This window comes from Crossiella sp. SN42 (assembly GCF_023897065.1).
In the GTDB taxonomy this organism is placed as follows: domain Bacteria; phylum Actinomycetota; class Actinomycetes; order Mycobacteriales; family Pseudonocardiaceae; genus Crossiella.
Genome location: NZ_JAMHIV010000020.1, coordinates 1 through 57,671 on the forward strand (window position 1 = coordinate 1; position 57,671 = coordinate 57,671).

Consider the following 57,671-nt stretch of genomic DNA (forward strand, 5'->3'; position numbering starts at 1 on the left):
AACAGCTGGACACCCGCGAGTACTTCCCGGACGTGCCCGACCTCGGCCCCGGCCCGTCGGTGCAGCTGTGGCCGCACCGGCACGGCACCGACGCCATGTTCTGCGCCCTGTTCCGCCGCCCAGCGGAGTGAGTCAGACCGTGGCCAGGTAGCGCTCCGCCGCGGCTTCGGTGAAGAACCACTCCTGCAGATCGGGTGGGTTGACGAAGCCGTTGGCGAAGCGTTCGGCGATCGCCGGGCGCATCGCGGCCAGGCCGAGCAGCTTCTGCACGTGCGCGGGCGGCGGGGCCAGCAGGGCGTGGGAGAACCGCGTCGACCACTGGGCGTGGGACCAGAACTCGGCGAAGCAGCGGTGCATCCAGGCTTCGTCGAACGGGCCGTCGTGGCCGCGGATCGCCCGGTGCGTCACGGCGGCGTGGTGGGCGGCGTTGTTGGCGCCCTGACCGGCGATCGGGTCGTTGAGCACCACCACGTCGGCCAGGCCCAGCACCGGCTTGCCGCAGGGCAGGACCGTCACCGGGGCGCGCACGGTCGGCTGGATACCGCCCGGATGGGTCAGCCAGGCGTGCTCGTCGATGAGCTCCGCGCCGCGGAAACCCTCGGCCTCCCACGGGAAGAACGCGGTCAGCAGCTCCTCGGTGAGTGCCAGGTGCGCCCGCGGGTTAGCGCTTTCCGCCCAGCGGTCCATCGGACCGCCGGGGACTGACTCCAGCAGCATGAACCAGGCCGGGCCGTCCGCGGTGACCGCGGGGATGGCGATCACCTCGCCGACCGTGGGCAGGATGCTGAAGCGCACCCGGTCCGGGCTGCTCACCCGCAGGCCGTGCACCGCGCACAGGCCCAGGGTGCGCGCGGGCCGGGACTGTTCGCGCACCGGGAAGATCGTGCTCAGCCCGCCCTTGCCGCTGGCCACCACGGTCAGGTCGTGGTGCGCGGCAATGCGGTCCAGCGACTCCGGGGTGACCTGCTCGATCACCAGCCTGCCGCCCAGCCGCTCGAAGACCGCCAGCCAGGCCGGGTACTTCACCCGCTGGTCCACCGCCTGGGCGGCGGTCCGCAGCGGGGTGTCCCACCCCACCGCGGTGCCGCCCGCGCCGTCGCCGATCCGCAGCCGCAGACCGTCGATCAGCGGATCCTCGTTGTCCCACAACGACAATCCCGCCGCCCGCTCCAGCTCCCTGGCCGCGCCGAAGACCGCGGCGCTGGAGGGGAGCCTGCCCGAGGTGATCTGCTCGGCGGTGACGGGGGAGTAGAGGGTGATGTCGTGGTCGCCGTCCCGCAGGAGCGCGACACCGAGCTGGAGTCCGGACTGACCTGAGCCCACGATGGCGATTCGACCCATGTCACCAGTCTGGTGGGACCCCGGCGCGGCGCGCAGCCGGAGATCAGGTGCCAACCGTCAGACGGGGGACAACTTCGCCCGGTTGGCCGTATCCGCGAGCTCGCCGGGACGTTCGGTGACGAACAGTCTCGGGGCCAGCACCAGGATCGCCGCGGCGGAGAGGGTGTAGGCGTTGCCCAGCACGTGCTGGGCCAGGTTCCAGCCCAGGTGGTCGTGGTAGGAGAACCACCAGTGCGGGGACAGGAAGGTGGTCAGTCCGAACACCCCGGCCAGGGCCAGCGCCGGCTTGTCCTTGGCCCGCGCGCCAAGGACCACCAGGCACACCAGCACCGGCACCGCCCACACCCAGTGGTGCGACCAGGACACCGGCGAGACCAGCAGCCCGCCCAGCGCGTTGAGCGACAACGCCCACGGCGCGCCGACGGTGTCGAAGGCCTGGCGCATGCCGCGCAGCAGCAGGAACAGCACACCCAGGGACAGCAGCAGCCACAGCACGGTCAGCGGCACGCCCTCCAGGCCGGTCCTGGCCAGCAGGCCCTTGATCGACTGGTTGCCCGGGTAGGTGGCGCCGCCGATGCGGCCGGTGTCGAACAGGGTCTCGGTCCAGTACTGGGCCGAGTCGCGGGCGGCCAGCAGGAAACCCAGCGCGGTCGCGCCCAGGAAGCTCAGCACCGTGGTCAGCGCGGCCCGCCGGTCCTTGTTCAGCAGGAAGAACAGCAGGAACACCGCGGGGGTGAGCTTGATCGCGGCCGCGATGCCGATCAGCAGACCCCTCGGCCAGCGCGGGTTGCGGGCCAGGCAGTCCACCGCGACCAGGGCCAGCAGGATCATGTTGATCTGCCCGAACCCGGCGGTGCCGCGGACCGGGTCCAGCGCCAGGGCCAGCGGCAGCGCGGTCAGCAGCGGCCACGGCGCCCGGCCGGGCGCGCGGACGCCGAGCCGGTCGAGCACCATGGCGGCCACCAGCGCGCTCAGCAGCGCGGTCGAGGAGGTCACGATCATCGCGGCGGTGCCCCAGGAGATCCAGGTCAGCGGCACGAACAGCACCGCGGCCAGCGGCGGGTAGGTGAACGGCAGGCCCACCCCGGCCTGGGTCAGCGGCATGGTCCCGTACAGCTCGCCGCCGTCCAGCCACACCTGCGCGCCGATCCGGTAGACGTCCAGGTCGATCGGCGTGGTGAACACGAACAGCCCTGCCTCGCCCCAGCGGGTGAACAACGCGGTCAGCGCGAGCAGGTTCGCCACGATGATCCCCGCGCGCCCGAGTGGGCTGCGCCACAGTCTCTCCAGCGCAGAGCGCACCGGCCACCTCCACCATCCACTCCGGACGCAACACACGTCCGGCTGTGGCGTCAGGTCTATGTGGCGGTGCTTATCGGGCCGCTAAGGACGATCTTTATGGATCGCTGACAGAACGGGGATCGGGACATGCGGGTGCTGCTCGGGGAGGCCGCGCACCGGAGGTCCGAGGAGGAGGTCGAAGCGTTGCGCAGGCTCTCGATCGCGGTGGACCACTGCCGCGACACCGCGGCGGTGCTGGCGCGGCTGGGCGTGCACGACTACGACGTGCTGGTGCTGGACCAGCAGCTGCCGGGCTGGGACCGGTTGTGCGCCAAGACATCCGTGCTCGCGCCGGAGGCCAGGCTGCTGCTGGTCACCGGCCCCGCGCTGGCCGATCGCCTGCACGGCCTGGAACTGGGCGCCGACGACTGCCTGGCCCGCCCCTACGCCTTCGCCGAGCTGCTGGCCCGCATCCGCGCCCTGGGCAGGCGGGCCAGCCCCGCGCTGCCCCCGGTGCTGGAACACCGCGGCGTGGTGCTGGACCTGGCCCGGCACCGGGCGTTGCGGGACGGCACGCCGTTGTTGTTGTCGCCCAAGGAGTTCGCCGTGCTCGAGGTGCTGCTGCGGGCGCGGGGCTCGGTGGTCAGCCCGGAACAGCTGCTGGAGAAGGCCTGGGACGAGCACGCCAACCCGTTCACCAACGCGGTCCGGATGGCGGTGATGACGTTGCGCCGCAAGCTCGGCGAGCCCTGCCTCATCCGCACCGTGCCCAGGGCGGGCTACCAGCTGGCCTGAGGCGTGGCAGTCGGTCCACTGTGGAGGTGGCACGATGGTCCCTTGTGGAACACCAGGGGCTGCGCCGGGAGCTGACCGGCCGACAGGTCGGCATGATCGCCATCGGCGGGGCCATCGGCACCGGCCTGTTCCTGGGCTCCGGCCTGGCCATCTCACTGGCCGGGCCCGCGGTGGTGCTGGCCTACCTGCTGGCCGCCGTCGCCGCGCTCGCGCTGGCCTACGCGCTGGCCGAGATGACCGTGGTGCACCCCGAACCCGGCGGCTTCGGCACCGTCGCGCACCGCTACCTCGGGCCGATGGCCGGGTTCGTGCAGCGCTGGATCTACGTGGCCGCGCAGGTGGTCAACATCGGCAGCGAGGTGGTCGCCGCCGGGCTGTACGCGCGGTTCTGGTTCCCGCAGCTGCCGCTGTGGCTGCCGGTGCTGCTGTTCTCCCTGGGCGTGCTCGCGGTCAACTTCGCCTCGGTGCGCTTCTTCGGCGAGTTCGAGTACTGGTTCGCCATGATCAAGGTCGCCACCATCGTGGTGTTCGTGCTGCTCGGCGCGGCCTACCTGGCCTTCGGCCTGCCCGGCCACCCCTCGCCTGGGTTCTCGGCCTGGCACGACGGCGGGTTCGCGCCCAACGGGCTCGGCGCGGTCTGGCTGGCGGTGACCGTGGTCACCTTCTCCTACCTGGGCACCGAGGCGGTCGCGGTCACCGCCGCGGAGTCCAAGGACCCCGCCAGGGACGTGCCGCGCGCGGCCAAGGGCATGGTGGCCAGGCTGGTGCTGTTCTACGTGCTCGGCATGGCCGTGGTGGTCAGCATCGTGCCGTGGCGGGAGACCGCCTCCGCGCAGGGCGTGCTGGAGAGCCCGTTCGTGAGGTTGTTCACCTTCGCCGGCATCCCCGCCGCGGCCGGGATCATGAACTTCGTCATCCTCACCGCCGCGCTCTCGGCGATGAACACCAACCTCTACCTCAGCTCCCGGATGCTCTACTCGCTGGCCCGCGACGGGCACGCCCCCCGCGCGCTGGCCAAGGTCTCCGGGCGCGGCTCGCCCACCCGCGCGCTCGGTGTGGTCGCCCTCGGCCTGGTGATCGCGGTGCTGGTCTCCGTGCTGTCCCCGGCCGAGGCGTTCCCGCTGCTGGTGGGCCTGGCGCTGTTCGGCGCGCTGGTCGCCTGGATCCTCATCTTCGCCACCCAGCTGGCCTTCCGGTCCCAGCGCGCCGCCGCCGGGCTGCCGCCCTCCCCGGTCCGGCTGCCCGGCGCGCCTTACACCACGGTGGCCGCGATGCTCTTCGTCGCCGCCGTGCTGGTCACCACCGCCTTCACCGAGCAGTTCGCCACCGCCTGGCTGGCCGGGGTCCCGTTCCTGCTCATGCTCGTGGGCGCATACCTGCTGTCCAGGCGGCGTCAGCGGGCGGCATAGACTCACCGGCGTGTGCCGCCAGCCGATGATCGCGCCGTCGATCCTCTCCGCCGACTTCGCCCGTCTCGCCGAGGAGACCGCCGCCGTGCGCGGCGCCGACTGGCTGCACGTGGACGTGATGGACGCCCACTTCGTGCCCAACCTGACCCTGGGCCTGCCCGTGGTCAAGTCGCTGCTCAAGGCCACCGACATCCCGATCGACTGCCACCTGATGATCGAGGACCCGGACCGCTGGGCGATCGGCTACGCCGAGGCCGGCGCCTACAACGTCACCGTGCACGTCGAGGCGGCCAAGGACCCGGTCAAGCTGGCCAAGGACCTCAAGGCCGCGGGCGCGAAGGCCGGGCTGTCGATCAAGCCCGGCACCCCGCTGGAGCCCTATGTCGAGGTGCTCAAGCACTACGACACGCTGCTGGTCATGTCGGTCGAGCCCGGCTTCGGCGGCCAGTCCTTCATGCCGGAGGTGCTGGACAAGGTCCGCACCGCCCGCCGCCTGGTCGACACCGGCCACCTGAAGCTGGTGGTGGAGATCGACGGCGGCATCAACGACGAGACCATCGAAGCCGCCGCCGAGGCCGGGGTGGACTGCTTCGTGGCCGGCTCGGCCGTCTACGGCGCGGACGATCCGGCCGCCGCCGTCAGCGCGCTGCGCGCCAAGGCCGCCGCGGTCCGGGGATGAGCCCCCAGGACCGGCTGCCGCTGGTGGAGGCGATGCGCACGGCCATCGCCGCCAGCACCGCCGTGCTGGGCACCACCAGCCCCAACCCGCCGGTGGGCGCGGTCATCCTGGACGCCGACGGCGTGGTGGCCGGGGTCGGCGCCACCCAGCCGCCCGGCGGCCCGCACGCCGAGGTGATGGCCCTGCGCGAGGCGGGGGAGAAGGCCAGGGGCGGCTGCGCCGTGGTCACCCTGGAACCCTGCAACCACACCGGCCGCACCGGACCCTGCGTGGACGCCCTGCTCACCGCGGGTGTGGCCGAGGTGCACTACGCGGTGGCCGACCCCAACCCCAGGGCCGCCGGCGGCGCCGACCGGCTGCGCGCCGGGGACGTCGAGGTCAGCGAGGGCCTGCTCGCCGAGCAGGTGCGGCGCGGGCCGCTGCGCGCCTGGCTGCACCACGCCCGCACCGGCCGCCCGCACGTGACCTGGAAGTACGCCGCCACCCTTGACGGTCGGGTGGCCGCCGCCGACGGCACCAGCCGCTGGATCAGCTCCCCGGAGTCCAGGGCCGAGGTGCACCGGCTGCGCGGCCAGGCCGACGCGATCGTGGTCGGCCGCGGCACCGTGCTCGCCGACGACCCCGAGCTCACCGCCCGCACCCCCGACGGCGGCCTCGCCCCGCGGCAGCCGCTGCGCGTGGTGGTCGGCGCGGGCGACCTGCCCGCCGCCGCCAGGGTGCGCAACGACGCCGCCGAGACCCTGCACCTGCGCACGCACGAGCCCAAGATGGTGCTGGCCGAACTCGCCGCTCGCGGCGCGGTGGACGTGCTGCTGGAAGGCGGGCCGCGGCTGGCCGGGGCCTTCGCCGCCGCCGGGCTGATCGACCGGGTGCTGCTCTACCTGGCCCCCGGCCTGCTCGGCGCCGGACCGGCCGCGCTGGCCGAGGCCGGGGTGGGAACGATCGCCGACACCGTGCGGTTGCAGTTCGAAGAGGTCGGCAGGAGCGGACCGGACGTGCGGATCAGCGCGGTACCCGCGCCGTAGGAGGAGGACGACGTGTTCACCGGGATCGTGGAGGAACGAGGCCATCTCGTCGCGGTCGAGCAGCTCACCGACGCGGCGCGGATCACCGTGGCCGGGCCGCTGGTCACCTCCGACGCCAAGCACGGCGACTCGATCGCGGTCAACGGCGTCTGCCTGACCGTGGTCGAGGCCGGGGACGGCGTGTTCACCGCCGACGTGATGCGCGAGACCCTCCAGCGCAGCAACCTCGGCAAGGCCGCCGCCGGTGACCCGGTCAACCTGGAGCGCGCCGCCGCCCTCGGCCAGCGCCTGGGCGGGCACATCATGCAGGGCCACGTGGACGGCACCGGCACCATCGCCGCGCGCGAGCCCTCCGAGCACTGGGAGCTCGTCCGGGTCAGCATCCCCCCGGCGCTGTCCCGCTACCTGGTGGAGAAGGGCTCGGTGGCCATCGACGGCGTCTCGCTGACCGTGGTCGAGGTCGGCGAGGACTTCTTCACCGTGAGCCTCATCCCCACCACCCTCGACTTGACCACACTTGGTATCCGGCAGCCCGGGGACCAGGTCAACCTGGAAGTGGACGTGCTCGCGAAGTACGTCGAGAAGCTCGCCAGCGGGGCCATCACGGCCGCTACCAAGGAGACCCGGTGACCGAATTCGACACCATCGAGGCAGCCATCGCCGACATCGCGGCGGGCAGGCCCGTCGTCGTGGTCGACGACGAGGACCGGGAGAACGAGGGCGACCTGATCTTCGCCGCGGAGAAGGCCACCCCGGAGCTGATCGCCTTCACCGTGCGCTACACCTCCGGCTACATCTGCGTGCCGCTGCCGGAGTCCGACTGCGACCGGCTCGACCTGCCGCCGATGTACCACACCAACCAGGACGCCCGCGGCACCGCCTACACCGTCACCGTGGACGCCCGCAGCGGCGTGTCCACCGGCATCTCCGCCGCCGACCGGGCGCACACCATCCGGCTGCTCGCCGACGCCGCCTCCACCGCCGCCGACTTCAACCGGCCCGGCCACGTGGTCCCGCTGCGCGCCAAGGAAGGCGGCGTGCTGCGCCGCCCAGGCCACACCGAGGCCGCGGTGGACCTGGCCCGCCTGGCCGGACTGCGCCCGGCCGGGGTGCTGTGCGAGGTGGTCAGCCAGAAGGACGACGGGGACATGGCCCGCCGCGACGAGCTGGAGGTCTTCGCCGCCGAGCACGACCTCAAGCTGGTCAGCATCGCCGGGCTCATCGCCTACCGCCGCCGCTTCGAGAAGCAGGTGCAGCGGGTCGCCGAGGCCCGCATCCCCACCGCGCACGGCGTCTTCCGCGCGGTCGGCTACGACAGCCTGCTCGACGGCATCGAGCACGTGGCCCTGGTCACCGGCGAGCTCGGCGACGGCGAGGACGTGCTGGTCCGGGTGCACTCCGAATGCCTCACCGGCGACGTCTTCGGCTCGCTGCGCTGCGACTGCGGGCCCCAGCTGGACGCCGCGCTGGCCGCGGTCGCCGCCGAGGGCCGCGGCGTGGTGCTCTACATGCGCGGGCACGAGGGCCGCGGCATCGGCCTGATGCACAAGCTGCAGGCCTACCAGCTGCAGGACAACGGCGCCGACACCGTGGACGCCAACCTCGCCCTGGGCATGCCCGCCGACGCCCGCGACTACGGCACCGGCGCGCAGATCCTCTCCGACCTGGGCATCCGCTCCATGCGGCTGCTCACCAACAACCCGGCCAAGCGGGTGGGCCTGGAGGGCTACGGCCTGCGCGTGGTCGACCGGGTGCCGATGCCGATCCGGCCCAACCCGGAGAACCTGCGCTACCTGCGCACCAAGCGGGACCGGATGGGCCACGAGCTGTACGACCTCGAGAACCTCGGGGCGGAGACGGGAGACCGGGCATGAGCGGAGCGGGACGGCCGGAGATCGAGGTGCCGGAGGCCGGTGGGCTGAGCGTGGCGATCGCGGCCACCCGCTGGCACCCCGAGATCACCGACCTGCTGGTCGAGCGCGCGCTGGCCGCCGCGGCCAAGGCCGGGGTGCCCGAGCCGACCGTGGTCCGGGTCGCCGGCGCGATCGAGCTGCCGGTGGTCTGCCAGGAGCTGGCCCGCCGCTACGACGCGGTGGTCGCCCTCGGCGTGGTCATCCGCGGCGGCACCCCGCACTTCGAGTACGTCTGCGACGCGGTCACCGACGGGCTCACCCGGATCGCCCTGGACGAGTCCACCCCGGTCGGCAACGGCGTGCTCACCTGCGACACCCTCGAACAGGCCCTGGACCGCTCCGGGCGGCCGGGCAGCGCCGAGGACAAGGGCTTCGAGGCCTGCGTGGCCGCCATCGACACCGCGGTGACGCTGCGCGGGCTGCGGGGTGGAAAATGACGGTCGTGGCAGAGCAGACCGAGACCGCGACACCCGCCGCCGTCGTCATCCGCCCGCACCTGGTCCGGATCATCGGGTTCACCCTGGCCCCGATCCTGTTCCTGGCCTTCGCCAGCGCCGGGATCTTCATGCGGGCCACCTACACCGGCGCGCACTTCCGGATCTCCGACCAGGTGGCCATGGTCATCGTCGGCGTGCTGCTGGCCGCGGGCGCGCTGGTGCTGACCAGGCCCCGGCTGATCATCGACGCCGACGGGGTGGACGTGCGCGGGTTCGTCGCCCGCAAACGCCTGTCCTGGCAGGAGATCCTCGGCGTCAGCTTCCCGGACAAGGCCTACTTCGCCAAGCTGGACCTGCCGCACGACGAGCACTACCCGGCCGTGGCCATCCAGTCCTGGGACGGGCCGCGCGCGGTCAAGGCGATCAGGGTGCTGCGCGAGAGGTACGCCGCCGCGCACGCCGAGTGAATGAGGGATACGTTGGGGCGCATGGAGATCCGCCTCGGTGAGCTGACCTTCGACGTGGCCGTGTCCGGACCGGCCGACGGCGAGGTGGTGCTGCTGCTGCACGGCTTCCCGCAGTCCCACCACTGCTGGGACGAGGTCGTCGAGCTGCTCAACGCCCGCGGCTACCGCACCATCGCCCCCGACCAGCGCGGCTACTCACCCGGCGCCCGGCCGGCGGCGGTCGACGGCTACGACATCCCGCTGCTGGCCGCCGACGCGGTCGGCATCCTGGACGCCCTCGACGTGCCCGCCGCACACGTGGTCGGCCACGACTGGGGCGCCATCGTGGCCTGGCACGTCGCCGTCCGGCACCCGGCGCGGACCCGCACGCTGACCGCGCTGTCCGTGCCGCACCCGGCCGCCTTCGCCTGGGCCCGCGCGCACGATGCCGACCAGCGGGCCCGCTCCGCCTACATCGACCTGTTCCGCACCGAGGGCAAGGCCGAGGACGTGCTGCTCGCCGAGGACGCCCAGCGCCTGCGCGAGACCATGGTCCCGCCGCTGACGCCGGAGCAGGCCGCCCCGCACCTGGCCCTGCTCGGGCAGCGGGCGGCGCTGACCGGGGCGCTCAACTGGTACCGGGCGATCGGCCCCGGGCTCGGCGAGCTCGGCCCCGTCACCGTGCCCACCACCTACCTCTGGAGCACCGAGGACCGCGCCCTCGGCCGGGCAGGAGCCGAGCGCTGCGGGCAGCACGTCACCGGGCCCTACCGGTTTGTCGAGGTCGAGGGCATCACGCACTGGATTCCGGAACAGGCGCCAAAACTCGTCACCGAGGAAATCGTCAAGCTGGCCACCGGCTGAACCCAGCTCGCGGAGATCGCGTAGTACAGGGCACGATCTGGACCGTCCACCCACCACAGGAGGTTCCCGTGCCCGCTCCCGAGCTGCCCAGACCCACCCGGCGCACCGTGCTGTGCGGACTGGCCGCGGCCCTGCTCGTGCCCGCCGGGCTGGTCTCGGCCTGCGGCACCGAGACACCGGCCGGATCCGGCCCCGCCGGCACCACCGGCGGCACCACCGGGGCGGCCCCGGGCGGGGCGCTGGCCAAGCTGGCCGACATCCCGGTCGGCAAGGGCGCCGTGGTCACCGGGCCGCAGGGGCCGTTGCTGCTGGTCCGCGCCTCCGAGACCGAGGTCAAGGCGTTCAACGCGGCCTGCCCGCACGCAGGCACCCCGGTCTCGCCACCGGCCAACGGCACCATCACCTGCCCCAACCACGGCAGCCAGTTCGACGCCGGCTCCGGCGCGCTGAAGAAGGGACCCGCCACCACCGGGCTGACCCCGGTCAAGGTCACCGTGGCCGACGGGCAGGTGCTCGCGGCCTGATTCACCGCCGGGCAATATGATGGAAACTCGGATTAGCCGCCGTCATACCGTGATTTACCCGTGATGGGAACCCCCTGACGGCGGCTCTTTCGGGTGATTCTTGCGGTTAAAGAATCTCTAAGCATCTCGCATGACACCTGATGTTCGATCGGGGATGATTTCCCTTCACTCGATAGACCAAGCATAATTGCACCAATCGAGTGAGTAAGTGCGGTATACCAGTGCGTGCTGTGCCCTCGCGGGGGTCCGGAACGTGGAGGTAGATGAACATCCAAGTGTCCGTGCTCGGCCAGTTGGAGGTGTTGCGCGGCGGGGTGGCCATCACGCCGAGCCCACCAAAACTGCGTCAGGTGCTAGCTCTTCTCGCGGTCAGCGCGAACAGTGTCGTGCGCGTGGACGAGCTCATGGCCGAGCTGTGGGACGGAACCCCGCCGCCAACCGCCACCACGACCCTGCAGACCTACGTCTCCCACCTGCGCAAGCTGTTCGGGGCCACCGGCCGCAACGCCCCCGAGTCGGCCTCCGTCGTGCTGCACACCCATCGTGTCGGCTACTCCCTGACCCTGCCCTCGGGGACCCTGGACGTGCAGCGCTTCACCGAGCTGGCCCAGCGCGGCCGGGGCGAGCTGGAGAACGGCCAGCTGGACCAGGCCGCCGACTCGCTGCGCGGCGCGCTCGCGGTCTGGCGCGGCCCCGCCCTGTCCGATGTGGACCCCGGTCCGGTGCTGCGCGGGCACGTGGCCCGCCTGGCGGAGAGCCGGGCCAGCGTGACCGACCAGCGGATGGAGGTCGAGCTGATGCTCGGCCGCCACCACCAGCTCATCGGCGAGCTGACCACCCTGGCCGAGGCGCACCCCACGCACGAGGGCCTGCACACCAAGCTGATGCTGGCCCTGCACCGCTCCGGCCGCCGCTCGGAGGCCCTGCGCGTCTTCCAGCGCCTGCGCGCCACCCTGGTGGACCGCCTCGGCCTGGAACCCGGTCCCGAGCTGCAGCGCCTGCACCGCACCCTGCTCAACGGCGGCGATGAGACCGAGCCGGCGCCGCCGCTGACCACCCAGGTCCGCCCGGCCCCCAGCTGGGCCGAGCCGCCCGCGCAGCTGCCGCCGGACTTACCGTCCTTCATCGGCAGGGTCGCCGAGCTGACCGCGGCGGAGTCGCTGCTGACCGCGGGGTCGCAGAGCGCGCCGCCGGTGGTCTCGGTGGTCGGCCCGCCCGGGGTGGGCAAGTCCGCGTTCTGCACGCACGTGGCCAACCGGGTGCGGGCCCGCTTCCCGCACGGCCAGCTCTACGCCGACCTCGCCGAGACCGAGCCCGAGGAGGCCCTGGCGGGTTTCCTGCGCGCCATCCGCGGCCCGAACACCCCGCTGCCCACCGAGCTGCGCGAGCGCAGCCAGCTCTTCCGCAGCTGGACGGTGCAGCGCAAGGTGGTCGTGGTGCTGGACAACGCGTGCAGCGCCGCCCAGATCGCCCCGCTGGTGCCCAGCGGCCCCGGCTGCGCGGTGCTGGTCGCCTGCCGCCGCCGGGTGCCCTTCCACGGCGCCGCGCTCACCGTCGACCTGGCCCCGCTGGATGCCACGGACTCCTTGGAGCTGCTGCGCTCGGTCATCGGCGCGCCCAGGGTCGAGCAGGACGCCGTTTCCGCGCAGACCCTGGTCGAGCTCTGCGGCGGCCTGCCCCTGGCCCTGCTGGCCGCGGCCACCCGGCTGACCCTGCGCCCGCACTGGTCCATCGGCCGCCTCACCGACCGCCTGGTCTCCGAAGACCAGCGGCTGCGCGAGCTGGCCAGCGGCAAGCTGGACGTGCGGGCCAGCGTGGAGGCCAACTACCGCCTCCTGGCCGGCCGTTACCGCACCGCCTTCGTCCGCCTCGGCTCGCTGCCGGGCGGGCCGATCTCGGTGGAGCAGGCGGCCCTGGCGCTCAACATCGACGAGGACGCCGCCGAGGCGGTGCTGGAACGCCTGGTGGAGTTCCAGCTCGCCGAGGTCGCCTCCACCGAACCGGAGAACCACGGCGCCTACTTCCGCTACCGCTTCCACCCGCTGATGCAGCTGGCCGCCCGCGCCCTGGCCGCGGCAGGTGTGCTGGAGGAGAGGCCGCTGGGGTTCCCCCTGGCCAGCACCCCCAGCGACCGCTAGCCCGCTAGTGGTCGACGCAGCAGGGCGTCGGGTTGGGCACCTCGAACGGCGCCAGGCCCTCGCCCGCCGGGGTGACGGTCAGCGTGAGCACGCCCTCGCGCCACTCCGGGCGGACGTGGTCCCTGGTGTGCAGCACCGCCTCCGGCGCGGGCTCGGGACCGCCGAGCACCGCGATCCGCTCGACCGCGGTCTCCAGCACCCGCGCCACCGGCACCGCCCCGGTCAGCCCGGCCGAGCCGGGGAAGATCACCGCCCGGCCGCCGGTCCGGGACCGGTGCTCGGCCGCGGCCAGCTCCGCCCCCGGCGAGTCGTCGGCGGGCAGCTCGCCCGGGTAGCCCGCCGGGGCCGCGAAGGACAGCGCCACGTGCGGGGTCTCCGTGCGCACGAAGTGCGTGCACACGCAGACCTCCTCGGGCAGCGCGAACTCCGCGACCAGCTCGCGGGCCAGGTGGTCGGCCGCGGCCAGGTCCTTGCTGCCGCGGTCGACCCCGGTCACCAGGGCAGCGCCCAGATCGGGTTGGTGTAGAACCACAGATCCCTCCACGGGTCAGCGTCGCCGATGACGTCCATGGCCGGACCGTGCGGGTCCACCGAAGCCCCGCGCAACCCGACCGCCTGCCGGTTGCCGTCCGTGCCGCGCAGCCGCAGGTAGTACGGGCTGTCCAACCTGCCCAGCTGGTGCACGATCCGGAGTGTGCCTTCCTGCCGCACCTCGAAGGCCTGGGTGACCTTGGTGTCCGGGGCGGTGGTGGCGTCCCGCTCGGTGACCGGCCCGGTGACCTTGCCCTGGATCAGGTCCACCCGCGCCAGTTTGGGCACGAAGCTGGCCCAGTTCGGCAGCCGGGCCGCCTCGATGGTGATCACCAGTTCGAGCTTGGTGCCGCGGCGGGCGTGCAGGACCCCGCCCAGGGGCACCGACTGCTGGCCCCAGCGGTCGGCGGTGCGCAGCTGCACGTCCAGGCCCGCGACCAGCGCGCCGTGGTCGACCCACACCCGGCCGGCGCGGATCGCTTCCAGGACCGCGCCGTAGGAGTGGTCCCTGGCGCCGACGTGGGTGCGGCTGTAGTAGCCGGGGAAGAAGTCGCCGGCGTCGAGGTCGGGCTTGCCGCCGTGCACCGGGTCGCTGTGCTTGCCGTTGGCGTTGTAGTCGCTGTTCGGGCCGCGCACGGCGGTGTCGGCGTAGACCTTGTGCGAGTCGGAGTTCGCGGTGACCCACCAGGGTTTGCCCTCGGCGAGCAGGCTGTCCCAGAGGCCGCCGACGGTGGCGGTCATCCAGTCGAAACCGCCGAAGGTCCGGTAGGACTCCAGCGGATAGCCGGGCCAGGAGTCCGGGCCGGGGCTGGCGTCGTAGAGGCCGCGCGCGCCGCCGGGGCCGTTCGGCTTGGGGATGCCCGCGGCCTGGTGGCCGGGCGCGCCCTCCATGCCGACCGCGATCCTGGGCTGGGCGTCCCGCCAGCCGCGGATCTCGTGCGGGGAGTCCAGGCCCTTGCGCGAGGGGTGGTTGGCCAGGAACAGCACGTCCTCGATCCGCCTGCGCCCCACCGCGTCGGCCAGGAAGTTGAGGCCGGAGATGGCCAGCGCCTCGTTGGCCGGGGTGGCCGCGCCGGCGTTGCGGGTGCGGCCGTCGAAGCCGGTCTCGAACTCCTTGAGCACCGCGACCTCGTTGCGGCCGGGGTGCACGATCACGGTGCCGTGCTCGGCGGCCGGGATGTTCCACTCCAGGCCCTGGAACACCAGCGTCTCGGTGTCCTTGCGGGCGGCCACGATGTCCGGGTTGACCTTGTCCACACCGAGCTTGGCGTGCACCGGCCCGCCGTGGTCGGTGATCACCACCCAGTCCAGCCCGTGCGCGCCCGCGTGCCGGACCTGGTCGATCACCCGGTACTTGCCGTCGTCGCTGTACTGGGTGTGGATGTGGTGGTCCCCGGCCAGCCACCGGTAGCCGCCGCGCGGCGGCCGGGCCGAGGGCGCGGCCGCCGCGGTGCCCGCCAGCACGGTCGAGCTCGCGGCCAGCCCGGCGCCGAGCAGCCCGGCGCGGCGCAGCATCGAGCGCCGGGACAGCTCGGCCGGGCTCAGCGCCTCGTCCGGCACCGCCCGGTCGAGCACCGCGGCCGGGTCCGACGGCTCCTCGGTGTGAGCGTGTTCATGCTGGTGCGCATGTGGATGGTGGTGATGTCCGTGGCCCATGAGCGCACAGCTTCAGCGGGCCGGGTGAACACCGGGCGAACCGGCAGGGTCCCCCCGGTGGCCACCCGGTCCCGCTTCGGCCGCACTCACACCGGCACCGCCCAGATCGGGTTGGTGTAGAACCACAGGTCCCGCCACGGGTCGGCGTCGTGCGGCACGTCCATGGCCGGTCCGTGTGGGTCGACCGCGGCCCCGCGCAGGCCGACGGCCTGCCGGTTGCCGTCGGTGCCGCGCAGCCGCAGGTAGATCGGCCCGTCCAGGGCGCCGATCCGGTAGACGAAGTGCACCTTGCCCTGCCGGTCGCCGACCTCGAAGGCCTTGACCACCTTGGTGTCCGGGGCGGTGGAGGCGTCCCGGTCGGTGACCGGCCCGGTGACCTTGCCCTGGATGACGTCCACCCGCGCCAGCTTGGGCACGAAGTGCGCCCAGTTCGGCAGCCGCGCCTGGTCCACGGTGATCACCAGCTCCACCGGGGTGCCGCGGCGCGCGGTGAGCGTGCCGCCCAGGGTGGCCGAGTGCTGCAGGCCGTGCCCGGCGGTGCGCAGCCGCACGTCCAGGCCGGCCACCAGCGCGCCGTGGTCGACCCAGACCCGCCCGGCGCGGATGCCGTGCATCACCGCGCTGTAGCTGAAGTCGGTGGCGCCGACGTGGGTGCGGCTGTAGTAGCCGGGGAAGAAGTCGACCTCGTTGAGGTCCGGCGCGCCGCCGTGCACCGGGTCCGGCCACTTGCCGTCGCGGTCGAAGTCGCCGCCGGGGCCGCGCACCGCGGCGTCGGCGTAGATGGTGTGCGAGTCGGAGTTCGCGGTGATCCACCACGGCTTGCCCTCAGCGAGCAGGCTGTCCCAGACGCCGCCGACGGTGGCGGTCATCCAGTCGAAGCCGCCGTAGGTGCGGTAGGACTCCAGCGGGTAGCCGGGCCAGGAGTCCGGGCCGGGGCTGGCGTCGTAGTAGCCGCGGAACAGGCCGGGCCCGTGCGGCTTGGGGATGCCGGCGGCCTGGTGGCCGGGCGCGCCTTCCATGCCGACCGCGATGTGCGGCGCGGCGTCCCGCCAGTTGCGCAGCTCGTGCGGGGAGTCCCAGCCCTTGCGCGCGGGGTGGTTGGCCAGGAACAGGATGTCCTCGACCCGCTTGCGCTTGACCGCGTCGGCCAGGAAGTTCACCCCGGCGATGGCCAGGGTCTCATTGGCCGGGGTGCCGCTCAGCGCGTTCTTCAGGATGCCGTCGTAGTTGTTGACGAACTCCTTGAGCACGGCGACCTCGCCGTCCCCGCCGGGGTGCACGATCACGGTGCCGTGCTCGGCGGCCGGCACGTTCCACTCCATGCCGTGGAAGACCAGCGCGTCCGGCACGTCCTTGCGCGCGGCCAGGATGTCCGGGTGGATCTTCTCCACGCCGATCCGGGCGTGCGTGGTGCCGCCGTGGTCGGTGATCACCATCCAGTCCAGGCCGTAGTTGCGGCCGTGCCGGACCTGGTCGATCACCCGGTAGCGGCCGTCCAGGCTGTACTGGGTGTGGATGTGGTGGTCCCCGGCCAGCCACCGGTAGCCGTTGCGCGGCGGCCGGGGCTGCCCGCGGCCGGGGTCGGCGGCCGCGGCCCCGGTGAGCACCGAGGACCCGGCGGCCAGGCCCGCGCCGAGCAGGCCGGCCCGGCGCAGCATGGACCGGCGGGACAGCTGGCCGGGGCTCAGCTCGGAGTCGGGGATCGCCAGGTCGACCGCGTGGTCGGGACCGGCCTGGAGCTCGTGCTCGTGGTCATGGCCGTGCTCGTGATCGTGGTCGTGCTGGTGCCCATGACCGTGGCCGTGCCCATGGCCGTGCCCGTGGTGGTGATGACCCATCGACAAACTCCCCAGTGCGAGATCAGCCGGGGGTCAGCCGACGGCGCGCCCCCACACGGAGATCGTGAACTGTGGGATGTCAATGAAGGTAGGGCTGTTCAACAATCTCTCAAATTCCGCCATATCGGACTCGCTGACCAGCCCTTCGGCTAGCATCACAGGCTTGACCTGTGCCACCAGCGGACGCCAGCGGTCCTTGTCCAGGTTGCCCATGCTGCCCAGCGTCCCGGTGTAGCCGACCTCGCCCAGCCCGGCCCCGGCCAGCAGCGCGGGCAGGCCGCGCGCCCAGTGCAGGTCCGCGCCGTGCCGGGCGTAGACCTGTTCGTAGGCGGCCATGATCCGCCGCACCACCGGGAACGGCGAGGTCTCCGCGGGCAGCTGGTAGGGGTCGGTGACCACCAGCCAGCCGCCCGGCTTGAGCCAGCTCGCCGCCCTGCGCACCACCTCGTCGCGTTCGGGCAGGTGGCAGAGCAGGTAGCGGGCGTGCACCAGGTCGAACCGGCCGGGCGCGTAGCCGGGGTCGGTGATGTCGGCCTGCTGCGCCGCCTCGCCCAGGTCGGTCAGGTAGCGGGTGTCGATGTCGTTGGCCACGACCGTCCCCTGTGGACACTGCTCGGCCAGCCACCTGGCGATCGAACCGGCGCCCGCGCCGAGGTCCAGGCAGTGCCAGTCCGGTTGCAGCCCAAGGGATTCCAGCACGCGGTGGGTGCCGGCGTCGGCGGCCCGCTGGATCGAGGCGAGCCGGTCGTGCTCGGTGGCGGAGTCCTTGCCCAGCGCGCTGTCGGTGTAGCGGCTCACGCCCGCTTCCCCGCGCCCTGGTCCGAGCCGGCCGCCTCGAAGGTGGCCACCCACGGCTGGGTCCGCGCCCGCGCCACCGCGAGCAGGAAGTGGATCTCGCTGGGCAGCCCGTCCCCGGGCAGTTGCGCCACATCCAGGGGGTTCGGGTCCGGGGCCACCCCGGCGTTCTTGGCCCGCCGGGCCGCGGCCAGCCAGCACGCGGTCACCGCCGCCTGCCGCTGCGCCGGGGGCACTCCGGCGGCCTCGACGTGCGCCTGCGCCCGCCGCACCGTCTCCGGGCTGACGTAGTCGCGCAGGATCAGCATCGCGTCCCTGATCTCGATGACCCGCCGGTACAGCCGCAGGTAGGTCGAGTGCGGGGTGCCCAGCAGGTCGCGGGCACGGGCCTGCGGCCTGCTCAGCGCGACGTGCGGCACCTCCTCGATCAGGTCCCGCCACAGCGGCCACAGCCGCCACAGCGCGCGCATGTTGCGCACCATCTGCCCGGTGTCGAGCACCAGCGGCAGCGCCGCGCCCGCGGTCATCAGCACCGCGGTCAGGCCGATGTTGAGCGCGGAGTACTGGCCAATCCAGCGTTCGCCGGTGAACAGCACGTAGAGCATGGTCAGCCAGAAGAACGCCGACACCGCGAAGGCCGCGGCGAAGAGGCCGAGCCCGATCCGCAGCGAGGAGTCCTGCTTGGCCTGGTGGGCATAGCGCAGGCACAGCAGCAGGCAGGGGATCTTGGCCACCAGGTGCGCGGCGATGATGATCCACCAGAACGTGGAGTACCACTGCGCCTGGTTGGTGGTGACGCAGCCCTCGTCGTTGGGGAAGACGGTCAGGTTGAGCGCCACCAGGGTCACCAGCACCGCCGCGGTGCCGCCGTAGACCAGCTTCGCCCGGCGCCTGCCCAGCGCGCCGAGCACGAAGTCCAGCACCAGCGCGGAGCTGAACACGCCCCACAGGTTGGTGAACAGGCCACAGCCGGCGATCACGATGCCCGGCAACGCGTTCAGCGCGGAGAGCACCGGGGCGAGGTAGATGGTGATGGAGCCCGCCATGCCCACCACGGCGAGCAACAGCATCCGCTGCTGGCGGGACCTCCTGGCCGCGGGGATCCGCAGCAGGATGACCAGCCACATCGCCAGCACGCCGTACAGCTGGACCTGCGTGCCCAGCTCATAGACCGAAATTGTCCCCACGCCCCTTGTTGCGGATCCCCAGTGCGGCTTCCAGTTCCCCCAGTGCCCCGCCCGCGGCCGACGGCCCGGTGCGGGTGCCGGCGGCGGTGCGGATCAGGCTGGCCACCAGCTCGGCTTCCTGCTCCTGCTGGCTGGTGTAGTTGGTGCGCGCGAGCAGCCGTTCGATCAGCTCGGGGCTGAGGTCGGGCAGGAGCTTCGACAGCGACACCTGCCCGCCCTCCTCGGCGGCCTCGTGGTCGCAGAGGATGTGCCCGATCTCGTGCAGGATGATGTGTTCCCGGTGCAGCGGGGTGGTCTTCTCCTCGACGTAGATCTCGTCGTGGGTCTCGGTGGCGATCCACAGCCCACAGGCGTTGACCACCATGCCATTGGGCAGCGCCAGCAGGTGGATCGGCCGCCCGCGCTGCGCGGCCAGCTCCGCCACCAGGGCGTCGACCGAGAAGGGGACCGGCAGGGTCAGTCCGTCGACCAGCGCCTGGCATCTCTTGCGGATCTGCCGAGTGGTCATCGCCTCGCCATATTTTCCGATGGGACACCTGCGGAACGAGCAGACATGCCTCATACCGGGCGGCTATCCGTCTGATTCTGGTCGCCGGTCGCGGCCGGTGTCCAGTGGGGGCAGCCGCTCGATCTTGCGGGCCTGGGTGAGCATGGTCAGGATCGAGTCCAGCGTCGCGTCGGAGAGCCCCTCGGCCCGCAGCGCGATCGAGCGGACCTTCTGGTTGCGCAGCGCCAGGGCCAGCTCCAGCTGGGTGTCGATGCGCGCGGCCACCTCGTCGTTGAGGAAGTACTCGCTGGGCACGCCGAAGAACTCCGCGAGCGTGGCCAGGGTGCCCTGGGTGAGGTTGCGCTTCTTCCCGGTGGCCAGCTCCCACAGGTAGGTGTTGGAGATGGAGGACCGGGTCTTCTCACGGATCTCCTGCGCCAGCTTGGCGAAGCCGGGACGCGTGCGCTTGTCCGGGTACAGCGTCGCGATCAGGTGGTTGATCTTGCGCGCGAGCTGCCCCTCCGCGGGTTCGAGCCCTTCGTTCTGGCCGGGATCCATACGAGCCGTTTCCTCGATGTCGGTGGCGGACGCGACGTGGTCGAGTGTCCGCCATGGCGAATCAGGAGTACGCCCTGATTGTTCACGCGTCCGCCAGGGTTGACAACCCGCCCGTCGGTGAGCGTACGCTAATGCGGTCATCACGTCCGCTCCAGCGGATGGCGGGAGAACGAGAGGTACCTGGGGGTCTTCTCCGTTCGTGGCGATCCCGCTTGCAGCGCACCGCGTCCGACACCGTGGTTCGCTGGTTCTGGGGAAGGAACCGCTGTGCCCGGGGTTACGAGGGAAGGCACAGCGGTTCTTCCAGCGCGCTCCCACCTTCTCCAGCCGCCGTCCGGGTGATGTTGTCCCCGGGGTGAGTGCATCCTGTGCCGATCGGCTCCGTTGGCGGCGAAGCTTTCGTTAGGGTGCCCTTGGGAGAGATTTGCCAGGGGACGGGGGAAATTGCCATGGCTCCTCGGGAGACCAAGGTGTCGATCGACTTCGGCGGGGGTTCGAAGTTCACGGTCGACGTGGCACAGCTGGATGGGCTGATCAAGGGGTTGACGGAAGCTAGGGTGAAGGTCGACGCCATCGGCCGCTTGGCGGCGTCCACGAGACAGATGACGAGTCCGCCGAGCGAAGAGGACTACAGCAGAGGTGCGATCCGTCAGATCATCGAGCGCACCGTTGATGACCGGGATGGCACGCACACCAGAGCCAACCAGGCGTATTCCGACGCGCTCGATACGATGATTCAGAAGCTGACGGCGGTCCGTGACCAGTACGCCGGGACCGAGGGTGTCAACCAGAACAAGCTGAGGCCAGGGGGCTGATTTGATCCGGCAAGGATCTCGGGTGCTCATCGCGACGGGGACGGCAGCCGGTTTGCTGCTCGCTGGTTGTGGCGGGCCGTCCACGCCGAGCGTCACGACCACCAGCAGTGGGGTCACAACGTCGAGTTCGGTGCCGAGTGATGTGCCGACGGTGCCGTCGCCTGATCTGGACACCAGCCGGTTTGCCGCTGATCCGTGCGGAATGCTCACCACGGAGCAGGTCAAGCAGGTCGGGGCCGGTGTGCGTGGTGTCCCAGAGGAGAATCCGCTCGGCCCATCCTGTGTCTGGAACGGCAAAGACAGCGCGGCGCGGAACACCTTCGCGGTCACGGTGAACAATCAGATCGGGCTCGCCGATATGTACGCGCGTAAGTCGAGTTTCCGGGTATGGGAACCGGCCAAGGTGGGGGACCGGCCTGCGGTGATCGCGATGGATGACGATGTCCGCAGCATGGGACATTGCCGTCTGGACATAGCCACGGCGCAGAAGACCATGGTCAACATCGACGTTCGGCTCTCGGTGGCGGCGTCGGATCGTGGCAATCCGTGTCCGCGGGCGACCACGATCGGCGAGATGGTGCTCGCCACGTTGAAGGGCTGAGGGGTTCTCCACCGAAAGCAGGGGGGCTGGTTGTGATCCGTCAAGGATCTCGGGTGTTTCTCGGGATCTGTGTTGTTGCTGGGTTGTCGCTAGCGGGCTGTGGGGGCTTGTCTGGCTCGAACGCCACCACAGTCACGAGTGGGATGGCGCCCACGTCGAGTTCGGTGCCGAGTGATGTGCCGACGGTGCCGTCGCCTGATCTGGACACCAGCCGGTTTGCCGCTGATCCGTGCGGAATGCTCACCACGGAGCAGGTCAAGCAGGTCGGGGCTGGTGTGCGAGGCAAGACCGAGGAGAACCCGCTAGGTCCCTCGTGTGTCTGGAATGCCGCATCCACGGCAGCGAAGAACAACTTCGCGGTGACGGTGAACAACCAGATCGGGCTCGCCGATATGTACGCGCGCAAGGCGAACTTCCGACTGTGGGAGCCGACCAGGGTGGGAGACCGCCCGGCGGTGTTCGCGATCGATGACGATATCCGGAACATGGGGCTGTGCCGCTTGGACATCGCCACGGCGCAAAAGACCTTGGTCAACATCGATGTCCGGCTGTCGCCGAGCGCGACGGACTACACCAACCCGTGTCCACGAGCCACCGCCATCGGCGAGATGGTGCTAGCCACGCTCAAGGGCTGAGAAGAGCCGCTGCGCCGAAAAGCGCAGCGGCTCTCGTGGCTCAGCGGAAGTTCACGTCCGAGCAGGTGTAGAACGCCTCCGGACTGTCCGAACGCTGCCAGATCGAGTAGATCAGGTGGCGTCCGCTCTTTCCCGCCGGCAGCCGCGCACTCAGCTGGTAGCTCCCATTCGCCAACGGCGGATCCGCCTGCGTGTGGAACCGTTCCAGGTCAGACCACTGGAGCGGCGAGCCCGGGTGGTAGCCGTCGCGGGTGACGTACAGCTCGAACTGCCCGCGATGGGGTACCGCGGCCCGGTACTGCCAGCTGACCGATGCGCCCGCGGTCAGTTGGGTGGTGGCCCAGTCGGGGCGGGCCAGGTCCAGGCCGCGGTACTTGTCGCGGCCGGCGCTGCACAGCTTGCCGTTGGGGATGAGGGTGCGGTGGTTGCCTGCGGCGTTGGCGAGGTTGACCTCGTGCCAGTCGTAGAAGGCCTGGGTGCCGCCGGTGGCCACGGCGGCTTTGCAGGCGGCTGAGGTGGGGTTTTCCGGGTTGTCGTGCCAGCGGCACTGGTAGGCGCGGCTGACCGGGGACAGCATGGTGCCGTGGGCGGCGGCGGGGTGGGCGCCGAGGACGGTGAGCAGTGTGGGCACCAGGGCGAGCAGGAGCAGCCCTCGTCGGCGTGTGGTCATGGCCTCGTCCTTCGATGTCAGGGAAGCTCGAAGGTCCCCCGCGGCGGCGGAAGGGCTGGGAGACAACGATTGCCATGCTGTCTGGTCTAGTCCAATTACACCAGGGGCTGACTGGAGTAGTTCAGCTCTTGCGGGCGACCAGCCGGTAGTTGTGGTGCAGCCGGTAGCGGCGGGCCAGTGGGCTGAGCAGCCAGCTGGCCGCCGCGGCCAGGGCGACCAGCGGCACCGTCACCAGCAGGCCGAGGGCCCTGGCGAGCTGCCCGGTCCTGGTCGGGCGGGGCAGCCAGGGGCGGTCCGGCGGGGGGATCAGCTCGCCGAGCAGGTGCATCGCCGCGCTGGTCAGGCCGTGGGAGCGGGCCGGGTCGTCGGTGGTCTCGCTGAGCACGGTGAAGCCCAGCTCGGTGAGCGCGGCGCGCAGGTTCGCCCTCGGCGCGAAGTGCAGGTGCTGCGGCTGCATCCAGCCGATCCAGTAGCGGCCGGTGAGCTTGGGCCACGCCGACTCCGGGTCGGGCACCTCGACCAGCAGCAGGCCGCCCGGGCGCAGCACCTTCATCGCGGCCTCCAGCTCGCGCCGCGGGTCGGTGCTGTGCTCCAGGTAGTGGTGCATGCTGACCACGTCGTAGCGCTCGGCCAGTTCCGGGGCCAGCGCGGGGAACTCGCCGCGGTAGCCGCGCCGGATCCAGCCCCGGTCGCGGGCCAGCTCCACCCCGCCGCCGAAGTCCAGGCCGTCGAAGCTGGTGCGCGGCAACACCTTCCGCGCGGTGCGGCAGAAGTGGCCGTGTCCGCAGCCGACGTCCAGCCAGCTGGCCGGGTCGGCGTGCGGCACGATCAGCGCGGCGCGTTCCCGGTACTGCCGGGTCTGCACGCTGAAGGTGATGTCCATCACCCGCTCGCCGAGGCCGTCGTAGAAGTCGCGGTAGTAGAAGGCCAGGCCCGCGGCGGACAGGCGGGGGTTCTGGAAGACGTGCGCGCAGTCGGCGCAGCGGTCCAGCCGGAAGCGGCCCGGCTTGCGCTGCACCAGGTCCGGGCTGCGCAGCAGCAGCGTGATCCGGGTCGAGCCGCACCACGGGCAGGTGGCCCGGCGCGGTTCGAAGAACCTGGCCACACCCTCGGCCAGCTCGGCGGCGTACTCCGCTCGTCTGTCCATTGTGGTCAGTCCCGGCGGGCGATCACGCGGTAGGCGTTGCACATCCGCAGGCCCTCGGTGAACGGCTCCAGCAGGCTGCCGGCCACCCCGGCGGCCAGCAGCAGCGGCGCGCCCGCGGTGAGCACCGCGCCGCGGGCGGCCCGCCGCAGCGGGGTCGGCGCGGACGGGTGCCAGGGCTGGTCGGCGCGGGGGGCGAGGTCGTTGATCAGCAGCCAGGACGCGACCACCAGGTCGGGTGCGCCCGCCTCCCGGCGCTGGGTGCCGACCACGGTGAAGCCCAGTTCGGCGAGTGTGGCGCGCAGGTTGCCCAGCGGGAAGAAGTTGAGGTGCTGCGGCTGCACCCAGCCGCCCCAGTAGCGGCCCAGCAACCGGCCCAGCCTGCACTCCGGGTCGGGCACGTCGATCACCAGGTGCCCGCCCGGCTTGAGCGCGGTGCGCGCGGCCAGCAGCTCGGCGACCGGGTCGGTGGCGTGCTCCAGGTAGTGGAACATGCTGACCGCGTCGTAGTTCCCGGCCAGGCCGGGCGCCAGCTCGGTGAACAGCCCCCGGTAGGCGCGCTGCAGGATTCCGCGCCGCTGGGCCTGCTCCACGCCGCTGCTGAGGTCGAGGCCGTCGAAGGTGGTCTGCGGCCAGATCTCCTTGGCCTGGTTGCAGAAGTGCCCGTGCCCGGTGCCCACGTCCAGCCAGCGCTCGGGTTTGCCGTGCCGCAGCAGCGAGCGGGCCTGGTTGAGGAAGTACTCCCGGCGGGTGGCGAACAGCGACTGCACGGCGTGCTCGTTGAGACCGTCGTAGGCGTCCCGGTAGTAGAACTCCAGCCCAGCCTGGTTGAGCTGGGGGTTCTGGAACACGTGCCCGCAGGAGCGGCACTCGTCGAGGGCGAACCGGCCCGGCTTGTGCCCGTGCAGGTCCCCGGTCACCAGCCTGCGCCGCAGCTGCGCCGAGCCGCACCACGGGCAGTCCCGGCGCGGCCGGTGGAAGAAGCGGCCGGTGCCCGCGGCCAGGTCAGCGCGGTAGGCGATCCGGCTGGTGGCGATCGCGGCGGTGCGCTCGGCGCGGGCCGGGGCGGTGACCACGAGGGTGCGCACCAGCCGGGCAGGCTCGGCCACGACCCTGGTCAGGCAGGCGCGGGGCAGGTCAGCTGGCTTGAGCGCGCGGCTGCCCGCGAAGACCAGCAGCGGCTGCGCCGACCAGGCGGCCAGCAGTCCGGCTGCCCACTTCCGGCCGGTCAGCGCGGTGGCGGCGAGCGCGGTCAGCACCGCGGCGCGCAGCAGCAGCTGGGTTTTCAGGCCGGGGCCGTGCGCGGCCTGCTGGATGGCGGCGTCCTGGGCGCGCACGGCGGGGGCGGCGGACAGGCCGGGGGCGACCGCGAAGGCGGTGTCGGCCGGGGCGTGCAGCTTGAGCTCCAGCGCGGCCGTGGCCAGCTCGGGGGCGCTGGGCCGGGCGGGCAGGCCGACCTTGGCGAGCAGGCCGGCGTCGGCGGCGATGGCGTGCGCCGCGGTGCGGCCCGCGGTCAGCCGGTCCAGCCGGCAGGTCGCCGGATCGACCTCCCGCAGCAGGTCAAGGGCCTGCGCGGTGGGCAGGTCGGCGGGCACCAGGTCGAGGCTGGCGAGCTGTTCGCGGTGGCGGTGCGCCTGCGCGGCGGCCTGGGTGGCCGCGGTCAGGGTGACGCCCTCGGCGACGGCCACCGCGCCCTCGTGCGCCGGGCCGGGCTGCTCGCGCAGCACCGGCAGGGCGGCCAGCCGCCTGCGCAGCTGCGCGGTCTCGGCGGCGAGCAACCCCAGGACGGCGACGTGCACCAGGCGGCGGACCCAGCGAGGACGTGGCGACATGTGCGAAATCCTGCGCCGCCAGGGCCGGGATTCCGATCATCGTCAGCGTGTCGCGCCGGTTACCGCCCAATCGAGTCGGCTCGCCGGGTGCGCGCGGCCTTGCTCGTCCACAATGGACTATTTGGCCGCGCGCCCGCTGGTCACGGTTCCTGGAACACGACCTGGGGGATCGGCGCCGCGGAGCGCGACGGCGTGGCCGGCGGCGGCGGCGCGAACTGCGGCTGCTGCACCGGCACGTGCCGCACCTCCGGCTGCGGCGCCGGGCGCGCGGGCGCGGCCACGACGGGCTGCTCGGTCTTCGGCGCTGCGCTCGTCGAAGCCGCAACCACCGGAGCCTGGGCCTTCGCGGCGGCGGGCTGGCGCTCGGCCACCGGCTTCTGCTCCGGCGCGGTCTTCGCGTCGATCGCGTTGCGCGCCGCGGTGATCCACAGCCGCTGCATGTGCTCGTCCCGGCTGCCCTTGATCGTGACGAGCAGTCCGGAGAAGGCACTGCGCAGCTTGGCCGCCAGCGCGGGGCGTTCCCGGATGACCGTCCACAAGGGATGCTGTGCCGGAAGACGGGCCGCGGCGAGGCGCTGGGCATTCACACGAAGTTCCGCGGTGGGCAGTTCAGCCCATGCCACAACGGTCTCGGCATCAAAGGTCACTGGATCAACTCTCTCAGTTACCGTTCCCACCTGCGGGCAGGTGCTCCCGAGATCGGGGAGATGACACCATTCTGACAGAAACCCGGCCGGGGCGGCCACGAACGGCACGCCGATTCACCGATGTGATGCGAAACTTGTTGCCCGATAGGGCATTTCCGGCATCAACGCCAAGTAGAGTCGGCGCCGGTGCGTGCCGATCACGTCACCCTCCGGGCGGTGAGCTGGGCGGATGTCCGGCCAGCCGGCGGAACTCGCGGGCCAGGTGAGCCTGGTCGGCGTAGCCGTGTGCGGCCGCCCGATCGGCCAGGTTGCCCTGGTTGTCCCGCAGAACTCGCTGGAAGCGCAGGATTCGCGCCAGTGTTTTCGGACCGTATCCGACCGCGGCGGCGACCCGGCGGCGCAGGCTTCGTTCGGACACGCCGAGCCGGTCGGCCAGTGCCAATACCGATAAAGGATTGGGCACGTCAAGAGCCCGGCTGGCGGTCATGACCACCGGATCCAGCGCACCGGCCTCCGGTAGTCGTCCGATCGCAATCCGTTGCACAAGTCCGCCGATGGTGCGGGCGTCCGGTTCGCCGTCGAACCGCTCGGCCAGCCCGCGCGCACCCCACAGGTCCTCGACGTCCACGGTCCGGTCCCGCAGCTGTTCCGCCGGGGTCCGGCCGAGCAGCAGTGAACCGGCGCCCGGCCGCAGCCGCAGGCCCACCACCAGGCCGCCGGGCGGGAGCTGGGCCAGCCGCCACCGGGTGTCCGCGCCGACCACCACCAGCCGCCCGTGCAGCCACAACAGGTCCATGCAGCCATCCGGCAGCACCCGCTGCGCCCTGGCCAGCCCGCCGGTCCGGTCGGTCCACAGGCAGGCCGCGTGCGCGCGCAGCGCGCCGTCCGGGCGGTACTCCCGGTACCCGCTCATCGCCTGCCCTCCCGACCGGTCGGCTGGCTGGCCGTTTCGTTCAAGACGGTAGTTGCCCGGACGGCCTAGCGTGGGGGCGACCCGTCAAGGAGGAAGCACATGACACCGCGTTTCGCCGTGGTCGAGATCCTGGTCGCCGACATGGCCAGGTCGCTGGCGTTCTACCGGGAGCTGGGGCTGGCGCTGCCCGCCTCGGCCGATGCCGAGCCGCACGTGGAGCACGAGCTGCCCGGCGGCCTCAAGCTGGCCTGGGACACCGAGGCCACGGTCGCCTCGTTCACCCCGGACTTCACCCCGCCGACCAGCCGCGGCCGGATCAGCCTGGCCTTCCAGCTGGACACCCCGGCCGAGGTGGACGAGCTGCACGACCGCCTGGTCGGTCTGGGCCACAAGAGCGAGCTGACTCCGTTCGACGCGTTCTGGGGCCAGCGCTACGCCGTGGTCGAGGACCCCGACGGCAACGGCATCGACCTGTTCGCCACCCGCTAGAGCGGCCCGGCCCGCCGTTCGGTTGACGCCTAGGCTCCTGGCATGACCGAGCACGAGCTGCCTGCCGCGGAGTTCGGCTTCCCCGGCCCGCTGCGTGACCGCCTCGTCGCCGCGATCCTCGCGGGCCGGAAGACCTCCACCTCGGCGCTGCTGCTGAGCTACCAGCGCACCGGCACCCCACTGCCGGAGACAGGGCAGCGGCGGGCGGTGCTGGACTCCGCAGGCCGGTCGGCAGGGGTGATCGAGCTGACCGCGGTGCGGTGACCCCGGGCGGGTGAGGCCGCCCGGGGTCGCGCCGGTCAGTCCTTGCGGGCGAGCAGGCGGTAGGCGCTGGAGGCGCCGTACTTCTTCGACAGCGGGGAGAGCAGCCGGTCGGTCAGCGCCGCGGTGACCAGCGCCGGGGCCGCCGCGATCATCGCCGCGGTCCGCCCGGCCTTGGCGCCGGGGGTCGGCGGCTGGGGCGCCCAGGGCGCGTTGTCGCGGGGGGCGTAGTGGTTGACCGCGTTCCAGGCGGCGCCGACCAGGTCGAGCGGCTCGTGGGGTTCGCCGCGTTGTTCGGCGACCACGGTGAAGCCCATCTCGGACAGGGCGGCGCGCAGGTTGCCGATCGGCACGAAGTGCAGGTGCTGGGGCTGGAGCCAGGGCAGCCACCACTTGCCGAGCAGCTTGCCCCAGCGGGACTCCGGGTCCGGCACCTCGATCATCAGGTGGCCGCCGGGCTTGAGCACCTTGAGCGCGGCCTCCAGCTCCTGGCGCGGGTCCCGGCTGTGTTCCAGGTAGTGGTACATGCTGACCACGTCGTAGCTCTCGTGGATCTCGGCGGCCAGCTCCGGGAACAGGCCCCGGTAGCCGCGGTCGACCCAGCCGCGGTGCTCGGCCAGCTCCACGCCCTCGGTGATGTCCAGGCCGTCGAAGGTGGTCTGCGGCCACACCTGGCGGGCGGCGTTGCAGAAGTGCCCGTGCCCGGTGCCCACGTCCAGCCAGGACTCCGGTTCGGCGAAGGGCCGCAGCATCTCCGCGCGCGGCCGGTAGGCGACTCCGCGGGCGGCGAAGAGCTTGTCCAGCTTGTCCTCGCCGAGGCCGTCGTAGAAGTCGCGGTAGTAGAAGTCCAGTCCGGCGATGGTCAGCCGCGGGTTCTGGAAGATGTGCGTGCAGGCCCGGCAGCGGTCCAGGGTGAACTCGCCCGGCTTGTGCTGCAACAGGTCCGGCAGCCGCAGGTGGGTGGCCAGGTCGGTGCTGCCGCACCACGGGCAGTCGGCGCGGCGTGGCTCGAAGAACTTGGCCACCCCGTCGGCCAGCTCGGCCAGGTAGGCCGGGCGCAGCCTGGTCACCGGGTCCGGATCGTCCGAAGTGGACAGTCGGGCCTCGGAGATGGCGGCCAGCAGGCGTTTCGGCTCGGCGACGACCCGGCGCACGCTGTAGGAGAGCAGGTCGACCGGCTTGAGGCTGCGGCTGCCGGCGAAGACCACGGCGGGCTGGGCGGACCAGGCGGCCAGCAGCGCGGCCGTCCAGCCGGGGCCGAGCACCGAGCTGCCTGCCATGATGGCCAGCCAGCCCAGCCGGGGCCCGAGCTCGCCGGCGGTCTTGCGGCCGTGGTAGCGGGCCAGGATCCGGGCGTCGTCCTCGACGATCTCCGGCGAGCTGGTCAGCCGGGGGCTGACCACCAGGTCGGTGCTGTCGGGGGCGTGCAGCTTGAGCTTGGCCGCGGCGTGGCCGAGCTCGGCGGCGTCCCGGCCGCCGTGGCCTGCCGGATAGCCCGCGGCGTGCAGCACGCCGTCGTCGGCGAGCACCGCGTGCCAGGCGCCGGCGCCCCTGGCCTGCCGGTCGGTGCGGTAGTTGGCCGGGTCCACGGTGCGCAGCAGGTCCATGGCCTGCGCGGTGGGCAGGTCGCGGGGCACCAGTTCCAGCGCGCACAGGCCCTCGGCCTTGGCGTGCGCGCGGGCGGCGTTGAGGGTGGGGCCGTCCACGGTGACGCCGTCGGCGTGCAGCAGGCGGTACCGGTCGTCCCCGGGGGCCGGGCGTTCCGGCAGGGTGCGCAAACCGGCCAGGCGACGGCGCAGCGCGGCGGTGTCGAGCACCAGACCGGCCAGGAGCGCGGCCTGGACGCCACGGCGCAACCAGGTCCGGGCAGTGGAACGCGGGCTCACTCGGAGATCCTTCCGATGGCGATGGGTGCGGCGAGCTCCTCCAGGCGCAGCGCGGCGGCCTGCGAGCCACCCGCGGCGATGAAGGACTGGGCGAGGCGGCGGGCGGCCTCGCGGTGACCCGGCTCGTCGAGCACGGTGGCGACCGCGTCCCTGATGTGCGCGGCGCCTGCCCTGGTGAACCGCAGGCGGATGCCCGCCCCGGCGTCGGCGACCTGTTGCGCGATCACCGGCTGGTCGTCCCTGATCGGCGCCACCACCAGGGGCAGGCCGTGGCTGAGGGACTCGCAGACGGTGTTGTGCCCGGCGTGGCAGACCACCGCGTCGACCTTGGGCAGCAGCGCCAGCTGCGGCACCCTGGTCGCGGTGATCACGTTGTCCGGCACCGAGGTCACCGTGCCCGCCGGGTCGACCAGCACGGCCTGGACCCGGTCGGCCAGCTCGCCCATGGCCTCGGCGGCCGCGCGCAGGAACCGCTCCCCGGCGTCGGCGTTGGCGGTGCCCAGACTGATCAGCACCTTCGCCCGCTGGTCCAGTCGTTCCCACGGAAACGGTGTGGGGTCAGGGCGTTCGGTGATCGACGGGCCGACGAAGGCGACCCGGTCGAAGGCGGGGTCCAGCTCTCCCACCAGTTCCCTGGTGGTGAAGGCGAGGGTCAGGTGCGGGGAGTAGCGCAGGTCGGTCTCCCCGGCCACCGCGGCCCGCGCCCGCATCCCGGCCATGGTCTCCTGGACCCATTCCACGACCTTCGGCATGCCGCGCAACGGGTCGGTGAACTCCGCGGAGGTGGTCGCCGAGGTCGCCCAGGGCAGCCCGAGCCGCAGCGCGGCCAGCGCGCCGGCCATCGCCTGCTGGTCCACCACCAGGACATCCGGCTGGAACTCGCCGATCGCGGCCTCCACGTCGGGCAGCATCGACTCGGCCAGCGGGACCAGGAACTGCTCCCACAGGAACTTCAGCGCCCCCGGCCCGCGCAGGTCAGCCGGGCGTTCCTCGACCTGCGTGGGGGTGGCGCAGTCGTAGACCTTCGCCGCCGGCCCGGTGAGCTGGCGGAGGAACTCGGCGTGTCCCGCCCAGGCCACCTGGTGCCCGCGCGCGGAGAGCGCCGCGCCGAGCCCGATGGTCGGGTTGACGTGCCCGAACAGTGGCGGGACCACAAAAAGTACTCTCACACCCCGACCTTCGCCCCGTGTCCGGCCAGCCAGTCCAGCAGCAGCTCCCGCATCACCTTGGGCGCCTCCACCAGCACCGAGTGCTCCTGTCCCGGCACGATCACCGTGCGGCAGTGCGGCAACGCGGCTTCCAGCGCCGGCGCCTGCTCGGCCAGGTCGGACTCGCTGCCGTACACCGCGAGCACCGGCGCGGTGATGCCCGCGACCTGCTCGGCGGTGAGCACCGGCCCGGTGGGCAGCTCGTCGGCGATCGCGGTGGCGTGCAGCATCTTCCCGGCGGCCTTGGCCAGCTTGGAGGTGTGCCCGCCCCGGTTCTCGGTGATCCACTCCAGCGCTTCGGCCTGCTGCAGCTGTTCGCGGGCCCGGCCCAGCATCTCGGCCATCTTCACCGACCAGGCCTGGCTGGTCGGCTCGGACTCGATCACCACGATGCTGGCCACCCGCGCGGGGTGGGCGACGGCGAAGCTGAAGGAGACCGTGCCGCCGTAGGAGTTGCCGACCAGGTGCACCGGCCCGGTGATCTCCAGCTCGTCCAGCAGCGCGGTCAGGTCGGCCACCGCGTCGGAGACCCGGTAGCCGTGCTCGGCGCGCTCGCTGCGGCCGTGGCCGCGCAGGTCGTAGGCCACCACCTGGTGTCCCGCCGCGGCCACCGGCCCGGCCAGGGTGAAGTAGAAGCTGGCCAGGCTGTCGGTGCCCAGGCCGTGGACGAACACCACGGTCGGCGGGTCGGCCGCCGTGGTGTTCTTGGCCGCCATCCGCTGCACGTGCATGCGGATGCCGTTAGCCTGTACGACCGCCAAGGTCAGTTCCCCTCGTCCAGCGCGCCGACCACGTAGTCGACGAGCTGGCCCACGGTCAGCGCGATGATCTGCTCGAGCTCGAGCTCGGCGATGAACTCGGCGAAGTTGACCCGGGAGCCGTAGCGCTCCTCCAACTCGGCGGCGAGCGCGACCAGGTCGATGCTCTCCAGCTCCAGGTCGTCGTGGAAGGTCGAGTCCATCCGGACCTCGACCTCGTCAAAACCGTACTCGCCCAGCACTTTGTGCAGCATCACCGTGATGTCGGACAGCACGGCCTCGGGCGTCATCCGGACGAGCGTCAGGGGCGCTTCCGTGATCTCCACCGAAATTTCTCCTATTCCTTGGTCCAGGCGACCACGTACTCGCCTGCGATCTCACCGTCAGGGTCGGTGATGACGGTCCACGTCACCGGGGTCGTGCGGCCGGTGGCGCCGCGGACGGTGAGCGTGTCACCCTCCGCGCCGACCACCTCGTACTCGGCGGCCTGGCCGCCGTGCGCCCGCGCGGCCGCGGTCAGCGCGGCGGCGAAGGCGGTGTTTCCGGGGCTGTCCTCGACCGCGCGGATGTCGATGCCGGTGGGCGCCTCGCCGTCGCGGGCGAAGGCCACGCCGACGCCGTCCTGCTGCGCGGTGCAGACGGTCAACGGCGGCAACGGGTTGCGGCCCACGACCGTGGCTTCACCGCTGACGGTCAGCTCCACCGGGAACATCGGCCCGGCGCCGCCGTCCCACAGGTGCTGGCGCACCGCGTCCTTGACCGCCATCCGCCCGAGCAGCCACCGCCGCCGCACCCTCGGCGAGGTGGCCTCGTACTCGGCGCGTTCGGCGGCGTTGAGGTAGATGCGCATCATCAGGTCGCGGGAGGCGACATCCGGCCAGCGTTCCCACACCACCAGGAAACCGGCGTCGCGGCGTTCGGAGAGCCGGTTGTGCTCGGGGAAGCGCTCGACCTTCTTGGTGTTCTCGTTGCTGGCGAAGCGCCGGTCCAGCCAGGCGTCGATCTCGCACCACACCCGGCCCTGGTGCACCAGCTGCATGGCGCCGCCGAAGACGGTGTCGGTGAGCTCGGTGATCCGCACCAGGCAGTCCAGCCGCGCGCCGGGTTCGGGCTCGGGGCCGAAGAAGCGGATGCGGTCCATGGACATCGGGAACACCACGCGCTTGTCGGTGACGTTCTCCATGATCCAGTACCCGAAGACCTGGCCGACGTTGTCCAGCAGCGCGCCCGGCCCGCCGGGCACGGTGATCACGCCGCGGATGTGGTGCTCGCCGATGCCGTCCAGCGCGGTGACGCCTTGGTAGAGCGGGCCGTGGAACATGAACCGCTCTTCGTAGAGCTGCCGTGCGGTGATCTTCGGCGCCCACTCGCGTTCGGCGAAGGTCCACACCGGCAGGTCGGCGGCCGGGTAGGCCGGCGCGAGTTCGATCTCGGCCTCGGCGTTCTGGCCGAGGGTCACCTTGACCCGGTTGGCGGACAACGGGGTGACGGTGATCTCGACCTGCGTGGGCGGCGCGACGACGAGCCAGCGGAACAGCCGCACGTTGTGCACGGTGACCGCGCGCTGGCCGGGCGCGGCCTGTTCGGCGGCGTCCATCATGTGCTTGATCATCGTGGTGGCCGGGACCACCGGGAAGCCGTCGGTGTCGTCGGGCCAGCCCGCCGGGGTGCGGTAGAAGCTGTGGTCGCGCAGGTAGGGCATGGTCTTGGTGGACAGGTGCAGCGTGGTGCGCAGCGGCTGGGCCGGTGCGGGGGCGGCGACCCGGGCCTGGAAGGCGGCGGGAAGGCCAGCGGAGCCGGTGCGGGCGGCCTCCAGGACGGTCGCCGCGGTGTCGGCGGTGTCCTGGAGCAGCCCGCCGAGCTCGCTTGCGAGCGGGAAGCTGGCGGCCAGCCGGTCCAGTTCGGCGAAGGCCCCGCCGAGCTCGCCCACCGGCGCGACCGAGCGTGCCGGGGCGACCGCGGCCTTGATCGCGCCGGGCAGGTCGCCGCCGAGCCGGACCGTGGTCGCGGACAGGTCCAGGGGGATTTCCTTGCCGGCGCGGGTTTTCCGCGGGGCCGGGTCGAGCCGGTCGGGGTGGGTGGGCGCGCCTTCGGCCCACAGTCCGGTGAGCACCCGGCGCAGCTGGCCCAGGCCGCTGACCTTGGGGCTGTTCGCGGAGATGGACAGGTGTTCCTGCCCGGCAAGGGAATCCGAGACCAGGGTGCTCAGCGCGCCGGTGCCGACCTGGATGAAGGCCCGGACTCCCGCGGCGTGCATGGCCTGCACCAGCGGGCGGAACCGGACCGGTTCGAGGAGGTGCCGGATGAACAGTTCCCGTTTGGCCTGCTCGCCCTCGGGAAAGGGCGCGGCGGTGGTGGCCGACCACATCGGGATGCTCGGCTCGTGCAGCCGGAACCCGGCCGCGGCCTCCCGGATCGGGTCCAGGTAGGGGGCGAGCATGGGGGTGTGGAAGCCGGAGCGGAAGGGCAGCACCTGGCCGAGCACGTTCTTCGCGCGCAGTTCCAGCACCAGCTCCCGCACCACGGGTTCCAGGCCGCAGACGATGGACTGGTTGGGCGCGTTGTCGTGGGAGAGCACCACGCCGTGCCGTCCGGCCATCACCTCGGTGACCCGGTCCGCGCCGCAGCCGAAGGCGGCGAAGACCACGCCGGGCACGCGCAGTGAGTCCGGGTCGAACTTGGCCAGGAACTCGTCGATCTGGGTCTGCTCGTAGATGCCGCTGGTGATCATCGCGGTCCACTCGCCGACGCTGTGCCCGGCGATGTGGTCGGGCTGGACGCCGAGCTTGCGCAGCACGGTGTCGAGCAACCGGCCGACGCCGACCACGCCCGCGCCGTGCGCGCCCACGTTGCCGGTGTCCAGGCCGGGCACGGTGAGGCCGAAGTGCGCGGCCACGTCGTCCACCCTGGGCTCGAAGTCGGCTTCCAGGCCGGGGTAGACGAAGGCGACCTTGCCGCCGTTGGCCAGTAAGGGTTCCGGGCTGAACCAGACGTCGTTGCGGCCGCGCCAGGCGACCTGTTTGCCGACCACCTTGCGCGCGATGCCGAGCCGTTTCGCGGTGGGCGCGACGATGCCCAGCCTGCATCCGTCCTCAGTGGACGGTGCGGTGGAGCGGATCTCGGCATCGGGCAGGTCGAGCAGCTCGGCCAGGCGGGCCGGGGTGGGCGCGCTGATGGTGAGCACCCGCTCCGGCTCGGTGACCGTGATCGCCGGACGGTCCACAGTGGACGGTGCTTCTTCGAGGACCACGTGGGCGTTGATGCCGCCGAAGCCGAAGGCGTTGACCGCGGCCCGCCGCACCTCCTGGCCCTCGGACAGCTCCCAGGGCTGGGCGGTGTCCAAGGGGCGGAACCGGGTCTGGGCGAGGTCGGCGTGCGGCTGCTCGCAGTGCAGGGTGGGCAGCAGCACCTGCCGGTGCAGCGCCAGCGCGGCCTTGACCAGGCTGGCCACCCCCGCGGCCGGCATGGTGTGGCCGATCATAGACTTGACCGAGCCGATCACCGCGCTGGGCCCCTCGGAGCCGAAAACCCGTTGCAGGGTGGCCAGTTCCGCGCCGTCGCCGGCCGGGGTGGCGGTGCCGTGCGCTTCCAGCAGACCGACCGAGCCGGGCGCGGCGGGGTCGAGTCCGGCCGCCGCCCAGGCCCGCTGCAACGCGAGGACCTGGCCCTCGGGCTCGGGGTTGAACAGGCTGGCGCTGCGGCCGTCGCTGGCCACGCCGGTGCCGCGGATCACCGCGTACACCCGGTCGCCGTCCCGCTGGGCGTCGGCAAGTCGTTTCAGCACCACGACTCCGGTGCCCTCGCCGATCAGGATGCCGTCGGCGCGGCGGTCGAACGGCCGGATCTGCTGGTCCTTGGACAGCGCGCGGAGCTGGGAGAACACGCTCCAGAAGGTGACGTCGTGGCAGTGGTGCACGCCACCGGCCAGCATCACGTCGCAGCGCCCGGCGGCCAGTTCGGTGACCGCCTGGTCGACCGCGACCAGGCTGGAGGCGCAGGCGGCGTCCACGGTGTAGGCGGGGCCGCGCAGGTCCAGGCGGTTGGCGATGCGGGAGGCGGCCAGGTTGGGCACCAGGCCGATCGCGGACTCCGGGGAGGCCGGGCCGAGCTGGTCGACGAAGGCCTGCCGGACCGCGGCCAGCTGGTCCGCGCCCAGGTCGGGCAGCAGGTCGCCGAGGGTCTTGGCCAGCTGGTGGGCGGTGCGCACCCGCTGGTCCAGGCGCACCAGGCCGGGGGTGAGGTAGCCGCCGCGGCCGAGCACCACGCCGATCCGGTCCGGCGCGGGCAGCTTCTCCTGCCCGCCTGCGTCGGCGATCGCGGCCGCGGCCACCCGCAGCGCGATCAGCTGGTCGGGTTCGGCGCCGGAGACCGAGTTCGGCATGATGCCGAAGCTCACCGGGTCGAAGCTGGCCTTGACGAACCCGCCGCGGCGGCAGTAGACCTCCTCCGCCTTGGCCGGTCCGGTGGCCGAGTCCGGGTGGTAGAAGTCGGCGTCCCAGCGGTCGGCAGGCACCTCGGTGATGGCGTCGACGCCGTTGACCAGGTTGTGCCAGTAGGACTCCAGGTCGCCAGCGCCGGGTAGCAGCACGGCCATCCCGACGATCGCGACCGGGGTGGTCTGGGTCATGGTCACCAGCCCGAGGCGGAGTAGACGACCGAGCGGACCGCGTCGCCGCCCCAGGCGAGCTCCCGCAGCAGCGCCAGGGTGCCCTCCTCGGGGTCGATCAGCTCGATGCCGCGCCGGGTGTAGGACTGCATCAGCTCGGGGGTGACCATGCCGCCGTGCTTGGCCGAGGGCGCCCACGGTCCCCAGTGGACGGTCAGGCCGCGGCCGCCGGTGCGCTCCGACCAGGTGATGCCCAGGGACTCCAGGGCGTCGTTGGCCGCGGCGTAGTCGACCTGGCCGCGGTTGCCCAGCGCGGCGGCGATGCTGCCGAACAGGACCGCGAACCGGGGTCCGGTCTCGCCGAGGTCGGAGACGGCCTCCAGGAGCTGGCGGGCGCCGTCGACCTTGGTGCCGAAGACCCGGCGGAAGCTCTCGATGTCCTTCTCCGCCAGCAGCTTGTCCTCGATCACGCCGGCGGCGTAGACCACGCCGTCCAGGCGGCCGTGCTCGGCGTGGATCTCCTTGACCAGCTGGCGCAGCGCGTCGTGGTCGCGCACGTCCACCGAGTGGTAGCGGGTCTGGCTGCCCAGTGCGATGAGTTCGTCCACAGTGGACTGGACTTCGCGCTGGGCCAGGATGCGGTTCGCGGTGCGCTCGATCTCGGCCGGGTTGCGCAGGCCCTGCTGGATCAGCGCGGCCCGCAGCTGGGTCTTGTCGGTGGCCGCCTTGGTGGCGGGGTGTTCTGCCTCGGTGGCGGGTGCGGTGCGGCCGACCAGTTCGATCCGGCAGCCGCTGGCCGCGGCCACGGTGGCGGCGAACTGGGCGGTGATGCCCCTGGCGCCGCCGACCAGCAGCACCACCGAGTCCCGGTCCAGGCCGATCGCACTGGCCTCGGTGGAGCCGTCCCCGGCAGGCCCCGCGCCCAGGCCGAGCGAGCCGAGCGGGGTGGCCACCATCTCCAGCGCGTGCCGCCCGCCTTCGCGGCGCAGCACCACCGGGTGCCGGTCGGAGGCGAGGATCTCGGCGAAGAGCGCGGCGGCCGGGTCGGTGTCGGTCTCCACCAGGCTGGCGTGGGTCTCCGGGTACTCGCGGGCGATGGTGCGGAACAGCCCGCGCAGCCCGGCGGCCCGGCCGAGCTGGCTCGGCGCGGCGGCGAGCAGCCAGCTGACGCCGCGCACCAGCGCGGACTGGAAGGCGGGGAAGGTCTCCGGCAGGACCGGCAGGTCGCCGTCGGCCAGCGCGTCCAGGAAGACCACGCCGTCGATGCGGCCGTCGGCCTCGGTGAGCACGCGGGCGGTGGACTCGATCCGGGCCTGCGCGCCGTTCTCCAGCAGCAGCGCGGAGAGCTCGTTCGCGCCGGTGCCGCCGAAGAGGATGAACCGCTTGCCCGCCAGGGTTTCCACGCCGGCCGGGGCGGCGGCGGAGATGTCGACCGGGGTGAGCAGGAACCGCTTGGGCGCGATGCCGCCGGAGGCCGCGGGGGCCGCCGTGACCGGTGCCGCCGGGGCCGGGATGGCGGCCACGGGTTCCGACGTCGCGGCCGGAGCGCCGGACTTGGCCGCCAGCCAGCCCGCGATCGAGGCGGCGGTGCGGGCCTTGGCCAGGTCCTCCAGCTCGGCGTCGCCGAGGCTGGCCGCGTCCATCCCGTCGCCGAGCTTGGCCGCGAGCTCACCGGCGATCTCGGTGCGCTTGATGGAGTCGATCGAGAGGTCGGCTTCCAGGTCCAGGTCCGGTTCGATCATGTCGATCGGGTAGCCGGTGCGGTCGCTGATGATCTGCAGCACGGTGCCGAGCAGCTCGGCCTCGCTCGGTCCACTGGCCGCGACCGGCGCGGGAGCCGCCGCCGGGACCGGCGCCTGGGTAACCTTTCCGCCCAGCCAGGCCGAGATCGCCGCCGCGGTGCGGGCCTTGGCCAGGTCCTCCAGTTCGGCGTCGGACAGGCTGGCCGCGTCCATCCCGCCACCCAGCTTGGCCGCCAGCTCACCGGCGATCTCGGTGCGCTTGATGGAGTCGATGGACAGGTCGGCTTCCAGGTCCAGGTCCGGTTCGATCATGTCGATCGGGTAGCCGGTGCGGTCGCTGATGATCTGCAGCACGGTGCCCAGAACGTCCACAGTGGACGGTGCGGGCACGGGAGCCGGTGCGGCGACTGGCGCTGCGACCGGGGCGGGCGCGGCGACCGGCTGGGCCAGCGGGGCCTGCGCGACCGCAGGCAGCTGCTGGATCACCTGCGGCACCACGTGCTGGGTGCCGGGCGCGGTGCCGAAGTAGGTGAGCAGCACATCGCGCTGGGCGGCCAGGATCTCCCGGCTGGTCCGCAGGAACTCGCTGACCAGGGCGTCGTGCTGACCAGCTGGCTGGGGCTGCGGCTGGCTCATGGTGGTGGTCTCCAGGTGGACGCGGCGGGCCGGGGCCAGGCCGCCGGTGAGGTAGCCGCCGTCGGCGGTGCGCACGACGTGGCCGTCGATGGTCCAGCCGGCGCGCTTGGGCAGGGGGGTGGCCGAGACGTCGCGGGCGTCCCGGCCCTGGAACAGCCAGCCGGTGCGCAGGGACACCCCGGCGGTGGCCAGCGCGGCCAGCGCGCCGAGGAAGCCGCGCAGACCGCTGTCCGCGCTGGGCTCCACGGTGACCGTGGTGTGCGGGCGGTCGCCGAGGATGTCCTTGACCAGCCGGGAAAGCACCTTGCCGGGGCCTGCCTCGACGAAGACCCTGGCGCCGTCGGCGTACATGGCCTCGACCTGGTCGACGAAGCGCACCGGGGAGCCGATCTGCGCGGCCAGTTCGGCGCGCACGTCGTCGGTGTAGGGGGCGGCGGTGCGGTTGGCCCACACCGGGACCTCCGGGGTGTGGATGTCCACAGTGGACAGGACCTGCGCGAACCGGTCACCGGCCTCGGCGATGAGTGGGCTGTGGAAGGCGCAGGCCACCGGGATCGGCTTGGCGCTCAGTCCGGCCGCCTTCAGCTCGGTGACCGCCTTGCCCACGCCCTCGGTGGTGCCGGAGATGACGACCTGCTTGGGCGAGTTGTGGTTGGCCAGCACCACTTCGCCGCGCAGCCCGGCCTGGTCCAGGACCTCGAGGACCGCGGCGGCCTGGCCGGAGACCGCGGCCATGGTGCCGGGGTCGCCACCGGCGGCCTCGGCGGCGGCCAGGATCGACTCGGCGCGGGCCGCGGAGATCGCCAGCAGCGTGTCCGCGTCGATCGCGCCCGCCGCGGCCAGCGCGACCAGCTCGCCGTAGCTGTGCCCGGCCACCAGGTCGGCCCGCACGCCGAGCTTGCCGAGCAGCTGGTGCACGGCGAGCCCGGCGATGCCCAGCGCGGGCTGGGCGGTCCTGGTGTCACGCAGCCGGGCCTCGTTGTCCTTGGCCACCGCGGAGTCGAAGGCCGCCGGCGGGAACAGCAGGTCGGCGTACTTGTGCCCGCGCTGCAACAGGTGCTGCACCTCGGGGAAGGCCACGAACAGCTCGGCCAGCATCCCGGTGCGCTGGCTGCCCTGCCCGGGGAAGAGCAGGGCCAGCTTGCCGGACTCGGTGTGACCGGCCAGGTACACCCCCGCGGCCGGGTCGTGCTCGCCGGCGACCGCGCGGCGCAGCTGGCCGACCAGGCCGTCCAGGCTGTCCGCGACCACGGCCACCTGCACCGGTTCGGTGCGGGCGTCGGCGGTGCGGGCGGCGGTGCGCGCCAGGTCCCGCAGCCGCCAGGGCCGGCCGCCGGTGTCGTTGGCCGCGGCCAGTTCCAGCAGCTTCTCGATGGACTTGGCGGCCGCGCGCAGGTCGGCGCCGCGGAAGGTGAACAGCTCGGCGGGCCAGGCGTCCACGCTGTGCCGGGGAGCGGGCTGGTCGACCGCGGCGAGCACGGTGTGGAAGTTGGTGCCGCCGAAGCCGAACGCGCTCACCCCGGCGACCCGCTTGGCCGGTTCGGTGGCCCAGGGCCGGGCCGCGGTGTGGAAGACGAACGGGCTGGAGTCCTTGTCCCAGGCCGAGTTCGGCGTCTGCACGTGCAGCGTGGGTGGCTTGACGCCGGTGTGCAGCGCGAGCGCGGCCTTGATCAGCCCGGCCAGCCCCGCCGCGCACTTGGTGTGCCCGATCTGGGACTTCACCGAGCCGATCGCGCAGGTCCCCGGCTGGGCCCCGGCCTCGGTGAACATCGTGGTCAGGGTGGCCAGCTCGGTGCGGTCGCCGACCACGGTGCCGGTGCCGTGCGCCTCGACCAGGCCGACCTCGGCGGGGGAGAGGTGCGCGTTGGCGTAGGCCCGTTCCAGCGCCGCGCGCTGGCCCTCGGGGCGCGGGGCGGTCAGGCCGAGGGACTTGCCGTCGCTGGCCGAACCGAGGCCCTTGACCACCGCGTAGATCTTGTCGCCGTCCCGCTGGGCGTCGGACAGTCGTTTCAGCGCAACGCAAGCCACGCCTTCACCGAGGGCGATGCCGTCGGCGGTGGCGTCGAAGGTGCGGCTGCGGCCGGTGGCCGAGAGCGCGTGCACCGAGGCGAAGAGCAGGTAGTCGTTGATGCCGTTGTGCAGGTCCGCGCCGCCGCAGAGCACCAGGTCGCTGGTGCCGTTGACCAGTTCCTTGCAGGCCACGTCGAGCGCGGCCAGCGAGGAGGCGCAGGCGGCGTCCACGGTGTAGTTGGCGCCGCCGAGGTCCAGGCGGTTGGCGATGCGGCCGGAGATGACGTTGGCCAGCATGCCGGGGAAGGAGTCCTCGGTCAGCGGCGGCAGCTGGTCCACCAGCTCCTTCGGCAGGCTGTCCAGGTAGGCGGGCAGCACCGCGCGCAGGGTGGTGGCGTTGGACAGGTCCGAACCGGCCTCGGCGCCGAAGACCACCGAGGCGCGGGAGCGGTCGAACTCGCGGTCGCCGTCGTACCCGGCGTCGCGCAGCGCCCGGCGGGCGACCTCCAGTGCGAGCAGCTGCACCGGTTCGATGCTGGCCAGCGAGGTGGGCGGGATGCCGTAGCTGAGCGGGTCGAACGGGATCCGCGGCAGGAACCCGCCCCAGCGCGAGGGGGTGCGGTCGTTGATGTTCTTGCCGGTGGCGTCGGGGGAGTAGTAGGTGGCGGCGTCCCAGCGCTCGGCCGGGACCTCGGTGACCGCGTCCACGCCGCCGACGATGTTGGCCCAGAAGGTGGCCAGGTCGGGGGAGTCGGGGAAGACGCAGGCCATGCCGACGATGGCCACATCCAGCGGCGGCGGCGCCACCGGCTGGGTGCGCGCGGCGGCCAGGCCGAGTCGCTGCCCGAGCAGCTCCCGTTGTGCGGCAAGGAACTCCGCCGCCTCACCGGTGACCGACTCGTGCAGCGCGGCCACCGTGGTGACCTCATCGCGCAGCACCGCGACCTGACCGGCCATGAACAGGCCGTCGGCGAGCTGCTCGGTCTCGTCGGCGGCGATGAGGTCGTTGCCCTCGCGGCGGATGCCCTTGCTGGCGATGCGCAGCCTGCCGACGTTGAGGCTTTCCAGGTGCTCCCAGACCTCCCGGTCGGGCACGCCCTTGGCGGTCAGCTCGGCCTTGATCGCCTGGAAGCTGTCGGCGAAGGGGCTGGTGACGCAGCGGGTGGCGTGGCCGGGCGCGGTCTCCAGCAGCTCGGTGCCCTCGGCGGCCAGCACCTGCTGCTGGAACAGGGGTTGCACCGCACCGGCGCTGACCGCCTCCTGGGTGAACAGGTAGGCGGTGCCCATCAGCACGCCGATCCCGACGCCCTTGGCGGCCAGTGGCGCGGCCATCGCGGCGACCATGGCGGCCGAGCGCGCGTCGTGCACACCCCCGGCGAAGAGCACCTGGAGGTCGCCGCCGGTCTTGTTGCCGAGGTGGTCGAGCAGCACCGAGATCTGGGCTTCCCACAGGGCGAAGCTGGCGCGCGGGCCGACGTGCCCGCCGCATTCGCTGCCCTCGAAGATGAACCGGCGCGCCCCGGCCTCCACGAACTGCTTGAGCAGGCCGGGGGAGGGCACGTGCAGGAAGGTCGTGATGCCGACCTCCTCCAGCGCGGCGGCCTGTGAGGGGCGGCCGCCGGCGATGATCGCGTGCGTGGGCCGCAGCTCGCGGATGACCTCCAGCTGCGCGGCCCTGGTGTCCTCCGGCGCGAACCCGAGCACGCCGACGCCCCACGGGCGCTCGCCCAGCGCGGCGGCGGTCTCGGTCATCATCCGCCGGGTCTGCTCCTTGCCCGCCAGGGCGAGCGCGACGAAGGGCAGGCCGCCGCCGGTGGCCACCTCGGCGGCGAAGGCGGCCTGGTCGCTGACCCTGGTCATCGGGCCCTGCGCGATGGGCAGCGGCACGCCGATGGCCTCGGCGAAGGCCGAGCCGGGGCGCAGCACCGCTTCCAGGGCGTCCTGGGTGAGCGCGGCGGTGATCGCGTCGCGGACGGCGTGCACCGCCCGGCCGGTGGTGCGGTAGCGCTCGGCGAAGCGGGCGGCCAGGAAGATGTCCTGGCCCAGCTCCAGTGCGGGCGCGGGGGTGCGGCCCTTGCGGGCGAGCACCCGGCGGCCGTCCACGACGGCGGTCTCCGAGCCGTCCAGGGTGCGCAGCAGGGCCGCGGTGGTCTCCGGCAGCTCGGACTCCTCCAGCAGCGCGAGCTGGGTGTCCAGCACCACGCCGGTGGCGCCGCCGAGCACGGCCGCGGCCGCGGTGTGCGTGCCGATGCCGCCGGCCAGCCAGATCGGCAGGTCCAGGCCGGAGGTGGCGACGAGTTTCTGCAGCAGCACGAAGGAGCTGAGCTCGCCGACCAGGCCGCCGGCCTCGTTGCCGCGGGCGATCAGCCCGGCGGCCCCGGCGGCGGCCGCGGCGCGGGCCTGCTCCACGGAAGTGATCTCTGCCAGCACCCGGTAGTGGGCGGCGATGTCAGCGAGTTGCCAAGAGCTGTCCCCAGTCAACACGACCGTGTCAACTTCGGTGGGGAGGTCGGCAGGGGTCAGCGCGCAGCCCGAGGGCACGCGCACACCGAAGGGGCCGGACACCCAGCGCTGGGCGAGGGCGAGTGCTTCCCGAGTCGACCGGGCGCCGGTGCCGAGGTCGAGAACTCCGAGTCCGCCTGCTTGGCGGACCGCTGCGACGAGACGTGCGTTGGCCTCGCCGAAGGGGGTAACCCCGAGGACGAGCTCACGCCGTTCCGACTGCGCGGCCATGGAGCCTCCGTTGATCAACAACAACCTGTGGACGGGCAGGATCCAGCTAGTGACCCGATTGGCTGAATCGAAACGGGAAGCTAGCGGTGCAGGCAGTAATTCATCAACGGTTGAAATGTGGTCTTGAGTGGCCCTCAAGGGAAAATTGAGTGGCTCTCAAGTATTCGGCGCTCCCGCTTTGACTCTCGGGTCCCGGTGTCTTCTTCAGCAATTCGGCACAAATGCCGTGTGCCTGAAGTCACTCAACCGGGCAAAAGCGCTGGCCGGGGCGTCACCCACCGTGTCCACTGTGGACGCCCGATCCGGGGTTCAGCTCGGCGGCTGCCCGCTGTTCACCGGCCGGATACGTCCACTGCACGTGGTCGTAATCGACGCTACGTGCGGGTTTGTTACCACCCCTGTGTGGGCAGGGCGAGCGGCCGCGGCCACGGCGGGCGATCATGGGTCCCCCGCGTGGGTGGCCCCAGAGATGATCATGAACCCATGGTGCTGTCGATCACCGAAAAAATGCCGGGTGATCTTTCGGCGCGTTAACCCGAGATGCGCGAGCGGCCGGGGTACATTCTGCCCCGCCATTCCTCGGGAGGGCCGCCTTTAATGCTGCCGAAATCGGCCATCGACGTTTGCAGAGAACTGAAACTGCTTCAACAAGGCTGTTCTGACACGGTTCAGACGCGGAGCTACCCAGGTAGCAGTGGATCTCCATACCTGGTAGTGCTCCGCAGCCACCGTGTTGACCGCCCTGGCACACCTCGGCCGCCGAGTTGTCAGCACCGCCCCGCCGAAATCTCCGGTTAACACTGACAGGTAACTTGCCTGTACGGCATGCCGTCGTCCCGGCGAACGAAGGAGAGCCATGTCAGCACATGAGGTCGACGTCGTGGTGATCGGGCTCGGCCCCGGTGGCGAGCAGGTGGCCAGTCAGCTCGCCGGAGCCGGGCTGAGGGTACTGGGCGTGGAGCGCAGGCTGGTCGGCGGGGAGTGTCCGTACTACGGGTGCATCCCGACCAAGATGATGGTGCGCGCCGCCGAGGTGGTCGCCGAGGCGCGCCGGGTGCCGGAACTGGCCGGGACCGCCACGGTGCTGCCGGACTGGTCCGCGGTCGCCGAGCGCATCCGCCGCGAGGCCACTGACAACTGGGACGACACGGTCGCGGTCCGCAGGCTGACCGACGCCGGCGCCGCCTTCCTGCGCGGCACCGGCAAGATCACCGGCCCCGGCCGGGTCGAGGTCGTGGACGAGGACAACCAGACCCACCAGGTCACCGCGACCAAGGCCATCGTGCTCAACCCCGGCACCGAGCCACTGGTCCCGCCGATCCCCGGCCTGGCGGGCACCCCGTTCTGGACCAACCGCGAGGCCGTGCGCACCGAGTTCGTCCCGGACACCCTGGTGGTGCTCGGCGGCGGCGCCATCGGCCTGGAGTTCGCCCAGCTGTTCGCCCGCTTCGGCGCCGAGGTCAGCATCATCGAACCCCAGGACCACCTGGCCGCGGTGGAGGAACCCGAGGCAGCGGCCCTGCTGGCGGAGATCTTCGCCGACGAGGGCATCACCGTGCACACCGGCGCGGGCGCCGCCGCGGTCACCCACCAGAACAACGAGTTCCAGCTCGAACTGACCAACGGCACCACCGTCACCGCCGCCCACCTCCTGGTCGCCACCGGCCGCCGCACTGATCTCGAGGCCCTCGGCCTGGGCAATCTGGGCCTGGACACCACCGCCCGCACCATCCCCACTGACGACCGCCTCAAGGTCACCGACGGTGTGTGGGCGGTCGGCGACGTGGTCGGCCACGGCGCCTTCACCCACATGTCCATGTACCAGGCCGACATCGTCATCCGCGAGATCCTGGGCCGCCCCGGCCCCGCGGCGCAGTACCACGCCATCCCGAGGGTCACCTTCACCAACCCGGAGCTGGGTTCGGTCGGCCTGACCGAGAAGCAGGCGCGGGAGCAAGGTCGCGACATCCGCACCGGTCTCACCAAGCTGGAGCAGAGCTCCCGGGGCTTCGTGCACAAGGTCGGCAACCGAGGCCTGATCAAGGTCATCCTGGACACCAGCCAGAACACCCTCATCGGCGCCACCGCCATGGGCCCCGCCGGCGGCGAGATCCTGGGCGCCCTGGCCATGGCCGTACACGCCCAGATCCCCCTGGAGACGCTGCAACAGTTCATCGGCGCCTACCCGACCTTCCACCGAGCCATCAGCGAAGCGATCAAGGACCTCGGCTGACCGAGCTGTGGAAACCCGCTGACCTGCACTTTGTGGATAACGTCAGCCGGGGTGGCGCCCTGTGGATACGCTGGGAACCAAATCAGCGTTTCCCGCGTTGCGTGAACAATCGGAACGCGCGCCGCCCAGCCCCCCACCACAGGAGCCGCCCCACCAACCGACCCCAAGCGACCACCAGGGCACCGCGCCACGACGACCAGCAGAGCCCACTCCCAGCCGCAGAGCCCACTCCCGAGCAGCAGAGTCCGCCCACCCCGGCCAGCCACGACGACAGGGCCGAGAGGGCAGCGGACCGCGATGGCGAGGGACCGCGACGGCAAGCGACCGCGAGGACAAGGGGTACGCCCCGGCCTGGCCCGTGTGCTGGGGCCCTGGCGTGGCCGGGCGTGCCGGAGCCCAGGCGTGGCTCGGTGGCGTGGCTCGGTGCGCGGGAGCCCCGCGTGGCCCGGTGTGCCGGAGTTCCCCGCGTGGCCCGATGCGCTGGAGCCCTCGGGTGGCCCGTTGCGCTGGAGCCCCGGCGTGGCTGGCGTGCTCGAGGCGTCCGCGGGCCTAGCCGCAGACCGCCCCGGTGCTCGCCGACCCGACCAGCTTGGCGTACTTGGCCAGCACGCCCCGCGCGTACCCGTGCCGCCGCGGCTGCCACCCCACCCGCCGGGCGGCCAACTCCTCCTCGGTCACGGACAGGTCCAGGCGGCCCTCGGCCACGTCCAGGCGGATTCGGTCGCCGTCGCGGATGAAGGCGATCGGGCCGCCGTCGACCGCTTCCGGCGCCACGTGGCCGACGCACAGGCCCGTGGTGCCGCCGGAGAAGCGGCCGTCGGTCAGCAGGAGCACGTCCTTGCCCAGGCCCGCGCCCTTGATCGCGCCGGTGATGGCCAGCATCTCGCGCATGCCGGGGCCGCCCTTGGGGCCCTCGTACCTGATCACCACCACGTCGCCTGCGGTGATGGTGCCGTTTTCCAGGGCGTCCATGGCGGCGCGTTCGCCTTCGAAGACGCGGGCGGTGCCCTCGAAGACGGTTTCGTCGAAGCCCGCGGACTTCACCACCGCGCCGTCGGGGGCCAGGGTGCCGCGCAGGATGGTGATGCCGCCGGTGGGGTGGATGGGGTTGGCCAGGGCGCGGATGACCTGGCCGTCGGGGGCGGGGGCGTTGAGCTCCGCCAGGTTCTCGGCCATGGTGCGGCCGGTGACGGTGAGCGTGTCGCCGTTCAGGAGGCCGGCTTCGAGCAGGAGTTTGAGCACCACCGGGATGCCGCCGATGCGGTCCACGTCGTACATCACGTGTCGCCCGAACGGCTTGAGGTCGCCCAGGTGGGGAACTTTCGCGCCGATGCGGGTGAAGTCGTCCAGGGTCAGTTCGACCTCGGCCTCGTGTGCGATGGCCAGCAGGTGCAGCACCGCGTTGGTGGAGCCGCCGAGGGCCATCACCACCGCGATGGCGTTCTCGAACGCGGGCTTGGTCAGGATGTCGCGGGCGGTGATGCCCTGCCGGAGCAGTTCCACCACCGCCTCGCCGGAGCGGCGGGCGTAGCCGTCGCGTCGCCGGTCCACCGCGGGGGGCGCGGCCGAGCCGGGTAGCGACATACCCAGGGCCTCGGCCGCGCTGGCCATGGTGTTCGCGGTGTACATGCCGCCGCAGGCGCCCTCGGTCGGGCAGACCGCGCGTTCGATCGCGTCCACGTCCGCGCGGCTCATCAGCCCGCGCGCGCACGCCCCGACCGCCTCGAAGGCGTCGATCAGGGTCACCTCGCGCTCGGTGCCGTCCGACATGGTGGCCCGGCCCGGCATGATCGAGCCCGCGTACAGGAACACCGCGGCCAGGTCCAGCCGCGCCGCGGCCATCAGCATTCCCGGCAGCGACTTGTCGCACCCGGCCAGCAGCACCGAGCCGTCCAGCCGCTCGGCGCCCATCACCGTCTCCACCGAGTCCGCGATCACCTCCCGGGACACCAGCGAGAAGTGCATGCCCTCGTGGCCCATGGAGATCCCGTCGGAGACCGAGATCGTGCCGAACTGCAACGGGAAACCCTCGGCCGCGTGCACGCCCTCCTTGACCGCCGCGGCCAATCTGTCCAGTGACAAGTTGCAGGGGGTGATCTCGTTCCAGGAGGAGGCGACCCCGATCTGCGGCTTCTCCCAGTCCGCGTCGGAGAAGCCCACGGCGCGCAGCATGCCGCGCGCCGCCGCCCGTTCCAGACCATCGGTGACATCCCGGCTGCGCGGTTTCAGATCGGCCATGTCCGCCGACGCTACTCCCCGTCACCCCGCCCCGCGCGTCCTCAGGTCAGCTGTTCCACGCGGGACTCCGCGCGCTCCGCCTCGCCCTCGCGCCAGGTCCGCCAGGCCCGCCCGTCCTCCTCGAACCGGACGAACCCGGCGGAGAGCACGTCGAAGGCGAAGCAGTGGTACGGCTCCGGTGGCCGCCACCCGGTCCGGGCGAAGATCGCCTCTTCGTAGACCGCCTTGGCCGACTGGGTCAGCTCGACCACCCGTCCGTAGATCTTCACATCGCCCAGCGGGTTCTCCTTGCCCGGCGGCAGCGAGTGCGCCGTGACCCGCGGATCCCGCAGCAGGTCGGCGAGCTTGGTCGACGGGGTCATCATGCCGAAGCAGAAGTCGGCCCCGGTGAAGTCGCACTCCACCGCGCTGATCCGCGGCGACCCGTCCCGCCGCACCGTGCCCAGCAACACCAGCTGGTCCTGCTCGAACCGTTGCCTGGCCAGCCCCGCCAGCACCGGGGCCGCCTTCTCGAAGTCCTGCCATCGCATGCCCGCCATGCTGCCGCCGATACCTGACAGAACACGGCAGGAATGTGGTGCAGACTTCAGAGGTGCGCGCCTCCCGACTGCTGTCGCTGCTCCTGCTGCTCCAGACCAGGGGCCGGCTCACCGCGCAGGAGCTGGCCGAGGAACTGGACGTCTCGGTCCGCACCGTCTACCGCGACGTGGAGTCGCTGAGCAGCGCGGGCGTCCCGGTCTACGCCGACCGCGGCCCGGCGGGCGGCTACCAGCTGCTGGACGGCTACCGCACCCGCCTCACCGGCCTGACCAGCACCGAAGCCGGCGCGCTCGCCCTGGCCGGGCTGCCGGACCAGGCCGCCGAACTGGGCCTGGGCACCGTGCTGGCCGCCGCCCGCCTCAAGCTCGACGCCGCCCTGCCACCCAGCCTGCGCGAGGGCGCCCACCACGTCCGCGACCGCTTCCACCTGGACGCCCCCGGCTGGTTCGCCGACGCCGACCGCCCGCCGCACCTGCAGGCGCTGGCCACCGCGGTCTGGGAACAACGCCCGGTCAAGATCACCTACCGCCGCTACCGCCAGCCCGACCGCGAGTCCGTGGTGCACCCGCTCGGCCTGGTGCTCAAGGCGGGCACCTGGTACCTGGTCGCCGAGGCCGACCGGGTGCGCACCTACCGCGCCAACCGGATCAGCGCCGCCGAGGTCCAGGACACCCCGTTCACCCGCCCGCCCGAGTTCGACCTCAGCGCCTACTGGCAGCAGTGGTCAGCCGAGTTCCAGTCCACTGTGTACAAAGGCGAGGCGCGGATCCGGGTGTCCCCCAAGGCGATGCGCGGGATCTTCACCGCGGGCCCGGTGGTGGCCGCGAAGGTCCGCGGCACCGAACCGGGCCCGGACGGCTGGCGCGAAGTCGTGGTCCCGATCGAGACCCACGAGATCGCCCAGTCCGACTTCCTGCGCTACGGCCCGGAAATCGAGGTGCTGGAACCCGCGGAGCTCCGCGAGTCCATCGCCAGGGCCGCCGAGGAGATGGTCACGCGGTACCGGGGCGGCGGGCGATGAGCTCGATCTCCACCGCCGCCCCCAGCGGCAACCCCGCCACGCCGATGGTGGTGCGCGCCGGGAACGGCTCGGCGAACTGCTCGGCGTAGACCGCGTTCATCTCGGCGAAATCGGCCATGTCGGTCAGGAACACGGTGCACTTCACCACATCGTCCGGGGTCAGTCCGGCGGCGGTCAGCACCGCGAACAGGTTCGCGAAACACTGCCGGGTCTGCTCGCCGACCGAGCCTTCGACGAGCTTTCCGTCCGGTCCGATCGGCGTCTGGCCGGAGAGGTGCACGAACGGATCGGCGTTCACGGCATGCGAATACGGCCCGACGGCCACGGCTCCTGGGGCGTTGACGGCTTTCCTCATGCCGCCAGCCTGTCACCGAGTCCTGTGTGCTCGAAGTGATTTCGCCAGCAACTCCTGAGTCGAGTCGTCTTCCCGGATGCCTGCGGTCCACATCAGGTCGAGCAGGTAGCGCAGGCTCAGGTCATCGCGGTACCGGTCGAACGGCATGAGCCCGAGTTGCTTCAGCAGGTCACAGCCACTCGGCAGCAACATCGCGAGCACGTGCTTGGCCTCGGCCAGGCGGTAGTTCTCCCGTACCGCCCTGAGCACCACACCTGCGCTCCGACACGGGTGCTGGCCTCGGATGTCAGCGAGCTGAATCGAGGACATATAACGAAAAACCAGTTCGGTGACGCCGTGGTGCGGACCGGTGATCCTGGCGATCTGGGCCAAGCGCGGCAACGGTTCCCGCCCGTCGGCGATCAGCGCGCGCAGCGGTGAGACCTCGTTGGCGAGCTGGTTCGCGACGGCAATCCGGACCTTGGCCAGTTCGCGACGGTTGTGGTCGACCACCAGCCGGGCGAGTTCGTCGATCGTGCCTTGCGGCAGGGAGAACAGTGGCCCCGGTAGATCGGTCAATGCCCACCGGCACAGCTGCCAGGCCTCGGTCGCGCTGGCGAAACTGGCCAGCGCCACGGCGATTTCGGCGTCCAGCGCCCGCTCGTGGTAGGTCGACAGGGTGGTGAGGCGGTTCAGCAGCTCGACGCGTTCCCGCGTGGTTCCCGGCGTGGCCAAGGCGTTGAGCACCGGCGCGGCCCAGGGCGCGCCGGCCAGGATGGACCGGGCGATGCTGTCGGCACCGTGGTGGTGGAGCAACCAGTCCAGTGCGCCCGGTTCGGCCTGGGCACAGAACTCGACGATGGCGCTGGCCTCGGCGCGGCTCACCCCGATAACGCAGGCGGCCAGTCGGCGCACGTTTGTCTTGGAAACGGCGTGCAAGGAGTCGCGCAGCAGCGGCAGTGCGGCGTAGACGTGTTCCGGTGGCCGGGAATCGTGGGCCAGCTCCCTGGCAGGCCAGTCCGAGTCGGTCAGCAGGCTCGGTTCGGCGCGCGCTCGCAGCACGGTGAACCGGCCGCTGAGGTCGATGCCTTCCTGCTTCAGGCTGCGCTCGATGTAGTCGAGCATCCGGCGTTCCGGATCGGCTTCCACCGTGGGGATCCCGGCCAGGCCCAGGGTCACGTGGTCGGCGAGGGCGCTGGCCGCGTTGAACACAGTTTGCAAGCGGCCGGTGGCCTGCGGAGTGCGGAACTCCTGCTGCAACCGCAACGTGATCGTCGTCCCTGCCCGGGTGGCGATCTGGATACCGGCGATCGCGCTGAGCGTCTCCCAGGAGAACCAGGCCCGCCACAGGTGGGTCAGCTGGTCCCAGGGACGCTGGTCCTCGGGACCGATCAGGGGTTCGTGCAGCTGGTACTCGCCGTCGGCGAGCGCCGCGCGCAGCAGCACCAGGTTGAGGCTGTACAGGGCGAGGTGTGCCAGCAGTGGCTTGCGATCGAGCGGGCAGTTGCCGGGTGGCGGCAGGAAGGTTTCCGTGCTGTAGAGGACGGCCCGCAGGTGGTGGTGGGTGAGGGCGTCCAGTGCCGCCAGGTCCGCCGCGGTGGTGCGGTGCCTCGCCCACTCGCGCAGCAGCTGCAACAGCATCGGGCGGGTGTGCAGCGGGGCGTGGATCAGGCAGGCGAACCAGTCACTGGACAGGCGGGCGCGGTCCGGGTCGCCGTCCAGGGAGCGGACGGTCGCGGTTTCGCGGATCACCTGGCGCAGCAGGAAGTCCGCGGCCAGGAACTCGCCGAAGGTGTTGTGCAGGAACTCGTACGCCTTGGCGTCCTCGACCCGGCCCCTGGACTCGTGGATGAAGAAGAAGCTGCCCACCAGCAACTCGGCCTGGGACAGGCGTCTGCCGCCGCCGTCAGGAACAGTCCTGGAGCGGTTGAAGTAGGCCAGATCCGCGTTCAGGTCCTGGGCGAGGATGTGCACCGCGTGCCGGTTGAACATGCCGATCGCGGCCACGCCAAGGCGTTCCACGTCCGACTCGACCATTGTGGACAGATCATCGGCGCAGCGGTCGGCCGGGTCCTTGGCGCGTTCGCGGCGGATGAACTCGGTGATGAGGCTGTGGTACAGCTGGGTCCGGTCCAGCTCGGTGGCGGCGGCCAGCGGTCGCACGGTGGCGTCGTAGATGGCCAGCATGAGCAGCAGCAGCGGTTGCTCGGCCAGTTCGACCAGGGCGGGGGAGCCGGGCACCTGGAACCGGCGGGCGTTGTGCTCATTCCAGATCCGGGCCCAGGTCTCCCGGCGCGGCGCGTCGAACTCCAGCAGGCGCAGCACGGTGCTGCCCGGCGGCACCGCGGCCTTGTCGATCAGGGTGATCCGGCTGGTCACCAGGACCCGCAGCGGACGGCCGTGCCGGGCCTCGCGGACCTGGAAGCCGTGCACCCGGGAGAGGTAGTCGGCGAAAACCTTTCCGTTGGCCTGCAACAGTTCGTCGTAGCCGTCCAGGATCACCAGCGGCGGACTGTCCACTCTGGACTCAGCGAAGTCGGTCCACGGCTGGGTCAGGCCGGTGTCCCGCTTGAGCTGGAGCTCCAGCTGGTCCTGCAGGTCCTGTTCCGGGTCGATGTCGCGCAGCTCCACCCGCACCACGGTGAACGCGGGCGCGGCCAGCCGGGCGGCGAGCACCTCGGTCAGCAGTGACTTGCCCGAGCCCGGATGGCCGAGCACGAGCAGCGGGTGCTCGGTGCTGTGCGGGGAACCCAGGTAGCGCAACAGGAAGTCGCCGAGATCGGACCGCGCCGGGGCCGCCGCCCAGGACGGCTCGTGTTCGAGCCGGTCGCCGTCGCCGCAGCGGAGCACCTTGAACGCCTGCGGCACAAAGGCATCCGCCTTGGCTGGATAGGTCAGCCCGTCCTGCGCGCCGTCGCCGAAGACCGGCGCGGCCAGCTTGCCCGCGTACTCCGCGGACAGCGCCGTGGCCACCCGGTCCGCGCGGGCCGCCGGGGTCATCGCCTCGACGGTGGCCGCCAGCGCGCGCAGCCCCAGGTCGATGCCCTCGGCGCGGGCGTGATCCCGCCGCATGGTCCACGCGCAGAACTCCGGACTGCTCGCCATCAGGCGCAGCAGTTGCGCCTGGTAGACCTCCTCGGCCGCCTCGGTGGCCCGCCGGATGCCCTCCGACAGCTCCCGCTGCCGCGCTCCCGGCACCCGTTCGCGCACCGCCAGACCCTGGGCGAAGACCATGAACTGGGTGCTCAGCAGCTGGTGGTAGGCCTGGCGCTGGGCGGTGGAGAGCGCCGGATCAACCGGGTGCGGCAGGGACAGCGTCACCCGGTCGCCGACACTGGCGCCGGCCAACTGGACCCGGTCTGTCTCGGTCAGCGCCACCTCGGCCAGGAACTGGGGCAGCTCGGCCTCCAGCGCGTCGAAGAAGGCGGTGAAGGTGATCAGGTAGTTCGCCGCGGCCATCCGCCGCGCCCGCGCCAGGAAGTTCCCCTCGCCCCGCCCGAGCAGCTTGCGCGCCACCGCCTGCCCCAGCTTGCTGACCTCGTTCTTCGCCCCGAGCAGCGACAACGCCCCCGGCGTCACCGCCACCCCCAGCGCCAGCAGCCCGACCGCGGCCAGCCGGTCCACTGCCTCCACCGCCTTGCTGTCTCCCGCCTGCCGCACCAGCTTCTGGACCTGGGCGAAGGTGATCGCGGTAGCACTGTCCGACCCCATGGCAGGGGTGTCGCGGAACGTGTCCGATTGGTTACCGATTGGTGCCGGACGGCTGAGCGCGCGGGCGGTGCGGCACACCGGAAGAAGTACCGTGGTGGTCGAGCTGATGCACTCTGCCGGTGCATGGACCCGGGCGGAACCCCTCATTACGGTGGCTCCCGACCAGGCGCAACATGGATACAAAGGGGTCAGGATGGCTGTCGTGCGCAGGATCGTCGAGCTCGTCGATCCGGACGGGAACACGATCGGGGAGACCTCGGTCGAAGAGGCGCACACGCCGCCCGGCCGGTTGCACCGGGCGTTCTCGGTGATGCTGTTCGACGAGGACGACCGGGTGCTGCTGCAGCAGCGGGCGCTGACCAAGAACCGGTTCCCCGGGCTGTGGGCCAACACCTGCTGCTCGCACCCCCTTGCCGGGGAGGACATCGCGCTCTCGGCGATCAAGCGGGTGGACGAGGAGCTGCACCTGCGGATCGAGGAGCTGCGGGAGGTGGGCGCGTTCACCTACCAGGCGCTGGACGGGCACGGAGCCGCCGAGCACGAGTTCGACCACGTGCTGATCGGCAAGATCGGCGCCGACGCGCACCTCACGGCCAAGCCGGAGGCGGATGAGATCGAGCAGCTCAAGTGGGTGCAGTACAGCGAGCTGGTCGCCGACCACGAGGCGAACCCGGAGCGTTACGCGCCGTGGGTTCCCGGTGTCGTCCGGCTGATCGAGGCGGCTCGCGCCACCAGCTGACAGCACGCGGTACGACAACGGCCGGCTCGCCGGGAGAGGGCAACCTCCCGGCGGGTCGGCCGTTTCCGGTCAGGTGCGGAGTTGTTCGTGCATGAGCAGGAAGGCGCCCAGGCCGTGTAGGTCGTTGATGTTGCGTTTGCGGGTGTAGTAGTAGTTGAGGTCGCCGACGTTGGTGCCCTCGGAGATGTCGTGGATGTTGGTCAGGCCGTCGGCGCCGGTCTTGACCTTGGCCAGGACGCCTTGGTAGCCGCGGTCGGCGACGCGCTGGTAGGCGCGCGAGATATAGCCGCGCTGGACGGCCGCGTCGATCATCAGGGTGTACATGGACGAGGCCGAGGTCTCGGTCCAGTTGTCCGGGTCGTCACCGCGGTCGACCACCTGGAACCAGCGGCCGGTGCGGCGGTCCTGGTAGCGGGCCAGGCCCTTGGCCAGGTGCTGCACAAAGCCGATGATCTGCTGTCGGCGCGGGTGGTCCTTGGGCAGCAGGTCCAGGATCTCGATGTAGGTGATGGCCGACCAGCCGAAGGCGCGGGCCCAGAAGAAGCTCGAGGTTCCGGTGTCCGGCTTGGGTTTCGGGTCCCACGGGGCGTCCCGGTCGCCGTCGTAGGCGTGCCACATCAACCCGTTGTCCGCCTTGAGCCGGGTGAAGTAGGTGACCAGGTTCCTGGTGACCTCCTCGGTGGCGTACTGCTCGTCGCCGTAGGCCTGGCCGTAGCGCATCAGGAACGGCTGGGCCATGAACACCCCGTCCGCCCACAGCTCGTTGGTCTTGCTGGTGGCGTGCCACATGCCGCCGTCGGGGGTGCGCGGGTAGGTGGTGATGCGGGTGCGGATCTGGTCGGCCGCGGCCTTGTAGCGCGGGTCGCCGGTCTCCTGGTGCAGGAAGATCAGGATGTTGCCGGGCTGCATCGCGTCCAGGTTGTTGAAGCTGTGGTTGACGTGCCCGTTGGCGTCGACGTGGTAGTCGGCCCACTTCTTGATGTAGGCCAGGTACTTCGGGTCCTTCAACCGCTGGTAGACCTTGTACATCCCGTAGAGGAACAGGCCCCGGGTGTAGCCCCAGCCGCCGATGGTCTGCGGGTCCGGGTTGCGCGCGATGGTCGAGTCGACGACCGCCTTGGACCAGTCGGTGGCGGGCGGGGCGGCTTGGGCCAGGGGCGTGGTCACCGACAGGGTGAGGGCGCCCGCGGTGGCCACGGCGGTGGCCACCCGCGTCAGCAGGTTCACACATCCTCCTAGGTGCGTTGGGACAACTGCTCGTGCATGACCACGAACGTGAGGTCAGGGCAGGGTGAGCACCAGGTGGCTGATGCCGTTGCGGGGGTTGAGCTTCAGCACGGTGCCGCCGCGCCGCCGGCGAGCTGGTAGGCCATCCGGGCGGCCGGGGCGGGCAGGCCGGGGCCGGAGGTCGCGTCCGCCGCGCCGGTGCAGGCCAGCGTCACCGCCGACGCCGCGCCGGGCACATTCGGTCGCCGGAGATCCCGCCGTCTCGATGCCATCGAAGCTCCTCAACGCACGACACCGTGCTGCTCAGTCGGAAAGCGATTCCCTCCGAATGGCGGTTCGGGGCGGTGTGGGGGCGCACACACTCTATCCTCCGATGTCTGGCGGTCAAGACGGCCAGAAGTAGGCCTCGGACGATCGATGTGGGCCGTTCGGCGGCCAAGTGACCCGATGTTTTCACGTGGGTGAACCGACGGGCGTCATTCGTTCGTGAGAGTAGATAAAGATCACCGGCAATCCGATGCAACCTCCGTGCAGGCTCATGCGCCCTTACGGGTAGACAGTGCACTGAAACGGGTGAGCAGGCTGTGGAGAGGGGAGTGCGTTCTGTGTTGGTCGCACGAGCGACGGGGATACTGAAACTCATCGGGCTGTGCGTGGTGGCCGGTTTGGTGGTCGCCGCGATCGCCTTCCCCGTCGTCGGCGGGGCGGGGCTGCTGTCGAACCGGGCCAGTGAGACGGTCGACCAGTACTCCGCCGAGCTGGCCCAGGCCGACCCGCCGCTGCTCACCACGATCACCGACAGCAAGAACAAGCCGATCGCCTACCTCTACGACCAGGACCGGGAACTGGTCGACAGCGCGGGCATCTCGCAGAACATGAAGGCGGCCATGGTCGCCATCGAGGACCACCGCTTCGAAGAGCACAACGGCGTGGACTGGAAGGGCACCATGCGCGCCATGGTCAAGGGCGTGCTCGGCCAGCGGGTCGAGGGCGGCTCCTCGATCACCCAGCAGTACGTGAAGAACTACCTCGCCTACGTGGTCGCCAAGACCGACATCGAGCGGGAGAAGGCCAGCGAGGTCACCGCGGCCCGCAAGCTGCGCGAGGTGCGCATCGCGCTGCAGCTGGAGCGCACGCTGAGCAAGGACGAGATCCTCACCCGCTACCTCAACGTGGTGCCCTTCGGCGGCCAGATCTACGGCATCAAGTCCGCCTCCCGGCACTACTTCGACAAGCTGCCCAAGGACCTCACCGTGCCCGAGGCCGCCTACCTGGCCGGTCTGGTGAACAAGCCCTCCCGGCTGGGCGCGGAGAACCCGGAGGAGGCCAAGAAGCGGCGCGACCACGTGCTCAAGCGGATGGCCGACACCGGCGCGCTGTCCAAGGACCCGGTGCAGGCGCAGGAGCTGTACAAGCAGTTCCAGGAGGAGCCGCTGAACTTCGCGCTGGTCAAGCGCCGTCCGAACGACTGCGTGAGCGCGGACAACGGGCAGACCAACGGCTACTTCTGCGACTACGTGGTCGACTACCTGGCCAAGCACGGCATCAACAAGGACAAGCTCAAGCGCGGCGGCTACACCATCCAGACCACCCTGGACCAGGGCGCCAACGACGCGGTCAAGGCCGCGGCCGAGGGCGAGGTCAGCAAGAACACCGACGGCATCGCCAACGCGATGGCCGTGGTCGAGCCGGGCAAGGACAAGCACCGGGTGCGCGCGCTGGGCGCCAACCGGGACTACGGCAACGACAAGAGCAAGAACCAGACCTCGTTCAACCTGCCCGCCGATGTCAGCCGGTTCGGCGCCGGGTCGATCTTCAAGATCTTCACCGCGGCCGCGGCCATGGAGGAGGGCAAGACCGGGGTCAACCGCACGGTCAACGTGCCCAACGTCTACACCTCGCCGATCTACAAGAACGGCGGCAAGGCCTACCAGGTGAAGAACGCCAGCGACGGCGCGGACACCACGATGACCTTGCAGAGCGCGCTGGCGCACTCGCCCAACACCGGGTTCGTCATCCTGGAGGAGCAGGCCGGGCTGGACAACGTGGTGGACATGTCGGTGCGGATGGGCCTGCGGGACAGCATGAAGTCGGTCAACCGCGGCGGCTCCAAGATCAACCCGGAGGCCAAGGACGCC

Annotated in this window: 46 protein-coding genes (1 of these 46 running past the window's edge); 20 read left to right on the plus strand and 26 right to left on the minus strand. The window is 71.7% G+C overall.

The window, feature by feature from the left end:
• Nucleotides 1-132: 132 nt before the first annotated feature.
• Together M8C13_RS23765 and M8C13_RS23770 are read right to left on the minus strand one after the other, a co-directional pair.
• Entirely contained in the window at nucleotides 133-1,341 is a 1,209-nt protein-coding gene (locus M8C13_RS23765) for a styrene monooxygenase/indole monooxygenase family protein (protein ID WP_252482891.1), read from the minus strand.
• 57 nt (nucleotides 1,342-1,398) lie between these two features.
• Nucleotides 1,399-2,643 carry a glycosyltransferase 87 family protein gene (locus tag M8C13_RS23770; protein ID WP_252482892.1) on the minus strand — a complete coding sequence of 415 codons (1,245 nt, stop codon included), beginning with the start codon at nucleotides 2,641-2,643 and terminating at the stop codon, nucleotides 1,399-1,401.
• 126 nt (nucleotides 2,644-2,769) lie between these two features.
• Here M8C13_RS23770 and M8C13_RS23775 point away from each other — a divergent pair, with 126 nt between their 5' ends.
• From M8C13_RS23775 to M8C13_RS23825, 11 genes are all read left to right on the plus strand, one after another.
• Nucleotides 2,770-3,417 (plus strand): response regulator transcription factor, encoded by a 648-nt coding sequence (locus M8C13_RS23775; protein ID WP_252482893.1) that lies wholly within the window; start codon nucleotides 2,770-2,772, stop codon nucleotides 3,415-3,417.
• A 44-nt stretch (nucleotides 3,418-3,461) separates the two neighbouring features.
• Entirely contained in the window at nucleotides 3,462-4,826 is a 1,365-nt protein-coding gene (locus tag M8C13_RS23780) for an amino acid permease (protein WP_308202854.1), read from the plus strand.
• A 25-nt stretch (nucleotides 4,827-4,851) separates the two neighbouring features.
• Nucleotides 4,852-5,505: a ribulose-phosphate 3-epimerase gene (rpe, locus tag M8C13_RS23785; protein WP_252483038.1), complete on the plus strand. Its 654-nt coding sequence runs from the start codon at nucleotides 4,852-4,854 to the stop codon at nucleotides 5,503-5,505.
• Nucleotides 5,502-6,530, plus strand: coding sequence for a bifunctional diaminohydroxyphosphoribosylaminopyrimidine deaminase/5-amino-6-(5-phosphoribosylamino)uracil reductase RibD (ribD, locus tag M8C13_RS23790; RefSeq protein WP_252482894.1), 1,029 nt, complete (start codon nucleotides 5,502-5,504; stop codon nucleotides 6,528-6,530). The genes rpe and ribD overlap by 4 nt, the downstream gene beginning before the upstream one ends.
• A 12-nt stretch (nucleotides 6,531-6,542) precedes the next feature.
• Nucleotides 6,543-7,160 (plus strand): riboflavin synthase, encoded by a 618-nt coding sequence (locus tag M8C13_RS23795; RefSeq protein ID WP_252482895.1) that lies wholly within the window; start codon nucleotides 6,543-6,545, stop codon nucleotides 7,158-7,160.
• Nucleotides 7,157-8,404: a bifunctional 3,4-dihydroxy-2-butanone-4-phosphate synthase/GTP cyclohydrolase II gene (locus M8C13_RS23800; RefSeq protein WP_252482896.1), complete on the plus strand. Its 1,248-nt coding sequence runs from the start codon at nucleotides 7,157-7,159 to the stop codon at nucleotides 8,402-8,404. Before M8C13_RS23795 ends, M8C13_RS23800 begins: the two co-directional genes overlap by 4 nt.
• Nucleotides 8,401-8,880 carry a 6,7-dimethyl-8-ribityllumazine synthase gene (gene ribH / locus M8C13_RS23805; protein ID WP_252482897.1) on the plus strand — a complete coding sequence of 160 codons (480 nt, stop codon included), beginning with the start codon at nucleotides 8,401-8,403 and terminating at the stop codon, nucleotides 8,878-8,880. Before M8C13_RS23800 ends, ribH begins: the two co-directional genes overlap by 4 nt.
• 5 nt (nucleotides 8,881-8,885) lie before the next feature.
• The gene (locus tag M8C13_RS23810) at nucleotides 8,886-9,347 is read left to right on the plus strand and encodes a PH domain-containing protein (RefSeq protein WP_252482898.1); all 462 of its coding nucleotides are present in this window, start codon (nucleotides 8,886-8,888) and stop codon (nucleotides 9,345-9,347) included.
• Nucleotides 9,348-9,368: 21 nt separating this feature from the next.
• Nucleotides 9,369-10,190 (plus strand): alpha/beta fold hydrolase, encoded by an 822-nt coding sequence (locus M8C13_RS23815; RefSeq protein ID WP_252482899.1) that lies wholly within the window; start codon nucleotides 9,369-9,371, stop codon nucleotides 10,188-10,190.
• A gap of 68 nt (nucleotides 10,191-10,258) precedes the next feature.
• Nucleotides 10,259-10,714 carry a Rieske (2Fe-2S) protein gene (locus M8C13_RS23820; protein WP_252482900.1) on the plus strand — a complete coding sequence of 152 codons (456 nt, stop codon included), beginning with the start codon at nucleotides 10,259-10,261 and terminating at the stop codon, nucleotides 10,712-10,714.
• A gap of 263 nt (nucleotides 10,715-10,977) precedes the next feature.
• Nucleotides 10,978-12,852 (plus strand): AfsR/SARP family transcriptional regulator, encoded by a 1,875-nt coding sequence (locus M8C13_RS23825; protein ID WP_252482901.1) that lies wholly within the window; start codon nucleotides 10,978-10,980, stop codon nucleotides 12,850-12,852.
• Nucleotides 12,853-12,856: 4 nt separating this feature from the next.
• Here the strand turns inward: M8C13_RS23825 and M8C13_RS23830 are convergent, their stop codons facing one another.
• The 7 genes from M8C13_RS23830 to M8C13_RS23860 form a co-directional block, all read right to left on the minus strand.
• Entirely contained in the window at nucleotides 12,857-13,348 is a 492-nt protein-coding gene (locus M8C13_RS23830; protein WP_252482902.1) for a hypothetical protein, read from the minus strand.
• Nucleotides 13,345-15,039: a PHP domain-containing protein gene (locus M8C13_RS23835; RefSeq protein WP_252482903.1), complete on the minus strand. Its 1,695-nt coding sequence runs from the start codon at nucleotides 15,037-15,039 to the stop codon at nucleotides 13,345-13,347. Before M8C13_RS23835 ends, M8C13_RS23830 begins: the two co-directional genes overlap by 4 nt.
• Before the next feature lie 86 nt (nucleotides 15,040-15,125).
• The gene (locus M8C13_RS23840) at nucleotides 15,126-16,877 is read right to left on the minus strand and encodes a PHP domain-containing protein (protein WP_252482904.1); all 1,752 of its coding nucleotides are present in this window, start codon (nucleotides 16,875-16,877) and stop codon (nucleotides 15,126-15,128) included.
• Nucleotides 16,878-16,910: 33 nt separating this feature from the next.
• Nucleotides 16,911-17,675, minus strand: a complete 765-nt coding sequence (locus tag M8C13_RS23845; protein ID WP_252482905.1) for a methyltransferase domain-containing protein — start codon at nucleotides 17,673-17,675, stop codon at nucleotides 16,911-16,913.
• Nucleotides 17,672-18,859 (minus strand): MAB_1171c family putative transporter, encoded by a 1,188-nt coding sequence (locus tag M8C13_RS23850; protein ID WP_252482906.1) that lies wholly within the window; start codon nucleotides 18,857-18,859, stop codon nucleotides 17,672-17,674. The genes M8C13_RS23845 and M8C13_RS23850 overlap by 4 nt, the downstream gene beginning before the upstream one ends.
• Nucleotides 18,837-19,367 carry a hypothetical protein gene (locus tag M8C13_RS23855; protein ID WP_252482907.1) on the minus strand — a complete coding sequence of 177 codons (531 nt, stop codon included), beginning with the start codon at nucleotides 19,365-19,367 and terminating at the stop codon, nucleotides 18,837-18,839. Before M8C13_RS23855 ends, M8C13_RS23850 begins: the two co-directional genes overlap by 23 nt.
• Nucleotides 19,368-19,430: 63 nt before the next feature.
• A complete protein-coding gene (locus tag M8C13_RS23860) occupies nucleotides 19,431-19,904 on the minus strand; it encodes a hypothetical protein (RefSeq protein ID WP_252482908.1) in 474 nt (157 codons plus the stop codon).
• Between the two features lie 470 nt (nucleotides 19,905-20,374).
• Between M8C13_RS23860 and M8C13_RS23865 the strand changes: the two genes are divergently transcribed.
• From M8C13_RS23865 to M8C13_RS23875, 3 genes are read left to right on the plus strand one after another with little or no spacing between them, the layout of a single operon-like run.
• Nucleotides 20,375-20,719, plus strand: coding sequence for a hypothetical protein (locus M8C13_RS23865; RefSeq protein WP_252482909.1), 345 nt, complete (start codon nucleotides 20,375-20,377; stop codon nucleotides 20,717-20,719).
• Between the two features lie 22 nt (nucleotides 20,720-20,741).
• A complete protein-coding gene (locus M8C13_RS23870; protein WP_252482910.1) occupies nucleotides 20,742-21,320 on the plus strand; it encodes a DUF3558 domain-containing protein in 579 nt (192 codons plus the stop codon).
• Between the two features lie 53 nt (nucleotides 21,321-21,373).
• Nucleotides 21,374-21,955: a DUF3558 domain-containing protein gene (locus M8C13_RS23875; RefSeq protein ID WP_308202855.1), complete on the plus strand. Its 582-nt coding sequence runs from the start codon at nucleotides 21,374-21,376 to the stop codon at nucleotides 21,953-21,955.
• A gap of 40 nt (nucleotides 21,956-21,995) precedes the next feature.
• Here the strand turns inward: M8C13_RS23875 and M8C13_RS23880 are convergent, their stop codons facing one another.
• The 5 genes from M8C13_RS23880 to M8C13_RS23900 form a co-directional block, all read right to left on the minus strand.
• Entirely contained in the window at nucleotides 21,996-22,625 is a 630-nt protein-coding gene (locus M8C13_RS23880) for a lytic polysaccharide monooxygenase (protein WP_252482912.1), read from the minus strand.
• A 121-nt stretch (nucleotides 22,626-22,746) separates the two neighbouring features.
• Entirely contained in the window at nucleotides 22,747-23,772 is a 1,026-nt protein-coding gene (locus M8C13_RS23885) for a class I SAM-dependent methyltransferase (RefSeq protein WP_252482913.1), read from the minus strand.
• A 5-nt stretch (nucleotides 23,773-23,777) separates the two neighbouring features.
• Complete coding sequence (locus M8C13_RS23890; RefSeq protein ID WP_252482914.1) at nucleotides 23,778-25,601, minus strand: class I SAM-dependent methyltransferase; 1,824 nt, start codon at nucleotides 25,599-25,601, stop codon at nucleotides 23,778-23,780.
• A gap of 140 nt (nucleotides 25,602-25,741) precedes the next feature.
• Nucleotides 25,742-26,248 (minus strand): hypothetical protein, encoded by a 507-nt coding sequence (locus M8C13_RS23895; protein WP_252482915.1) that lies wholly within the window; start codon nucleotides 26,246-26,248, stop codon nucleotides 25,742-25,744.
• Between the two features lie 202 nt (nucleotides 26,249-26,450).
• Nucleotides 26,451-27,161 carry a helix-turn-helix transcriptional regulator gene (locus tag M8C13_RS23900; protein WP_252482916.1) on the minus strand — a complete coding sequence of 237 codons (711 nt, stop codon included), beginning with the start codon at nucleotides 27,159-27,161 and terminating at the stop codon, nucleotides 26,451-26,453.
• A 99-nt stretch (nucleotides 27,162-27,260) separates the two neighbouring features.
• On the opposite strand from M8C13_RS23900, the gene M8C13_RS23905 reads away from it, so the two are divergent.
• Nucleotides 27,261-27,650, plus strand: a complete 390-nt coding sequence (locus M8C13_RS23905; RefSeq protein WP_252482917.1) for a VOC family protein — start codon at nucleotides 27,261-27,263, stop codon at nucleotides 27,648-27,650.
• A 42-nt stretch (nucleotides 27,651-27,692) separates the two neighbouring features.
• Nucleotides 27,693-27,914: an ASCH domain-containing protein gene (locus M8C13_RS23910; protein ID WP_252482918.1), complete on the plus strand. Its 222-nt coding sequence runs from the start codon at nucleotides 27,693-27,695 to the stop codon at nucleotides 27,912-27,914.
• Between the two features lie 35 nt (nucleotides 27,915-27,949).
• Here the strand turns inward: M8C13_RS23910 and M8C13_RS45520 are convergent, their stop codons facing one another.
• The 6 genes from M8C13_RS45520 to M8C13_RS23945 are packed head-to-tail and all read right to left on the minus strand — an operon-like array spanning nucleotide 27,950 to nucleotide 43,490.
• Complete coding sequence (locus M8C13_RS45520; RefSeq protein ID WP_252482919.1) at nucleotides 27,950-29,797, minus strand: methyltransferase domain-containing protein; 1,848 nt, start codon at nucleotides 29,795-29,797, stop codon at nucleotides 27,950-27,952.
• Nucleotides 29,794-30,966 carry a glycosyltransferase gene (locus M8C13_RS23920; protein ID WP_252482920.1) on the minus strand — a complete coding sequence of 391 codons (1,173 nt, stop codon included), beginning with the start codon at nucleotides 30,964-30,966 and terminating at the stop codon, nucleotides 29,794-29,796. The genes M8C13_RS45520 and M8C13_RS23920 overlap by 4 nt, the downstream gene beginning before the upstream one ends.
• Nucleotides 30,963-31,766, minus strand: a complete 804-nt coding sequence (locus M8C13_RS23925) for an alpha/beta fold hydrolase (RefSeq protein ID WP_252482921.1) — start codon at nucleotides 31,764-31,766, stop codon at nucleotides 30,963-30,965. The genes M8C13_RS23920 and M8C13_RS23925 overlap by 4 nt, the downstream gene beginning before the upstream one ends.
• Before the next feature lie 2 nt (nucleotides 31,767-31,768).
• Complete coding sequence (locus M8C13_RS23930) at nucleotides 31,769-32,053, minus strand: phosphopantetheine-binding protein (protein ID WP_252482922.1); 285 nt, start codon at nucleotides 32,051-32,053, stop codon at nucleotides 31,769-31,771.
• Between the two features lie 47 nt (nucleotides 32,054-32,100).
• Nucleotides 32,101-36,390 (minus strand): beta-ketoacyl synthase N-terminal-like domain-containing protein, encoded by a 4,290-nt coding sequence (locus M8C13_RS23935; protein WP_305883989.1) that lies wholly within the window; start codon nucleotides 36,388-36,390, stop codon nucleotides 32,101-32,103.
• Nucleotides 36,391-36,392: 2 nt separating this feature from the next.
• The gene (locus tag M8C13_RS23945; RefSeq protein WP_252482923.1) at nucleotides 36,393-43,490 is read right to left on the minus strand and encodes a type I polyketide synthase; all 7,098 of its coding nucleotides are present in this window, start codon (nucleotides 43,488-43,490) and stop codon (nucleotides 36,393-36,395) included.
• Nucleotides 43,491-44,346: 856 nt separating this feature from the next.
• Here M8C13_RS23945 and M8C13_RS23950 point away from each other — a divergent pair.
• Nucleotides 44,347-45,723 carry an NAD(P)/FAD-dependent oxidoreductase gene (locus M8C13_RS23950; protein ID WP_252482924.1) on the plus strand — a complete coding sequence of 459 codons (1,377 nt, stop codon included), beginning with the start codon at nucleotides 44,347-44,349 and terminating at the stop codon, nucleotides 45,721-45,723.
• A gap of 549 nt (nucleotides 45,724-46,272) precedes the next feature.
• On the opposite strand, the gene ilvD is transcribed toward M8C13_RS23950, so the two are convergent.
• Together ilvD and M8C13_RS23960 are read right to left on the minus strand one after the other, a co-directional pair.
• Entirely contained in the window at nucleotides 46,273-47,961 is a 1,689-nt protein-coding gene (ilvD, locus tag M8C13_RS23955) for a dihydroxy-acid dehydratase (protein WP_252482925.1), read from the minus strand.
• A gap of 41 nt (nucleotides 47,962-48,002) precedes the next feature.
• Entirely contained in the window at nucleotides 48,003-48,491 is a 489-nt protein-coding gene (locus M8C13_RS23960; RefSeq protein ID WP_252482926.1) for a pyridoxamine 5'-phosphate oxidase family protein, read from the minus strand.
• Nucleotides 48,492-48,553: 62 nt separating this feature from the next.
• Here M8C13_RS23960 and M8C13_RS23965 point away from each other — a divergent pair, with 62 nt between their 5' ends.
• Nucleotides 48,554-49,522 (plus strand): YafY family protein, encoded by a 969-nt coding sequence (locus tag M8C13_RS23965; protein ID WP_252482927.1) that lies wholly within the window; start codon nucleotides 48,554-48,556, stop codon nucleotides 49,520-49,522.
• Here the strand turns inward: M8C13_RS23965 and M8C13_RS23970 are convergent.
• Together M8C13_RS23970 and M8C13_RS23975 are read right to left on the minus strand one after the other, a co-directional pair.
• Nucleotides 49,494-49,877 carry a RidA family protein gene (locus tag M8C13_RS23970; protein WP_252482928.1) on the minus strand — a complete coding sequence of 128 codons (384 nt, stop codon included), beginning with the start codon at nucleotides 49,875-49,877 and terminating at the stop codon, nucleotides 49,494-49,496. The genes M8C13_RS23965 and M8C13_RS23970 overlap by 29 nt on opposite strands.
• A 12-nt stretch (nucleotides 49,878-49,889) precedes the next feature.
• Complete coding sequence (locus M8C13_RS23975; protein WP_252483043.1) at nucleotides 49,890-53,567, minus strand: NACHT domain-containing NTPase; 3,678 nt, start codon at nucleotides 53,565-53,567, stop codon at nucleotides 49,890-49,892.
• Between the two features lie 202 nt (nucleotides 53,568-53,769).
• Between M8C13_RS23975 and idi the strand changes: the two genes are divergently transcribed.
• A complete protein-coding gene (gene idi / locus M8C13_RS23980; protein ID WP_252482929.1) occupies nucleotides 53,770-54,306 on the plus strand; it encodes an isopentenyl-diphosphate Delta-isomerase in 537 nt (178 codons plus the stop codon).
• Between the two features lie 69 nt (nucleotides 54,307-54,375).
• Here idi and M8C13_RS23985 read toward each other — a convergent pair whose 3' ends face one another.
• Nucleotides 54,376-55,533, minus strand: a complete 1,158-nt coding sequence (locus tag M8C13_RS23985; RefSeq protein WP_252482930.1) for a glycoside hydrolase family 105 protein — start codon at nucleotides 55,531-55,533, stop codon at nucleotides 54,376-54,378.
• 104 nt (nucleotides 55,534-55,637) lie between these two features.
• Nucleotides 55,638-55,805, minus strand: a complete 168-nt coding sequence (locus M8C13_RS23990; protein WP_252482931.1) for a hypothetical protein — start codon at nucleotides 55,803-55,805, stop codon at nucleotides 55,638-55,640.
• A 333-nt stretch (nucleotides 55,806-56,138) separates the two neighbouring features.
• Between M8C13_RS23990 and M8C13_RS23995 the strand changes: the two genes are divergently transcribed.
• Nucleotides 56,139-57,671, plus strand: the 5' portion of a protein-coding gene (locus M8C13_RS23995; RefSeq protein WP_252482932.1) for a transglycosylase domain-containing protein. 579 nt of this gene lie beyond the right edge of the window; only the first 1,533 of its 2,112 coding nucleotides appear in the window; the start codon lies at nucleotides 56,139-56,141; the stop codon falls past the right edge of the window.

Excerpts from the sequence above, each read along its gene's own strand:
- M8C13_RS23900 (WP_252482916.1), bottom strand. The coding sequence starts at position 27,161 with ATGAGCGGGTACCGGGAGTACCGCCCGGACGGCGCGCTGCGCGCGCAC.
- M8C13_RS23840 (WP_252482904.1), bottom strand. The coding sequence starts at position 16,877 with ATGGGTCATCACCACCACGGGCACGGCCATGGGCACGGCCACGGTCAT.
- M8C13_RS23860 (WP_252482908.1), bottom strand. The coding sequence starts at position 19,904 with ATGGATCCCGGCCAGAACGAAGGGCTCGAACCCGCGGAGGGGCAGCTC.
- M8C13_RS23935 (WP_305883989.1), bottom strand. The coding sequence starts at position 36,390 with ATGACCCAGACCACCCCGGTCGCGATCGTCGGGATGGCCGTGCTGCTA.
- ribD (WP_252482894.1), top strand. The coding sequence starts at position 5,502 with ATGAGCCCCCAGGACCGGCTGCCGCTGGTGGAGGCGATGCGCACGGCC.
- M8C13_RS23945 (WP_252482923.1), bottom strand. The coding sequence starts at position 43,490 with ATGGCCGCGCAGTCGGAACGGCGTGAGCTCGTCCTCGGGGTTACCCCC.
- M8C13_RS23960 (WP_252482926.1), bottom strand. The coding sequence starts at position 48,491 with ATGCGATGGCAGGACTTCGAGAAGGCGGCCCCGGTGCTGGCGGGGCTG.
- M8C13_RS23855 (WP_252482907.1), bottom strand. The coding sequence starts at position 19,367 with ATGACCACTCGGCAGATCCGCAAGAGATGCCAGGCGCTGGTCGACGGA.
- M8C13_RS23930 (WP_252482922.1), bottom strand. The coding sequence starts at position 32,053 with ATGACGCCCGAGGCCGTGCTGTCCGACATCACGGTGATGCTGCACAAA.
- M8C13_RS23950 (WP_252482924.1), top strand. The coding sequence starts at position 44,347 with ATGTCAGCACATGAGGTCGACGTCGTGGTGATCGGGCTCGGCCCCGGT.
- M8C13_RS23970 (WP_252482928.1), bottom strand. The coding sequence starts at position 49,877 with ATGAGGAAAGCCGTCAACGCCCCAGGAGCCGTGGCCGTCGGGCCGTAT.
- M8C13_RS23765 (WP_252482891.1), bottom strand. The coding sequence starts at position 1,341 with ATGGGTCGAATCGCCATCGTGGGCTCAGGTCAGTCCGGACTCCAGCTC.
- M8C13_RS23775 (WP_252482893.1), top strand. The coding sequence starts at position 2,770 with ATGCGGGTGCTGCTCGGGGAGGCCGCGCACCGGAGGTCCGAGGAGGAG.
- M8C13_RS23885 (WP_252482913.1), bottom strand. The coding sequence starts at position 23,772 with ATGGACAGACGAGCGGAGTACGCCGCCGAGCTGGCCGAGGGTGTGGCC.
- M8C13_RS23880 (WP_252482912.1), bottom strand. The coding sequence starts at position 22,625 with ATGACCACACGCCGACGAGGGCTGCTCCTGCTCGCCCTGGTGCCCACA.
- M8C13_RS23905 (WP_252482917.1), top strand. The coding sequence starts at position 27,261 with ATGACACCGCGTTTCGCCGTGGTCGAGATCCTGGTCGCCGACATGGCC.
- M8C13_RS23825 (WP_252482901.1), top strand. The coding sequence starts at position 10,978 with ATGAACATCCAAGTGTCCGTGCTCGGCCAGTTGGAGGTGTTGCGCGGC.
- M8C13_RS23815 (WP_252482899.1), top strand. The coding sequence starts at position 9,369 with ATGGAGATCCGCCTCGGTGAGCTGACCTTCGACGTGGCCGTGTCCGGA.
- M8C13_RS23975 (WP_252483043.1), bottom strand. The coding sequence starts at position 53,567 with ATGGGGTCGGACAGTGCTACCGCGATCACCTTCGCCCAGGTCCAGAAG.
- ribH (WP_252482897.1), top strand. The coding sequence starts at position 8,401 with ATGAGCGGAGCGGGACGGCCGGAGATCGAGGTGCCGGAGGCCGGTGGG.
- ilvD (WP_252482925.1), bottom strand. The coding sequence starts at position 47,961 with ATGGCCGATCTGAAACCGCGCAGCCGGGATGTCACCGATGGTCTGGAA.
- M8C13_RS23835 (WP_252482903.1), bottom strand. The coding sequence starts at position 15,039 with ATGGGCCACGGACATCACCACCATCCACATGCGCACCAGCATGAACAC.
- rpe (WP_252483038.1), top strand. The coding sequence starts at position 4,852 with ATGATCGCGCCGTCGATCCTCTCCGCCGACTTCGCCCGTCTCGCCGAG.
- M8C13_RS23910 (WP_252482918.1), top strand. The coding sequence starts at position 27,693 with ATGACCGAGCACGAGCTGCCTGCCGCGGAGTTCGGCTTCCCCGGCCCG.
- M8C13_RS23990 (WP_252482931.1), bottom strand. The coding sequence starts at position 55,805 with ATGGCATCGAGACGGCGGGATCTCCGGCGACCGAATGTGCCCGGCGCG.
- M8C13_RS23890 (WP_252482914.1), bottom strand. The coding sequence starts at position 25,601 with ATGTCGCCACGTCCTCGCTGGGTCCGCCGCCTGGTGCACGTCGCCGTC.